Annotated in this window: 41 protein-coding genes (1 of these 41 running past the window's edge); 17 read left to right on the top strand and 24 right to left on the bottom strand. The window is 71.8% G+C overall.

The features are described from left to right. The first annotated feature begins 29 nt into the window (after positions 1 to 29). Positions 30 to 428, top strand: a complete 399-nt coding sequence (locus ACGFI7_RS06490) for an ester cyclase (RefSeq protein WP_393399944.1) — start codon at positions 30 to 32, stop codon at positions 426 to 428. Here ACGFI7_RS06490 and ACGFI7_RS06485 read toward each other — a convergent pair. From ACGFI7_RS06485 to ACGFI7_RS06470, 4 genes are all read right to left on the bottom strand, one after another. Continuing rightward, positions 410 to 1,417, bottom strand: a complete 1,008-nt coding sequence (locus tag ACGFI7_RS06485) for a PQQ-binding-like beta-propeller repeat protein (RefSeq protein WP_393399942.1) — start codon at positions 1,415 to 1,417, stop codon at positions 410 to 412. The two genes, ACGFI7_RS06490 and ACGFI7_RS06485, sit on opposite strands and share 19 nt — an antisense overlap. Positions 1,418 to 1,597: 180 nt before the next feature. Then, entirely contained in the window at positions 1,598 to 6,760 is a 5,163-nt protein-coding gene (locus ACGFI7_RS06480; RefSeq protein ID WP_393399939.1) for an adenosylcobalamin-dependent ribonucleoside-diphosphate reductase, read from the bottom strand. Then, complete coding sequence (gene nrdR, locus ACGFI7_RS06475) at positions 6,757 to 7,212, bottom strand: transcriptional regulator NrdR (protein ID WP_393399937.1); 456 nt, start codon at positions 7,210 to 7,212, stop codon at positions 6,757 to 6,759. The genes ACGFI7_RS06480 and nrdR overlap by 4 nt, the downstream gene beginning before the upstream one ends. Before the next feature lie 327 nt (positions 7,213 to 7,539). Next, on the bottom strand, positions 7,540 to 7,863 hold the full coding sequence (locus ACGFI7_RS06470; protein WP_393399935.1) for a LysM peptidoglycan-binding domain-containing protein: 324 nt from the start codon (positions 7,861 to 7,863) through the stop codon (positions 7,540 to 7,542). 1,986 nt (positions 7,864 to 9,849) lie between these two features. Between ACGFI7_RS06470 and lexA the strand changes: the two genes are divergently transcribed. Further along, on the top strand, positions 9,850 to 10,557 hold the full coding sequence (gene lexA, locus ACGFI7_RS06465; protein WP_393399932.1) for a transcriptional repressor LexA: 708 nt from the start codon (positions 9,850 to 9,852) through the stop codon (positions 10,555 to 10,557). Between the two features lie 1,068 nt (positions 10,558 to 11,625). On the opposite strand, the gene ACGFI7_RS06460 is transcribed toward lexA, so the two are convergent. Genes ACGFI7_RS06460 through ACGFI7_RS06445 form a run of 4 tightly spaced genes read right to left on the bottom strand, consistent with a single transcriptional unit; the run spans position 11,626 to position 15,924 of the window. Next, positions 11,626 to 12,342 (bottom strand): TSUP family transporter, encoded by a 717-nt coding sequence (locus tag ACGFI7_RS06460; protein WP_393399930.1) that lies wholly within the window; start codon positions 12,340 to 12,342, stop codon positions 11,626 to 11,628. Then, positions 12,339 to 13,709 carry an MFS transporter gene (locus ACGFI7_RS06455; RefSeq protein ID WP_393399927.1) on the bottom strand — a complete coding sequence of 457 codons (1,371 nt, stop codon included), beginning with the start codon at positions 13,707 to 13,709 and terminating at the stop codon, positions 12,339 to 12,341. The genes ACGFI7_RS06460 and ACGFI7_RS06455 overlap by 4 nt, the downstream gene beginning before the upstream one ends. Beyond that, on the bottom strand, positions 13,706 to 14,569 hold the full coding sequence (locus ACGFI7_RS06450) for an SDR family NAD(P)-dependent oxidoreductase (RefSeq protein WP_393399925.1): 864 nt from the start codon (positions 14,567 to 14,569) through the stop codon (positions 13,706 to 13,708). The genes ACGFI7_RS06455 and ACGFI7_RS06450 overlap by 4 nt, the downstream gene beginning before the upstream one ends. Continuing rightward, a complete protein-coding gene (locus ACGFI7_RS06445) occupies positions 14,566 to 15,924 on the bottom strand; it encodes a flavin-containing monooxygenase (protein WP_393399922.1) in 1,359 nt (452 codons plus the stop codon). The genes ACGFI7_RS06450 and ACGFI7_RS06445 overlap by 4 nt, the downstream gene beginning before the upstream one ends. Before the next feature lie 283 nt (positions 15,925 to 16,207). Here ACGFI7_RS06445 and ACGFI7_RS06440 point away from each other — a divergent pair, with 283 nt between their 5' ends. The 4 genes from ACGFI7_RS06440 (at position 16,208) to ACGFI7_RS06425 (ending at position 20,067) form a co-directional block, all read left to right on the top strand. After that, the gene (locus ACGFI7_RS06440; RefSeq protein WP_393399920.1) at positions 16,208 to 17,335 is read left to right on the top strand and encodes a helix-turn-helix domain-containing protein; all 1,128 of its coding nucleotides are present in this window, start codon (positions 16,208 to 16,210) and stop codon (positions 17,333 to 17,335) included. Positions 17,336 to 17,556: 221 nt separating this feature from the next. Continuing rightward, positions 17,557 to 18,363, top strand: a complete 807-nt coding sequence (locus tag ACGFI7_RS06435) for an LLM class flavin-dependent oxidoreductase (RefSeq protein ID WP_393399917.1) — start codon at positions 17,557 to 17,559, stop codon at positions 18,361 to 18,363. A 141-nt stretch (positions 18,364 to 18,504) separates the two neighbouring features. Beyond that, positions 18,505 to 18,897: a DoxX family protein gene (locus ACGFI7_RS06430; RefSeq protein WP_393399915.1), complete on the top strand. Its 393-nt coding sequence runs from the start codon at positions 18,505 to 18,507 to the stop codon at positions 18,895 to 18,897. A gap of 57 nt (positions 18,898 to 18,954) precedes the next feature. Continuing rightward, positions 18,955 to 20,067, top strand: a complete 1,113-nt coding sequence (locus ACGFI7_RS06425; protein ID WP_393399912.1) for a MalY/PatB family protein — start codon at positions 18,955 to 18,957, stop codon at positions 20,065 to 20,067. A 9-nt stretch (positions 20,068 to 20,076) separates the two neighbouring features. Here ACGFI7_RS06425 and ACGFI7_RS06420 read toward each other — a convergent pair whose 3' ends face one another. Next, the gene (locus ACGFI7_RS06420) at positions 20,077 to 23,226 is read right to left on the bottom strand and encodes a PDZ domain-containing protein (RefSeq protein WP_393399909.1); all 3,150 of its coding nucleotides are present in this window, start codon (positions 23,224 to 23,226) and stop codon (positions 20,077 to 20,079) included. Positions 23,227 to 23,403: 177 nt separating this feature from the next. Here ACGFI7_RS06420 and ACGFI7_RS06415 point away from each other — a divergent pair, with 177 nt between their 5' ends. After that, the gene (locus ACGFI7_RS06415; RefSeq protein WP_393399906.1) at positions 23,404 to 23,847 is read left to right on the top strand and encodes a hypothetical protein; all 444 of its coding nucleotides are present in this window, start codon (positions 23,404 to 23,406) and stop codon (positions 23,845 to 23,847) included. Between the two features lie 12 nt (positions 23,848 to 23,859). After that, positions 23,860 to 24,825, top strand: coding sequence for a TIGR03557 family F420-dependent LLM class oxidoreductase (locus ACGFI7_RS06410; RefSeq protein WP_393399903.1), 966 nt, complete (start codon positions 23,860 to 23,862; stop codon positions 24,823 to 24,825). A gap of 2 nt (positions 24,826 to 24,827) precedes the next feature. Here the strand turns inward: ACGFI7_RS06410 and ACGFI7_RS06405 are convergent, their stop codons facing one another. Both ACGFI7_RS06405 and leuS read right to left on the bottom strand, forming a co-directional pair. Beyond that, the gene (locus ACGFI7_RS06405; protein ID WP_393399901.1) at positions 24,828 to 26,954 is read right to left on the bottom strand and encodes a transglycosylase domain-containing protein; all 2,127 of its coding nucleotides are present in this window, start codon (positions 26,952 to 26,954) and stop codon (positions 24,828 to 24,830) included. A gap of 176 nt (positions 26,955 to 27,130) precedes the next feature. Beyond that, the gene (leuS, locus tag ACGFI7_RS06400) at positions 27,131 to 29,584 is read right to left on the bottom strand and encodes a leucine--tRNA ligase (protein ID WP_393399899.1); all 2,454 of its coding nucleotides are present in this window, start codon (positions 29,582 to 29,584) and stop codon (positions 27,131 to 27,133) included. A 512-nt stretch (positions 29,585 to 30,096) separates the two neighbouring features. On the opposite strand from leuS, the gene ACGFI7_RS06395 reads away from it, so the two are divergent. Further along, a complete protein-coding gene (locus tag ACGFI7_RS06395) occupies positions 30,097 to 32,319 on the top strand; it encodes a hypothetical protein (RefSeq protein ID WP_393399897.1) in 2,223 nt (740 codons plus the stop codon). 23 nt (positions 32,320 to 32,342) lie between these two features. Here ACGFI7_RS06395 and ACGFI7_RS06390 read toward each other — a convergent pair whose 3' ends face one another. Both ACGFI7_RS06390 and ACGFI7_RS06385 read right to left on the bottom strand, forming a co-directional pair. Then, positions 32,343 to 33,383: a TolB family protein gene (locus ACGFI7_RS06390; protein WP_393399895.1), complete on the bottom strand. Its 1,041-nt coding sequence runs from the start codon at positions 33,381 to 33,383 to the stop codon at positions 32,343 to 32,345. A 60-nt stretch (positions 33,384 to 33,443) separates the two neighbouring features. Further along, on the bottom strand, positions 33,444 to 34,685 hold the full coding sequence (locus ACGFI7_RS06385) for a cytochrome P450 (protein WP_393399893.1): 1,242 nt from the start codon (positions 34,683 to 34,685) through the stop codon (positions 33,444 to 33,446). 290 nt (positions 34,686 to 34,975) lie between these two features. Between ACGFI7_RS06385 and ACGFI7_RS06380 the strand changes: the two genes are divergently transcribed. After that, positions 34,976 to 36,133: a TRM11 family SAM-dependent methyltransferase gene (locus ACGFI7_RS06380; protein WP_393399891.1), complete on the top strand. Its 1,158-nt coding sequence runs from the start codon at positions 34,976 to 34,978 to the stop codon at positions 36,131 to 36,133. Here the strand turns inward: ACGFI7_RS06380 and ACGFI7_RS06375 are convergent. Next, positions 36,093 to 36,932: an alpha/beta fold hydrolase gene (locus ACGFI7_RS06375; protein WP_393399889.1), complete on the bottom strand. Its 840-nt coding sequence runs from the start codon at positions 36,930 to 36,932 to the stop codon at positions 36,093 to 36,095. The two genes, ACGFI7_RS06380 and ACGFI7_RS06375, sit on opposite strands and share 41 nt — an antisense overlap. A gap of 51 nt (positions 36,933 to 36,983) precedes the next feature. Further along, entirely contained in the window at positions 36,984 to 38,525 is a 1,542-nt protein-coding gene (locus ACGFI7_RS06370; protein ID WP_393399887.1) for a GMC family oxidoreductase, read from the bottom strand. A gap of 147 nt (positions 38,526 to 38,672) precedes the next feature. On the opposite strand from ACGFI7_RS06370, the gene ACGFI7_RS06365 reads away from it, so the two are divergent. Both ACGFI7_RS06365 and ACGFI7_RS06360 read left to right on the top strand, forming a co-directional pair. After that, positions 38,673 to 40,208: a long-chain fatty acid--CoA ligase gene (locus ACGFI7_RS06365; RefSeq protein WP_393399885.1), complete on the top strand. Its 1,536-nt coding sequence runs from the start codon at positions 38,673 to 38,675 to the stop codon at positions 40,206 to 40,208. A gap of 69 nt (positions 40,209 to 40,277) precedes the next feature. Next, positions 40,278 to 41,084 carry an alpha/beta fold hydrolase gene (locus ACGFI7_RS06360; RefSeq protein WP_393399883.1) on the top strand — a complete coding sequence of 269 codons (807 nt, stop codon included), beginning with the start codon at positions 40,278 to 40,280 and terminating at the stop codon, positions 41,082 to 41,084. Here ACGFI7_RS06360 and ACGFI7_RS06355 read toward each other — a convergent pair whose 3' ends face one another. The 4 genes from ACGFI7_RS06355 to ACGFI7_RS06340 form a co-directional block, all read right to left on the bottom strand. Continuing rightward, on the bottom strand, positions 41,085 to 42,344 hold the full coding sequence (locus ACGFI7_RS06355; protein ID WP_393399881.1) for a class I SAM-dependent methyltransferase: 1,260 nt from the start codon (positions 42,342 to 42,344) through the stop codon (positions 41,085 to 41,087). A gap of 4 nt (positions 42,345 to 42,348) precedes the next feature. Further along, entirely contained in the window at positions 42,349 to 43,698 is a 1,350-nt protein-coding gene (locus ACGFI7_RS06350) for an FAD-binding oxidoreductase (protein WP_393399879.1), read from the bottom strand. A gap of 130 nt (positions 43,699 to 43,828) precedes the next feature. Next, positions 43,829 to 44,812: an NAD(P)-dependent oxidoreductase gene (locus tag ACGFI7_RS06345; RefSeq protein WP_393399877.1), complete on the bottom strand. Its 984-nt coding sequence runs from the start codon at positions 44,810 to 44,812 to the stop codon at positions 43,829 to 43,831. Then, the gene (locus ACGFI7_RS06340; RefSeq protein ID WP_393399875.1) at positions 44,809 to 46,353 is read right to left on the bottom strand and encodes a protein kinase; all 1,545 of its coding nucleotides are present in this window, start codon (positions 46,351 to 46,353) and stop codon (positions 44,809 to 44,811) included. Before ACGFI7_RS06340 ends, ACGFI7_RS06345 begins: the two co-directional genes overlap by 4 nt. A 151-nt stretch (positions 46,354 to 46,504) precedes the next feature. Between ACGFI7_RS06340 and ACGFI7_RS06335 the strand changes: the two genes are divergently transcribed. Further along, positions 46,505 to 47,626, top strand: a complete 1,122-nt coding sequence (locus tag ACGFI7_RS06335; protein WP_393399873.1) for a CaiB/BaiF CoA transferase family protein — start codon at positions 46,505 to 46,507, stop codon at positions 47,624 to 47,626. 11 nt (positions 47,627 to 47,637) lie between these two features. Here ACGFI7_RS06335 and ACGFI7_RS06330 read toward each other — a convergent pair whose 3' ends face one another. Further along, positions 47,638 to 48,873 (bottom strand): FAD-dependent monooxygenase, encoded by a 1,236-nt coding sequence (locus ACGFI7_RS06330; protein WP_393399871.1) that lies wholly within the window; start codon positions 48,871 to 48,873, stop codon positions 47,638 to 47,640. Positions 48,874 to 48,957: 84 nt separating this feature from the next. Between ACGFI7_RS06330 and ACGFI7_RS06325 the strand changes: the two genes are divergently transcribed. After that, positions 48,958 to 49,485: a TetR/AcrR family transcriptional regulator gene (locus ACGFI7_RS06325; RefSeq protein WP_393399869.1), complete on the top strand. Its 528-nt coding sequence runs from the start codon at positions 48,958 to 48,960 to the stop codon at positions 49,483 to 49,485. Here the strand turns inward: ACGFI7_RS06325 and ACGFI7_RS06320 are convergent. Further along, the gene (locus ACGFI7_RS06320; protein ID WP_393399866.1) at positions 49,482 to 49,934 is read right to left on the bottom strand and encodes a GyrI-like domain-containing protein; all 453 of its coding nucleotides are present in this window, start codon (positions 49,932 to 49,934) and stop codon (positions 49,482 to 49,484) included. The two genes, ACGFI7_RS06325 and ACGFI7_RS06320, sit on opposite strands and share 4 nt — an antisense overlap. 97 nt (positions 49,935 to 50,031) lie before the next feature. On the opposite strand from ACGFI7_RS06320, the gene ACGFI7_RS06315 reads away from it, so the two are divergent. Then, on the top strand, positions 50,032 to 51,471 hold the full coding sequence (locus ACGFI7_RS06315; protein WP_393399864.1) for a GuaB1 family IMP dehydrogenase-related protein: 1,440 nt from the start codon (positions 50,032 to 50,034) through the stop codon (positions 51,469 to 51,471). On the opposite strand, the gene ACGFI7_RS06310 is transcribed toward ACGFI7_RS06315, so the two are convergent. Continuing rightward, on the bottom strand, positions 51,472 to 52,131 hold the full coding sequence (locus ACGFI7_RS06310; RefSeq protein WP_393399862.1) for an SDR family NAD(P)-dependent oxidoreductase: 660 nt from the start codon (positions 52,129 to 52,131) through the stop codon (positions 51,472 to 51,474). 67 nt (positions 52,132 to 52,198) lie between these two features. Here ACGFI7_RS06310 and ACGFI7_RS06305 point away from each other — a divergent pair, with 67 nt between their 5' ends. Further along, positions 52,199 to 52,573, top strand: a complete 375-nt coding sequence (locus ACGFI7_RS06305; RefSeq protein WP_393399860.1) for an FKBP-type peptidyl-prolyl cis-trans isomerase — start codon at positions 52,199 to 52,201, stop codon at positions 52,571 to 52,573. Positions 52,574 to 52,695: 122 nt separating this feature from the next. After that, positions 52,696 to 54,222 carry an ATP-dependent DNA ligase gene (locus tag ACGFI7_RS06300; RefSeq protein ID WP_393399858.1) on the top strand — a complete coding sequence of 509 codons (1,527 nt, stop codon included), beginning with the start codon at positions 52,696 to 52,698 and terminating at the stop codon, positions 54,220 to 54,222. Here ACGFI7_RS06300 and ACGFI7_RS06295 read toward each other — a convergent pair. Next, positions 54,212 to 57,652 (bottom strand): hypothetical protein, encoded by a 3,441-nt coding sequence (locus ACGFI7_RS06295; protein ID WP_393399855.1) that lies wholly within the window; start codon positions 57,650 to 57,652, stop codon positions 54,212 to 54,214. The genes ACGFI7_RS06300 and ACGFI7_RS06295 overlap by 11 nt on opposite strands. Next, a protein-coding gene (locus tag ACGFI7_RS06290; protein WP_393399853.1) for a carbohydrate ABC transporter permease crosses the window boundary here: on the bottom strand, positions 57,649 to 57,671 show its final stretch. Its footprint extends 790 nt past the window's final position; 23 of the gene's 813 nt are visible here — the last part of the coding sequence; the start codon falls outside the window, past its right edge; the stop codon is at positions 57,649 to 57,651. The genes ACGFI7_RS06295 and ACGFI7_RS06290 overlap by 4 nt, the downstream gene beginning before the upstream one ends.

Genomic DNA, 57,671 nt, shown 5'->3' with positions numbered 1-57,671 from the left:
AGCGCCGACCGTGGGTAGGGGTCGCCGTCATGATGGGGAAACTGTACGAACGATGGCTGCTCACCATGTGGCAGGGCGACTTCTCCCTCGCCCACGAGCTGGTCACCCCCGACTTCACCGGCCACTGGCCGGGCATGGACGTGCGGGGCCCCGACCAGCTGATCGACATGCTCCGGCAGGGACACGAACCGTTCGACGACGTCACCCTCTCTCTCGACGTCGGGCCGATCGTCGACGGCGACCGGGTGGCGGCCCGGTGGACGTTCGCCGGCGCCTACCGGGGAGGCATGCCCGGCGCCACCGCCGCCCCGGGCACCCGGATCGCCTTCAACGGCCACGACATCCTGCGCGCCGAGGGCGACCGGTTCGCCGAGTACTGGGTGATCTCCGACATCCCGTCACTGTCACGTCAGCTCGGGACGGGCTGACGTCCTACCTCGGTGCGCATCAGCCTGAGGGTTCCCTTGGTCGCCATGACCATCTCCCCCGCGCCGAGATCGAGCAGCCCGGCCACCCTTCGCGCCGACGACCAGGACCGGTCGAGAATCCGCCCGTCCGGACCCAGACGGAACAGCACTCCCCCTTGACCGGCCAGCACGAAGCCCTCGCCGTCGCACACCACGCCGGGGGCGAAGGGCCGGCCGGCGTTCGCCGACCAGCGCACCGAGCCTGCATCGGGATCGACCGCGACATAGCCGGCGTCCCCCGTGCCCAGCCAGACCACACCGCCCGCGCACGCGGGGGCCCGGTACCCGAGGTCGGCGTCGTGATCGTAGAACCGGGCGGCCCGCCCCGAGGCCGGCCAGAGACACACGACGGACCGCGGGCCGCACCGCACCAGGCAGCGCTCGGCGTCGATCCTGGTGAACGCCGGACTCAGATCCAGCTTCGTCACCGGCTCCGGCAGCCGCAGGCGGGTCAGCTCGCGGCCGTCACGCGGATCGATCAGCCACGCTTCCCGCCCGCTCCCCAGCAGCAGGGCGTCGCCCCACGGCAGGGGGCGCAGCGTTTCCACCCGCCGCGGCGTGCTCCACAGCGGCCGCCCGTCCGGGAGGTCGAAGGCGGCCACGGGCGAGTAGTCGCGCCAGCCGCCCGCCACCACCGTCCGGCCGCTGACCACGACGTGGCCCGCGTACGAACGCAGCGGGGCCCGCCACACCTCGGCCCCCGTCGCCAGACTGAGACACGACAAGCGGGCCGCGGGGTACGGCACGACCAGGCAGCGGTCGCCGGCGACGGCGATGCCCCGCAGGTCACCACCCACCGGCACGTCCCAGCGGACCGAGCCGTCGCGACGGTCCAGGCAGACCAGGCGGGTGGCGCGCTCGTGGACCACGACCCGGTCCGCCGTCACCGCCACCGTCTTAAGAGAACCGTGCTGGTGCAGGGGCCGCTCCCACAGCGTCTTCCCGATCACCCACGGAGTCCACCAGACGTCCGCCGGACGCGGCAACGGGCTGCAGGCTTATTCAGGCACCCGTGAAGGGGCCCGGCCACAGAGCCGGGCCCCTTCACGAACGGAGCACCAGCCGGAGCGCCGGGCCCCTTCACGGACGGAGCATCGGCCGGAGCGCCGGGGGCTCCGGGCCGCTTCAGGTCAGCTGCAGCCGCTGGTGGAGCCGCAGCCCTCGCAGACGTAGCAGCTGCCCGCCGGGCGCATCTTCGTGCCGCAGGTCATGCAGAGCGGCGCGTCGGCGGTGAAGCGCTGGTGGCTCTCCAGCGTCAGCTCCTTGCGCTGCTCCTCCTTGCGCGGCTCCGGCGCCGCCTCGATCGGCGCCGACTGGGCCAGCGACTCCACCGTCTCCTGCAGCGCCGCCGGGTCCTCGCCGCGCTGCTGCGCCGCCCGCTCGGCCGCCGAGAAGATGCCGAGGGCCGCCCGCTCCTCGTAGGGCAGGTGGTCCAGTGCCAGCCGCCGGAAGATGTAGTCCATCACCGACGTCGCCATCCGGATGTCCGGGTCGTCCGTCATGCCCGCCGGCTCGAACCGCATGTTGACGAACTTGCTCATGTAGGTCTCCAGCGGCACCCCGTACTGGAGCCCGATGGAGATCGCCACCGAGAAGGCGTCCATGACGCCCGCCAGCGTCGAGCCCTGCTTGGACATCTTGAGGAAGACCTCGCCCAGCCCGTCGTCGGGGTAGGAGGAGGCGGTCATGTAGCCCTTGGCGCCGCCGACCGTGAATCTGGTCGTGGTGCTCGGCCGCTGGTTGGGCATCCGGCGCCGGGTCGGCCGCGCCACCTCGACGACCTTGACCTCCGGCTCGGCGGCCTTCGGCTCCTCCTTCTTGCCGCCGACCGACAGCGGCTGGCCCACCTTGCAGTTGTCGCGGTAGACCGCCAGCGCCTTGAGGCCGAGCTCCCAGCCCTCCATGTAGACCTGCTCGATGTCGTCGATCGTGGCCGACTCGGGCAGGTTGACGGTCTTGGAGATCGCCCCGGACAGGAACGGCTGCGTCGCCGCCATCATCCGCACGTGACCCATCGGCGCGATCGCCCGCTCGCCCATCGCGCAGTCGAACACCTCGTAGTGCTCCTGCCGCAGCCCGGGGGCGTCGACCACATGGCCGTGCTCGGCGATGTACTCGACGATCGCCTCGATCTGCTCCTCCTGGTAGCCCAGCTTCTTCAGGGCCCGCGGCACCGTCTGGTTGACGATCTGCATCGACCCGCCGCCGACCAGCTTCTTGAACTTGACCAGCGCCAGATCCGGCTCGATGCCGGTCGTGTCGCAGTCCATCATCAGCCCGATGGTGTTGTGGCTGACCATGCCGTTCGCCACATAAGTGACGTTCTCCGGCACGGAAAGGTCATATGTGGGCTGAACGCCGCCGTCCTCGTTGGCCTCGACCACCTCGAAGGCGTAGCTCAGAGCGCGCGCGAGCCGCTCGTCGAGCGTCTCCGCATACAGCAGCCTGGCCGCCGTACGAGGCACGCCGCCACTCTTCTGAATCGACTGCAGGATCGCGTCACGAGACTCGTGTCCCTGCGGGGCGAGCTCCTCCCAGACCTCACGCGGCAGGTGTACGTAGTCTCTCTTGGCCGAACGCTTCGGCTCCGCGAAAGCCAGCGCCCGAGCCTTGCGCTCACCGAGGAAACCGATCACCTCGTCGTACATCAGCGCATGGTCGACGTTGCGCAGGCGCACCTGGTAGACGTCGCCGCCGGAACCGCTGGTGGTCGTCCTGGTAGTGGTGATCAGGCCGAGCGAGAGCAGCAGGGTGCGGATCTCGCTCGCGAAAGACTCTGCGGACGTGCTGACGCTGGGAACTCCCTCGGTGACGGTACCGTCGGCCTCGAACAGGCCGCGAAGGAACGCCGTGTAGACGGCCACGTCGTTGGTCTCGAGAATCGCCGAGGGGACCCGCGGCGTCCATCCCTTGCCGGAATGGTCGACACCCGGGAGGTCCTTGGCGAAACCGGCCGCCTCCCACCAGCGGGCCACCCGCACCGACTGCAGGACGACCTCGTGGTAGCCCCCCTGCGAGGTGACGACGGGCTCCAGGTTGAACAGCGACTTGGAGATGACACGCAGCCGTTCGACCACGTCCAGATCAGCGTCCGCGACGCACAACCTGATGCCCTCGCTGTGCAGGCTCCCGTCACCCATGAAGTAGCCCACCAGCTCGGCCAGTTCCTCAGAGACCGTGTGGGGAACCCGTACGTGCCGATCTCCCGCGTAGTAGGCCTGGTCGAGGACAGGCAGCGGCACCTCGCGCGGCTCACCGACCAGCGTGCCCAGCTGCATGGGCAGCACGTCGCCCTCGCGCACGTCGGCCAGCCGCTTCCAGACCCACTCGCCGCTCACCTGATCCACCACCTTCACGCGGTGAGTGAGAGTGCCCTGGATCCGATAACCGCCGACCGTACTGACCCGGCGGGTCAGCTCTTCGCCGTTGACGAAGAACCTGGTCGCCTGACGCGGTCCTTCATCGGTCGAGACCGTCATGTCCAGGTTCTGCCAGCGGTCGCCGTAGACGTCGCCGATCTCGGCGAGCCGGACGAGCCCTCGGTCGGTGGTGACGAGCGTGTCGCCGGTGAGACAACCGGTCGGCGCCAGCAGGCTGGCCTGCGCGTTCCGGTAACCGTTCCGCTCGCCCAGCTTGAGGCACTCCGCCCACTGCCGCGACGCCTCGGAGTGGATGTGGGAGTCCATCGAGCCGATCGTGCGCAGGTTGTCGTTGGCCGCCGCGTGCTTGCGCATCACCCGCTTGTGCGGGTCCGCGTTGCGCGCGTAACCGTCGTACGGGCCCACCACCCCGGCCAGCTCGGCGCTGCGGCGGTAGGACACGCCGGTCATCAGGGACGTGATCGCCCCGGCCACCGCCCGGCCGCCGTCGGAGTCGTACGCGTGACCCGTCGCCATGAGCAGCGCGCCCAGGTTGGCGTAGCCGATGCCGAGCTGCCGGTAGGCGCGCGTCGTCTCACCGATCTTCTCGGTCGGGAAGTCGGCGAACGTGATCGAGATGTCCATCGCCGTGATGATCAGCTCGGTCAGCTTGACGAAATTGGGCACGTCGAACGAGCCGTCGTCCTTGAGGAACTTCAGCAGGTTGATGCTGGCCAGGTTGCAGGACGAGTTGTCCAGGTGGACGTACTCGGAGCAGGGGTTGCTGGCCGTGATCCGCCCGGTCTCGGGGGTGGTGTGCCAGTCGTTGATCGTGTCGTCGTACTGCACGCCAGGGTCGGCGCACTCCCACGCCGCCTTCGCCATCTTGCGGAACAGGTCGCGGGCGTCGACAGTCTCGATCACCTCGCCGCTGAGCCGGGCCCGCAGGCCGAACTTCTCGCCCTTCTCCACCGCCCGCATGAACTCGTCGGAGACCCGCACCGAGTTGTTGGCGTTCTGGTACTGCACCGAGACGATGTCCTTGCCGCCCAGGTCCATGTCGAACCCGGCGTCACGCAGCGCGCGGACCTTGTCCTCCTCGCGCGCCTTGGTCTCGATGAACTCCTCGATGTCGGGGTGGTCGACGTCGAGCACCACCATCTTGGCGGCCCGGCGGGTGGCGCCACCGGACTTGATCGTGCCGGCGCTGGCGTCGGCGCCGCGCATGAACGACACCGGACCGCTGGCGGTGCCGCCGCTGGAGAGCAGCTCCTTGGACGACCGGATGCGGGACAGGTTGACGCCCGACCCGGAACCGCCCTTGAAGATCACACCCTCTTCCTTGTACCACTCCAGGATCGACTCCATCGTGTCGTCCACGGAGAGGATGAAGCAGTTGTGCACCCGGAGGTTGCCCGAGAGGTACTCGCCGCTCTCGGTCTGAATGTCGTAGACCTCCATCGGCCCCAGGTCCTCGACGCGATCGATCTCCAACCGCTTCGTCGCCTTCGACGGGTGTCCCGGCTTGGCGAAGCTCATCTCGAGCTTGCCGGACTTGGTCTCGTCGACGAAGCCGATCTCGTCGGCGAAGCTGCGGCGGTCGCCGGCAGACTGGATGCGCAGGGTCCAGCAGCCCTTGCGGTCGTCACGAGCGTCCTTCTTGAAGCCGACGCGGGCGTAGATGCCGAAGCGCAGCAGCAGGCGCTGCATGCCGCGGATCAGCTCCTCGGAGATCATGTCGACCTCGACGACGGTGGAGTTCTCCCTCGCCGAGACGAAGCCCTCGGCCTGGAAGACACTGCGGAGATAGGCGGCCACCACCGGCAGTGGTGCGGTGAAGAGGCTGGTGGGGACGGACATGTCGACGCCGCGCCGGCGCAGGTCCCACTTGTCGACGAAGCCTTCCAGCGACTTGCCGTACAGGCGGGTGCGCCGGCAGTCGAGCGAGGTGTCCTGCGTCTCCACCGTGCGCTCCTTGCGGTGCACATCGGGGAACACGACGTCCAGGGCCCGGGTCACCCAGGCGAGCTCGGCGTCGTTGACGGTCATCGCCTCGATGGTGAGCGACTTGTTGGTGCCTTCGTACTGTCCGGCGAAGCCGTCGGACTGCAGCCAGCCTGCGAGAGCGGCCTCCGCCACCTCGGTGAAGTCGATCTCGCCTTCGCCGAACGCTTCACGCCGGTGCCACTCAAGCTGATCTCCGGGATTCAGCGTGGCGGCCTCCACGAAACGGCCGGTGCCGTCGCCGGTGGCCTTCCACACCAGGTGGTCGCCGGTGACGTCAAGCGTGTAACCCGCCTTGGTGTGCAGGCGCAGGACGTTCTTGACACCGTTGGCCTTGGTGGCGATGACGCGGGTGATGCCGTGGGCGTCGTAGACCTTGGCGCCGATCGCGTCGTCCTGGACGAGCTTGCCGATCGGGACGAGCCCCTCGGGTGTGCTCACCAGCGCGTGGTAAGGCTGGCAGGCGCTCACCTGCTGCGGCGACTGGGTGCCCACGTTGAACCAGACCGGGGAGTTGAACGAGAAGATCTGGTGGACCAGGGCGTGCTTCAGCTCGTGGTCGAAGATCTCGGCGTCCTCGTCGCTGGCGAAGTAGCCGTGCTCCAGGCCGGTCCGGGTGTAGACGCCGACGACCCGGTCGACGAGCTGCTTCAGGCTGTGCTCGCGCTGCGGGGTGCCGACCGCGCCGCGGAAGTACTTGGTGGTCACGATGTTGGTCGCGTTGATCGACCAGGACTCGGGGAACTCGACGCCGCGCTGCTCGAAGTTGACCGAGCCGTCGCGCCAGTTGGTCATGACGACGTCGCGGCGCTCCCACACGATCTCGTCGTACGGGTGCACGCCGGGCGTCGTGAAGATCCGCTTCATCTTCAGGCCCCTGCGGGGACGCTTGCCTCCGCGCGCCACTGATCCGCTGGACGTCTCCGTCATGACTCCCCCTTCTCCGCCTTCAACTGTTGGATCTCGGCCTCGAAGTCCGCCAGGCTCTCGAAGCCGCGATAGACCGATGCGAACCGCAGGTAGGCCACCTCGTCGAGCTCACGCAGCGGCCCGAGGATCGCCAGCCCCACTTCGTTGGAGGCGATCTCGGCCGCGCCCTTGCCCCTGATGGCTTCCTCCACCCTCTGCCCCAGCTGCGCCAGGGAGTCCTCGCTCACCGGCCTGCCCTGGCAGGCCCGTCGCACGCCCGCGACGACCTTGTCCCGCGAGAACGGCTCGGTGACGCCGCTGCGCTTGCTCACCATGAGGAGCACGGTCTCCTGTGTGGTGAACCGGCGCCCGCACTCGGGGCACGTGCGCCGGCGCCTGATCGCCGCGCCGTCCTCCGTGGAGCGGCTGTCGATGACCCGCGTGTCCGGGTGGCGACAGAACGGACAATGCACGCTTACGCCTCCTCGTTTCAGGGGTCACCACAGGCACGGATCCGCCCCTACGGACGCTCGCGCACGCCCCACGGCTGATCTGTGGTGCGGTCGCTGAAACACAAGGTGTGGTGAACTACATCGGTGTAACTACTAGATGTTGTGGTCCAACCGTAGAAGCGCGCGACCATGAACGCAAGTTGGCCGGGCCTGCTCGACCGAAGTCGCTGATCAGCCCACGGGTTCCCGCCGCCCTTCGGGCGTGTCGCCGGAACGCGTCACTTTTGTTGGTACGCGTCACGTACGTGACAATTGTTCACAGGAGGCTCGGGAGCATCGCACGACCACTCATTGTCCCTGGTGTAAAGGGGTGACCGCGCCGCCCGGGACGTGCAGACGGGTGCCGGACCGGATGAGCGAACCCGTCAGCCCGTTGAGCCGCCGGATCTCCTTCACGACGGCCGTCGGGTCCTCGCCAGGGTGCGCGACGGCTTCGGCGATGCTCCACAGCGTGTCGCCCTCCCGCACCTGCACCCACGGCAACCCGGCGGTGCTCGGCGGCCGCTCCGCCTGCGCGTAGCCGGCCGCCCTCGTGCCGAGCCAGAACCCGCCCAGCGACAGCAGCGCCACGGCGATCACCAGCACCGCCCGGCCCCGCCGCGTCAACCGCACCGGCGCGGTCTCCGCCGGGCCGGGCCTTCTCCGGGCGTGGATCCGCGCGGAACCGCCCGACTGCCTCGGCGCTCCGGACACGACGGCCAACCGCGCCCGCCTACCCCGAACTCCGGCACCGGACCGCCGCGCCCGCTTCCCCGACCCACCGGTGTCCTGCGACCGTCCCTGCGTCCGCCCCTGCGTCCGTCCCGCCCGGGTCCGTGCCTGCGCCCGTCCTGCCTGCGTCCGTCCTGCCTGCGTCACCCCAGCCTGGGTCATCTGCGCCTGCGCTGATTGCGCGCGTCCCTCCTGGGGCGACTCCGTCTGTGCGCGTCCTGCCTGCGTCAGCCCTGTGCGCGCCGGATCTGTCTGCGGCGGCCCCACCTGCGTGCGATCACCTTCACGCGTACGCCCGCGCCCCTTGGACGTCAACGACAACCCGTCCCGCCTCAGTCCCCGCACCCTGGCCAGGAAGGACGACGGGCTCCCGTCCTCACCGCTCGGTGCCGTGGCTTCCTGTCGCGCCGACGCCCCACCCAGGCCACCCTCGGCCCCAGCCTCCACGCGGAGTCCTTCGGCACCTGGGAATCCGACGCCGGCACGGGGCGCGTCTCCGCCACGCGGTCCCGCTCCCGTGCCGGGGCTGACACCACGCAGGGGGCCGTCGTCCGTCAGGCGTCTTCCGCGAGCGCCCGGCCCACGCCGTCGCTCGCTCGCCGTCTCACGCGATCCCGGACCCCGGCCGTCGCCCCCACCCTGGATGATCTGGCCGACGACAGGGCGGCCCTCTCCCGTACGGACAGGACCCCCGTCACTCCTCCCCCACCGGCCGGCCCCCTGAAGTGACCCGGCCTCCGTGGTGGGGCGCGCCGGAGGGACGAGGTAGAGGTGGGGGCGCTCGCCGGCAGCAGCTCGCCGCGCCCTCGGTCCGCCGACCTGCTCCCGCCCGACCCGCCGTTCCACGACTCGCCGTTCCGAAGCCCGGCCTCCCGACGCCCGACCTTGCGGAGTCTCCTGTTCCGCCACGCGTCGCTCCGAAGCCTGCCCTTCCGAACCCCACCTTTGGGGAGCCTGCCGCCCCGAGATGTGCCGCTCCGAGCTTTGGCCTCCCGACGCCCGACCTTGCGGAGTCTCCTGTTCCGCCACGCGTCGCTCCGAAGCCTGCCCTTCCGAACCCCACCTTTGGGGAGCCTGCTGCCCCGAGATGTGCCGCTCCGAGCTTTGGCCTCCCGACACCAGCCCGCGCGGAGTCTCCTGATCCGCCACGCGCCGCTCCGAAGCCTGCCCTTCCGAACCCCACCTTTGGGGAGCCTGCTGCCCCGAGACAAGCCGTCCCGAAGGCTGGCCGCCCGACGCCCGCCTTCGGGGAGCCTCTCGGCCCGAAGTCCGGCTTTCGGAAGCCGGCCCTCTCGGAGCGTCTTCTCCAGCGGAGGCGCCTTCAGGGACCGGGGCCAGGAAACTGCTCCCTGCCGAGTCCGGGGAAGGACGGCGGTCAGCGGGATCCGGGCGGGCGTTAGCCGCGCCAGTTCTCGAAGGGGAATGGCCTTGGACGGAGGTTGTGGGGAGAGGGCGACCCTCGGCGGAATTCGAACAAGAATCGTGTTGGGCGGAGTGTGGGAGAGGGTGGGCCTGGACGGCCTGGCGGGGCGGCTCGGGGTGGGGGTGTCCGGATGTGGACGCGTGGCCGGGCTCGCGGGTCGCCTCGGTGACGAGCGTGAGCCTCTGGTCGTCGTCGCCGGTCAGGCCTATGATCCTGGTCGTTCGCATGATTGACCTCCCGCCGCCACGGCCCCCCGAAACGGCCTATAAAGATCGGCAAATCGAACACGATGTCGATCGAACTCCCGTACGATGTTGTACACCACGCTGCCGACAATTTCGAGGAAGACTCGAACAATTGTTTGAAGATGATCTTCAACAGCGATACGGTCGCTGTGTGCGACATCAGGACCACGGACCGGGAGGGTCGCCGGTGAGGCGAGCCGCCGGGCGAGGAGGAGAGGCATGAGCGAGCGGGATGACGCCAACGGGGTCAGTGACCTCGCGGTGCGAAGGCGTGACTCGCTGGGGCTGACACCCCGGCAGCGCAAGATCCTCGAGGTGATCCGCGACTCCGTGCAACAGCGCGGCTATCCACCGTCGATGCGTGAGATCGGCGAGGCCGTCCAGCTGACCAGCACGTCCAGCGTGTCACACCAGTTGACGGCCCTGCAGCGCAAGGGCTATTTGAGGCGCGATCCGCATCGCCCGCGCGCGTTGGAGGTTCGCCTTCCGGGCGAGCCGGTCCTGTGGGTCGATCCCGACGGGGGTGACGAGGAGGCTCCGGTCAGCCGTCCCACCGCCGCCTACGTCCCGCTCGTCGGCCGCATCGCCGCCGGTGGTCCGATTCTCGCCGAGGAGAGCGTCGAGGACGTCTTCGCGCTTCCCAAGCAGTTGGTCGGCGAGGGCACGCTCTTCCTCCTGCAGGTCACCGGTGACTCGATGATCGACGCCGCCATCGCCGACGGTGACTGGGTCGTGGTCCGCCAGCAGCCGGTCGCCGAGAGCGGCGACATCGTGGCCGCGATGATCGAGGGCGAGGCGACGGTCAAGACCTTCAAGCGCAAGGACGGCCACGTCTGGCTGGTGCCGCACAACGACAACTACGAGCCCATCCCGGGCGACGAGGCCAGCGTCCTGGGAAAGGTCGTGGCGGTCCTGCGCCGTCTCTGACCTGCCGCCTGGTTCGGACGCCTCCGACCTCTCCGTCCTGGGCTCTGATCTCCTCGTATCGTCAGGGTCACTCCTGAGAGGCGGAGCCCTCAGATTTCGCCGCTTGTCTGGGGGTTACTCCGGACTTTGTCTGGTGTCGCTCTGGACAGCGGGGTCTCTGAGTCGCCGTTTTGTCAGGAGTCACTCCGGACAGGCGGGTCACTGACCTCGCCGTATGGAGTCGGCTCCGCGCGGTGCGGCCCAACCCGCCGCACCGCGCCCCTTCGGCGTCGGCCGACGTTCACCGTCCTCCTCAACACGTCGGCCCGCCATAGGGCGTCCTGTTTGTTGTCTTCGTCGGATCGGCAAGAGTTATTCCTCTCCTACGGTGGGCCCGTCGAGAGTCCTCATCTCCTCCGGTTGGCCTGACGAAAGTCTTTGCTTCTCCTCCGGTTGGCCTGACGAGAGTCGTTCTTCTCGTCCAGTCGGCTCATTGAGAGTCGTACTTCTCATCGCATCGGCCGCGCCGCAACAGTTGCGCCGCCGAAAGACGGTCGCCATGGTCCTCGTCGCACAGGCCCTCCCCGTCGGCTCGTCCCCCCGGCTTCTCCGCCACGCTGGCCGAGGTGCGCCCCGCCCGGCGGAGCCATGGCGATCGCCAGGTTCCGTCCCGGAGACGAACCCCGTCGAACGAGCAGCGTCATGGCCACCGCCGGGCCGAACACCAGGACGTTGGTGCGGTTCATCGGCACTGCCGGAGTGCCAGAATCCGGATCCAGGCTGAAATGCGCCACGGCGCCTCGTTTCCCGTCGGCCACCATCAGTCCGTGTTCGGTTGGCGGTCAGTGTCACTTCGTCGCCCATGACGCGGGAGATCGGTAACTCGCTGGTTGCCGCGAGACCGGGTGCCGCGACACCGGGGGCGACGCAACCGGGTGCCACGAGACCGGGTGCCACGCAACCGAGTGCCACGCAACCGAGTGCCACGCAACCGAGTGCCACGAGACCGGCTGCCGCGTCGCCGGGGTCATCCAGGAGCACTTCGTGCTCCCAGTTGCCCGGCGCAGCGGGTTGTCGCGTGCAGGAGCGTCAGAGTGCTCCGACGGTCAGGGCGATGCCGCCCAGCAGCGACGCGCCCAGTACGGCGCTCCGTAGCGCCGCGACCCGCAGCCGGGGCGCCAGCAGCATCCCGGAGGCCGTGCCGGCGGCCAGTGCCGCGAGCTCCGGCGCTCCTGGCAGCACGATGCCGAGCACCAGGGCCGTCGCGGTGTTGTGCAGAATGAAGAAGGCGTGCAAATTGCCCCGCGTGGTCGCCGGTTCCCAGCCCGCGTTGGCCGCGTACAGGCCGATCGGCGGGCCGCCGACCCCGCCGACCACGTTGAGCAGGGCGCTGGCGGCGCCGATGGCCACGGCTCCCTCGGGACGGCGCAGCCGTCTCCAGCGCACCCCGCCGGCCAGGACGCACACAGCGATGATCACGCCGGCGCCCGCGGCCAGCGCCAGCGAGCGGGTGTCCACCCCGCGCAGCGCCAGCGCGGCCAGTGGAGTGCACACCAGCGCGGGCACCAGCAGCCGAGCCACCTCGCCCGGCCGGGCGTGGCGGCCGTCGCGCAGCAGCGGCACGACAGAGGAGAGCACGGCGAGGACCACGGTCGCGGCCACCCCGTCGCGTGGGCCCAGGTAGAGCACCATCACCGGCGCCGCCAGCAGCGAGAAGCCCATGCCGGTGGCAGCCTGCGCGAGCGCACCGAGCAGCACACCGGCGAGCGCCAGCAGGTGCTCGGCGGTGAGGAGATCCGGAATCATGGGCCTGCCGGCCGGTCGAGGGCGTAACGGCGCTGGAACCACACGGCCGTCGCCATCAGCACGGCGGGCACCACGGTGAAGCCCGCGAGCAGCGCGGTCAGGGCGGAGTCCGGCTGCGCCACCCCGTGCCCATCGGCCGTGGACACGAACCCGCCGACGGCCAGGACGGCGGAGTACAGGTAGGGGCCGATGGCGGTGCCCGTCGCCTCGGTCGCGGTCCACACGCCGGTGTAGGCGCCCGCCCGGGCGGTGCCGCGTGCCTCGGCGGCGGCGACAGCGTCCGGGACCATCGAGAAGGCGAACAGCTGCAGCCCGGCGAAGGCGATGCCGAGCGCCACGACCACGGCGACGGTCGCCGCGACTCCGAGCAGCTCGCCCAGCAGCAGCACGAGCGATCCGATGATGAACACGCCCTGCGACAGCAGCAGCCCGCGCTGCTTGCCGATGCGCCGTGACACCCGCAGCCACATGGGCCCGGCGACCACGGCCGGGCCGAGGAAGGCCCCCATGAACACGGCGGTGAGCCCGCCGTCCGCGAAGACGTACGCGGTGTAGAAGGGCAAGGCGGCGAGGAAGAGGTGGGTGGTGGTGCCGGTGAACAGGTAGGACAGCACCAGTGCGCGGAAGTCGTGGTCGCGCCAGGCGATCCGGATGTCGCCGAGGGCGGTGTGGGCGCGCCCGTCGGGGAGGCGGAAGCCGCAGTTGTCGGCGAGCCGCCGGACGCCCGCCAGGGCGACGAAGCAAGACACGACCATGGCGGCGGCGAGCAGCAGAGCCATCCGCGAGTAGTCGCCGCGTTCGCCGGACGCCACCAGGGCTGGTGCCGCGACGCCGGCGCCGAGCAGCCCCAAGGTCAGGAAGAGCATCCGGAACATGAAGATGCGGGTGCGCTCGTGGTAGCCGACCCGCAGGTCTGACGGCGTCGTCAGGTACGGCACCTGGAAGCAGGCGAAGAGCAGGTTGCCGGCGATGAACCAGCCGCCGACCCACAGCGCGGCGGCCGGCCCGGACAGCCCGGCCGGGACCGAGAACATCGCGGCCATGGCCACACCCAGCAGCAGTCCCCAGCGGAGCAGGCCACCCCGGTGCCCGCTGCGGCGCGCCTGCCGGTCGGACAGCGTGCCGAGCACCGGATGCACGACCACGTCGACGATCTTCGGCAGGAGCAGGGTGAGGCCGGCCAGGAACGGCGAGACACCGAGCGTGTGGGTGAGGAAGTAGAGCAGGAGCAGTCCCGGGACGGTGACCCACACGCCCATCCCGATCGAGCCGGTCGAGTAGGTCGCGAGGTCGACGGCCCGCGCGCGAGGCGTCAGCGCCGACTCCGCGGTGCGTCGAGGAGCCGGCGTGCCCGGCGTCGTGCTCACGGCTTTCGCGCGTGGCGCGCGACGACGCCGGCGGCCAGCTCGGCCCCGTCGAACGCGCCGGAACGGACGCGGCCGGACAGGGTGCGGGCGATGATCCGGTCGGTGACCGAGGGCAGGTGCCGCGCCAGGAACAGCTCGACGGCGCCACGGCGGGTGGTCGCCAGGTCGCGCCGCGCGCGGCGGCCCAGCGCGGCGCGCAGCACCGCGTCGACCACGCCCTCCAGCGGCTCGTAACTGCTCATGCCCTCCAAAGACAGGCCCGCTTCGGCGGTCGAGTCGTGGATGGGGCTGCGTACCGCCGACGGGTAGACGCAGGTGACGGTGACGTGGGTGCCGATCTCCATCCGCAGCGCGTCGGCGTACGCGACGAGCGCTCGTTTGGAGGCGCCGTACGCGGCCGCCAGGGGGAGCTGCATGACGGCCATCCGCGAGGAGAGCATGACGACCCGGCCGCGGGACTGGACGAGGGCGTCCACGCAGGCGGCGGTGACGCGCCAGGCGCCGAGCAGGTTGATGTCGAGCTGGCGGCGCACCTCGGCGCCTGGCGGCAGCTCGGCCGGGGCCGGCCCGCCGATGCCGGCGTTGTTGATCAGCAGGTCGAGGCCGCCGAGTTTCGCGATGGCGGCGGCCACGGCGGCGGGCACGCCGGCGTCGTCGGTGATGTCGCAGGCCAGGACCTCGACCGGGTCGTCGGAGCGCGGGGCCAGGTCCAGGCCGATGACGTGCGCGCCGAGCCCGGCCAGGCGGGCACTGATCGCCCGGCCGAACGTGCCGGACGCGCCGGTGATGATGACGCGCAGGCCGCGAGCGTCACGGCGGCGGCCGGCCAGGGGGCCGGAGGAGGTTCGGGACGTGCTCATGCGGGGGTCTCCTCACGGCGGGCAGGGGTGAACGGCCGGGCTCCCCGCAGCAGCCGGGCGCGGCCGGCCTTCATCTCGCGGGGCAGGCCGGCGACATAGCGGTCGAAGTCGATCCGCATGATGGGACGCCGGTCGCCGCCCCACCGCTCGGTGGCGGCGCGCAGGGCGCGGGCGACGGCACGCCGCTGCTCCAGGGGGGTGGGCAGGGCGTAGCGGCCGGACAGGTGGGCGGCGACCAGCTTGGCCTGGGCCTCGACGACGGGCAGGGCGGCGCCTGTGGACTGCATGAGTCCCACGAAGGCCAGGCTCGGGTCCTGCAGGTGGAAGACCCGCTGGTACAGCGGCAGCCGCTCCGCGTCGTCGCCTATCCAATGGGAGGTCAGGAAGGGGATGGTCACGCGGTAGCCGGTGGCCCAGACGATCACGTCCACGCGGTCGGACGTGCCGCCGGTGAAGACGACGCGGTCGCCGTCGAGGCGGTCGATTCCGGGCCGTGCGGTCACCTCGCCGTGGGTGAGGCGGTGCAGGATGGTGTCGCTGATCGTGGGATGGTTCTGGAAGAGGCCGCCGGAGGGCGCCGGCAGTCCGTAGCTCTGCGGGGTGCCGACGGCCAGCCGGAGGAGGGTCTCGGCGATGCGCTGGCGCACCCGCCACGGCAGCGCCGACATGGCGGCGCCGGTGGCGTCCGCGGGCCGGCCGAACAGGTACTTCGGCACGATGTGCACGCCATGGCGGGCCGAGAGCAGGACCGGGCCGCGGGCGACGTTCGAGGCGTCGACGGCGATGTCCATGGCGGAGTTGCCCATGCCCACCACCAGCACCCGGCGGTCCCGGAAGATCTCGGGGGTGCGGTAGTCGTGGGCGTGCAGCTGGGTGCCGTCGAACGTGCCGGGGTAGCCGGGCTCGGGCATCCGGGGATCCCAGTTGTGACCGTTGGCGACCACGACCGCGTCGTAACGGCCGGACTCTCCGGACTCGGTCGTCACGACCCAAGGCAGTCCTGTCCCCTCGCGCTCCACGGACGTCACCGTGGTGCCGAAGCGCAGGTGCGGGGTCAGGCCGAAGGTCTTCGCGTAGTCGGCGAGGTAGCCGGCCACGTGGTCGGCCGACGGGTAGTCCGGCCACTCGGCGGGCATCGGGAAGTCGGCGAATTCGGTGCGGCCCTTGCTGGTGTTGAGGTGCAGGGAGGCATAGGCGGGTGACAGGCCGCTGCTGTTGTCGCGGGCCCACAGCCCGCCGGGCCGATCGCCCTTCTCGTACGTGACGACGTCGAGGCCGACGTCGAGCAGGGCCTTGGTGGTGGCGAGTCCGGCCGCTCCGGCGCCGATCACGGCGACCCGGCACGAGGAGGTCATGGGTGGGGTTCTCCTGGGAACTTGGCTACGTCAGAGGGCGGGGCGAGCGGCGGGCTACGACTCGCCGTGACGGTGGAACCGCCGCGTCATCGCGTGTCCGGTGCCGCCGGTCCGCGTCAGGCATGCAAGCGCCTGGTCGAGAACACGTGGTGCTGCCTTCGCGCGGCGGGTTGTTGTGGTGGTCTCCAAGGCTACGGCTTGATCGGAGCCCCGACCATGGGGCTCCTCACGGTCTTGCCGCCCCGAGTTGTGATACACCACAACTCCAGGGCAGGATCGCGGGGTGGACTCTCGCGACGACTGGACACCCGTGGTCGACCTCATCGAGCGGGTCGTCGGCGACGCCGAGCTGATGTCGTCGGTCGTGGCCGGCGTGCGCACGATGGTGCGAGAGGTCGCCGCCCTGCCGTCGGCCGACATCGCCGGGCACACCCGCGCGCTGCTCGTCGCAGCGACCCGGGCGCTGGCGGCCAGGCGCGGTCCGACGGAGGCGGAGCTGTCGTTCGTGGAGGAGCTCGCCGTGACGCGGGCCCGGCAGGGAGTGCCCGTCGAGGCGGTGCTGGGGGCCATCCACGTGGCCGAGCGGGCTATCTGGTCGCGGGCCCGGGAGGTGGCGGGCGCGGCCGGGGTCAGCGCCGAACGCCTGCTGGACGCGCGGGAACTGTACGACGACTGGGCGGAGGCTGTACGGGCCAGGCTGATCGCCGCCCACCACGCCACGAAGGCCGGGCAGGGCCCGAGAACGCGGGATCGGGAGGCCGCTATCCTGCGGCGGCTGCTCGACGGGGGTTCGGCGGGCGCGCTGGCCGCCGCCGAGGCGGGACTGCCCGTTGCGGGCGGGCTGTGGGTCCTGGCCGCCCGGCCGGGCGAGGCCGCGGCCGGGCTGGAGCGTTCGCTGCGTGATCAGCCCCCGGTCCTGTGCGCGGTCGTGGACGGGCTGCTGGTGGGGGTGCTCGGCCGGGCGCCGTCGAGTCGCGTCGCCAGGGCCGGGGTGGTGGCCGGGCTCGCCGGCCCCGCCGAGCCCGAGGAACTGGCCGCCGTACGGCATCTCGCGGTCGCCGCGCTGACCGCGGGCGAGTCGGCGGGCCGGGCCGGAGTCATACATGTCGCCCGTGTGCCGGCGCTCGCCGCGGTGGTCGACCGGGCCGACCTGGCCGCGGTGCTGCTCGACCACCACCGGCCGGCGTGGACGGCGCTCGGCGCGCGGGCCGAGCCGGTGGCCCGCGCGGTGTGCGCCTGGCTGGAGGCCGATCGGGACGTGGACGTGGCGGCCGAGAGGCTGTTCGTGCATCCCAACACCGTGCGTAACCGGCTGCAGCGTTTCGCCGAGGTCACCGGGATCGACCCGTCCGCCACGTTCGGCGGGGTGGACGCCTGGTGGCTGTGCCACGCCTGGCTTGCCCAGGCCTGACTCTGCTCCCGCAGGACGTCCCGCGCCTCGTCGCCTGATACCCGCCCCATCGTCCAGCAGGCGACGAGTTCCGGAGATGTCTCGTGTGCCCGTGCCGCGAATGGTGCTCGACCGCCCGGGACGAGGCCGGGAACACCTTCTCGCGATGACCGAGATCGTTCAGGACCTCGGCCGGGATCGTGGTTTCCGGGACTGTCGGTGCCGTGTGTTTGGGTGGGGGTATGCGTTACGGCATCGATGTCGCGATCCTCGGTGATCTCGCGGAGCCGGGTCACCTGGTCACCTTCGCCCGGGAGGCCGAAGCCGCCGGGTGGGACGCTGTGCTGGTGTGGGACCACGTGGCCTTCGCCTGGGGCATGCCGTCGGCCGATCCGTGGGTGACGCTGGCCGCGGCGGCACAGGCGACCTCGCGCGTCAGGCTGGGCACGGCGGTGACGGCCGTGGCCAGGCATCGGCCGGAAAGGCTGGCCCAGACGGTGGCGACGCTCGACCGGCTGAGCGGGGGCCGGGCGATTCTGGGCGCCGGGCTGGGCGGGGTGGAGCAGGAGTTCACCGCGTTCGGCTCGGCTCGGCCCGGCGGGGTCGTGCTCGACGAGGCGCTTGACGTGATGGACGCGCTCTGGTCGGGCGAGGAGGTGCGCCACCGGGGCGCTCGCTACACCGTCGAGGGGGTACGGCTCGCGCCGCTGCCCCTCCAGCGGCCGCGGGTGCCGGTGTGGGTCGGCGGGACGGCTCCGGGTGCGCTCCGGCGTGCCGCGCGCTGGGACGGCTGGATCGTCGCCGGTGACGACCAGGAGGGCCGCATGGCGCTCTCGCCCGACTCTCTGGCGGCCCAGGTCGGTGAGCTGCGAGGGTACCGGGCGGACGCGGGCGACCTCGACGTGGCGGTCATCGGGGTGAGCGAGCCGGGCTCGTCGGTCCGGGCCTACGCCGACGCGGGCGCCACGTGGTGGCTGGAGCATCTCCACGGTCATCGGGGGTCGATGGAAGAGCTGGTACGGCGCGTCAAGGCCAGTCCGCCTGCGTGAAGCACCCGCAAGGAAGCTGACTGCCTCGGCCGTGGGGTCCCGTCGCACACGGCGCGCTCTCGTACAAGTGCATCTAGCTCCCCCATTGCCCGGTATTCAGCCGCATTCCGGCAGCCGGTCAGGGTCCGTAGCGTCGAAGGCATGGAGACGATCAAGACGAGGCGCCTCGCGGGGGCCGGGCTGTGGGTGTTGCAGGTGGTGGCGGCCGGGTGCTTCCTGTTGGCGGCGTTGGGCAAGTTCGCCGGGGCGGAGCCTTCGGTGTCGACGTTCGAGGCGATCGGGTGGGGTGACTGGTTCCGGCAGCTGGTTGGGGTACTGGAGGTGGCAGGGGCGGTGGCGCTGCTGGTGCCGGCGCTGGCCGGGGCGGCGGCGCTGGCGCTGACCGGGCTGATGGCGGGGGCGACGCTGAGCGAGGCGTTCGTGAGCGGCGGGCCGGTGGTGGTGCCGCTCGCGTTGCTCGTGGTGAGCGGGGTGATCGCGTGGGGGCGGCGCGAGCGTACGGCCTGGTTGTGGGAGGCCGTGGGCCGTCGCTGATCCGTACGACGGACTCCCGCCGAGATCGCGAAAAGCGGGCATTCCTAGAATGTCTGGATGAGTGACAGAGTCGCCGGTGAAGCGTTCAGAGCACGTAACGACGGGCTCAAGTGGGCGAAGGCCGGCCCGGGTGTCCTCCCCGCCTGGGTCGCGGACATGGATCTGCCCACCGCCCCCGCGGTGGCCGAGGCGCTGCGCCGCCGCGCGGAGGGCGACCTCGGCTATCCGCCGTGGCTCGACAGTCCTACGAGCGGGCCGCTCGCCGAGGCGTTCGCCGAGCGGATGGCCGCCCGCTACGGCTGGGAGCCCGATCCCGGCCTGGTCCGTTCCTACACCGACATCAATCAGGCGCTTCAGGTGCTGCTGCACGTGTGGACGGAGCCGGGGGACGGGGTGGCGCTGCACATACCCGCCTACCACCCGTTCCTCGGCACGCTGGAGGCCATGGACCGGCCGGTGCGTCCCATCCGGCTGGTGCCGGACGGAGACTCGTGGCGCGCCGAGATCCCCGATCTAACCGGGTGCAAGGTCCTGCTCCTGGTCAACCCGCAGAACCCGACCGGCCGCGTCTTCACCCGCGCCGAGCTGGAGGAGCTCGCCGAGCTGGCCGAACGGCACGGCCTGCTGGTCATCGCCGACGAGATCCACGCCGATCTGGTGTACGAGCCGAATCGGCACATCCCGTTCGGCACGATCCTCCCCGAGCGGACGATCACCCTCACCTCGGCCACGAAGGCGTTCAACCTGGGCGGCATCCGCTGCTCGGTGGCCCACGTCGGCTCCCCCGAGGCGCGCAAGGCGCTGGACGAGCAGCCGCCGTTCCTCTTCGGCTCGGCGCACGTGTTCGGCGTGGATGCGACGGTCGCCGCCTGGCGGCACGGCGACGCCTGGCTGGCGGACACGGTCGCGCTGCTCGACCGCAACCGGCACGCCATCGCCGGACACCTGCCCGAGGGCGTCACGTACCGCATCCCGCAGGCCACCTACCTGGCCTGGCTGGAGTACGGCCGGCCAGGGGTGGCGGAGCGGCTGGAGCGGGAGGCGAAGGTGCTGCTCAGTGACGGCGCGGTGTTCGGGCCGGGCGGCGAGACGTTCGTCCGGCTGAACTTCGCCACCACGGAACCCGTGCTCGCCGAGATCCTGCGCAGGATCAACACCGTGACGCCCTGAGGGCGCGCGCTACGGGATGGGCGGGAGGTCGGGCGGGGTGGCGGCCGGGCGCTCCTCCAGGGCGGCGAGGGCCAGCTCCACGGCCTTCTCCAGCTGGGGGTCACGCCCGGCGGTCCGGTCCTGGGGAGTGATCACGACCTCGACGTCCGGGTCGACGCCGTGGTTCTCCACTCCCCAGCCGTGTCCCTCCAGCCAGAACGAGTACCGCGGCTGGGTGACCACGGTGCCGTCGACCAGCGAGTAGCGCGAGTCGATGCCGATCACGCCGCCCCAGGTGCGGACGCCGACGAGCGGGCCGATGCCGCGGTTCTTGATGCCGGCGCTGACGATGTCGCCGTCGGAGCCGGCGAACTCGTCGGTGACGGTGACGACGGGCCCGCGCGGGGAGTCCTCGGGGTAGCGCATCGGCTGGTGGCCGCGCGCCCGCATCCAGCCGGTGACCTTGCGCGACAGCTTCTCCAGGACCAGCTCGGACACGTGCCCGCCGCCGTTCTCGCGCACGTCCACGACGAGCCCGTCGTGGGCCATCTCGGTACGCAGGTCGCGGTGGAACTGCGCCCACCCGGACGCCACCATGTCGGGCACGTGCAGGTAGCCGAGCCGCCCGCCGGACGCCTCGCGGACGAAGGCGCGCCGGCCCTCGACCCAGTCGTGGTAGCGCAGCCGGGTCTCGTCGGCGATCGGGGTGACCACGACCTTGCGGGGCTCGCCGCCGGTGGCGGGGCGGACGGTCAGCTGGATGGGCTGGTTCGCGGTGCCCGCCAGGAGCGGGAGCGGCCCCTGCGCCGGGTCGACGGGCCGGCCGTTGACGGCGACGAGGGCGTCGCCGGGGCGGACCGCGACGCCGGGCGCGAGGAGCGGGGAGCGCGCGTCGTGGTCGGACGACTCGCCGGGGAGTATGCGGGTGACCCGCCAGGTGCCGTCCTCGTCGCGGGCCAGGTCGGCGCCGAGCAGGCCCTGGCGGCGGCGCGGGTCGACGGCTGCGCCGTTGCCGATGGCGTAGGCGTGGGAGGTGGCGAGCTCGCCCTGCACCTCCCAGAGCAGGTCGATCAGCTCCGAGTAGGCGCCGATCCGGTCGGCGAGCGGCGCGTAGCGGTCGAGGACGTCCTGCCAGTCGACGCCGTTCATGTCGGCGCGCCAGAAGTGGTCGCGCATGAGCCGCCCGGCCTCGTGGTAACCCTGCCGCCATTCGGCGACCGGGTCGAGCTGGACGGAGACCCGGTCGAGCTCGATGGTGACGACCTCGTCGCCCTCGCCCGCCGAGCGGGTCTGCAGGCCGTTCTTGCCGCTGACCACGAGCCGGGTGCCGTCGCCGCTCACCTCGAAGGCGCGGAACTCCTTGCCCAGCTCGGCCTTGGCGCGCTTCTTCAGGTCGTAGCGTTCCAGCACGACCTCGGCGGCGGGCTCGGTGCCGTCGCCGAGCCGGCCGGCGAGCGGGTGCCGCAGCCAGAGCAGCGCGTCCTTGGCGGTGCGCAGGTTGCCGTAGCGCCCGGCCGGGACCGGCACGGGCACCACGCGGGCGGCGAGCCCTTCGGGGTCGACCTCGGTGCGCGGCGGCGCGTCGTCCTTCTTCTTCTCCTCCGCCGGCGGGTGGTCGTCCTCGCCGTTGAAGCCCCGCCCCTGCAGGCTGGGGTCGAACGGGGAGGGGGTGGTGGCGCGCAGGGGCACCAGGTACGGGCGGCAGCCGACGGGGAACGACAGGTCGAACACGTGCGCGTCGTACACCGGGTCGAACGTGCGCACCGACAGGAACGCCAGGTGCTTGCCGTCGCGGGTGAAGACCGGGTCGTAGTCGGCGAAGCGCAGCGGCGTCACCTCGATGGTGGAGGTGCCGTCGACGCGGCCCATCTTGATCTGCGACAGCGGCTCCTTGTGCGGGTGCACCCAGGCCAGCCAGGCGGAGTCGGGCGAGAAGGTGAGCCCGCTGATGTCGCCGTGGGAGGTGCGGTCCAGTTCGCGCTGCGCGCCGGTCTCGACGTCGACGACGAGGAGCCTGCCGTCGTGGGTGGCGACGGCGGCGTGCTTCCCGTCGGGCGAGGCGGCCAGGGCGAGCACGCGGCCGAGTTCGCCGGCGGCGAGCGTGCGGATCTCGCCGCCGGGGGTGCCGATCTCCAGGCCGTCCTCGCCGGTGGCGTCGGACACCCAGATGGCGCGGCCGTCGGAGTCGAGCACGCGCGGCAGCCGGACCCGGACGCCGGGCTCGGCGCGGAGCGTGCCGGCGGGGCCGTCGCGGTGGGTGATCCAGTGGGCGGTGCCACGGATCTCGACGGCGCTGGCGCGGCCGGTCTGGTCGGGGGAGAACCCGCCGGCGCGGGCGGGGGCCGGGCGCCTGGCGCGGCCCGGACGCGGCCCGCCGAGCTTGATGTCGAGCCGGTACGGTTCCGCGTCGAGGCTCTCCAGCAGCCACAGGTCGCCGCCGTGGCTGTAGACGATCCGCTCGCCGTCGGTGGCGGCGTGGCGGACGTAGAAGTCCTCATGGCCGGTGTGCCGGCGCAGGTCCGAGCCGTCGGGCAGGGCGGAGTGGACGTTGCCGACGCCGTCGGGGTCGGCGACGAAGGCGATCCTGTCGCCGATCCACATGGCGGCCCAGTGCTGGGCCGGGTCGTCGGCGAACAGGCGGGCGAACTCTCCGGTGCCGTCGGCGTCGATCCAGATCTTGGCGGCGGTGCCGCCGCGGTAGCGCTTCCACTGGGAGGGTTCGCGCCAGATGGGCGAGACCGTCACCACCCTGTCGCCGCTGACAGCCAGGTCGCTCACCCATCCGTACGGCAGGCGGGTGGCCGGGCCGCCGTCGAGCGGGACGGCGTGCGCCCAGGTCCTGATGCGTCCGCCCTGTCCCGTGGCGCTGACCACGTGCACCCGGCCGTCGGCGCTCCATCCGCGCACCTGGGTCGACGCGCTGCCCCAGTGGGTGAGCCGCCGGCCTTCCGGCCCGTCGAGCTCGGCCGCGAACGCCTCGGGGGCGCCCTCGCGGGTGCTGGTCCAGGCGATGTGGGTGCCGTCGGGCGAGAAGCGGGGGTTCGACACGGGGGTGCGGTCGGCGGTGAACCGCCACGCGCGTCCGCCGGCGATCGGAGCGAGCCAGACGTCGTCGTCGGCGACGAAGGTGACCAGGTCACCGGACAGATGGGGGTATCTCAGGTATGCGCCAGTTGTCACAGCTAGACATTAGTGCGCGCCCCGCCGAGGCGATGACAGGTTTTCCGCCGGGGGCTCCCGATGCCACTCCCCCGATGCTCCGCGACCGATGAAGTCAGGGTCAAAACCGGACACAATCCAGGATGTCGCGATAAAGCCTGGGAAGGAGGTCTCGCGACGCATCTTCGGGAGGCATTCATGCGCATCTTCGCCCGTCCCCACCAGATCCCGCCACGAGTGGCGGCCGGGGTCTTCATCCTGAACTCCGGCATCGGCAAGGCCGAGGCCGACGAGCAGACCGCGACCGGCACCCACGGCATGGCCGTCGGCACCTACCCCTTCCTGGGCAAGCACGACCCGCGGACGTTCACCGACCTGCTGTCCAAGGCCGAGGTCGCGCTGGGTGTCGCGCTGCTGGCGCCGATGGTGCCCTCGCTGGTGGCCGGGGCGGCGCTCACCGCCTTCGCCGGAGGGCTGATCGGTCTCTACCTCAAGACCCCCGGCATGCGCCAGGAAGGCAGCCTCAAGCCCACGCCCGCGGGCCTCGGGCTGGCCAAGGACGTCTGGCTGCTCGGCATCGGCCTCGGGCTGGTGCTGGAGGAGCTGGGCGACCGCGTCGCGTCCCCGTACCGCGGCCAGTAGGAAGGCGTCACGATGGAGATCGGCTACACCCTCATGTGCGAGCAGACGCCCGCGCCGCAGCTGGTCGAGTTCGCGGCCAGGGCCGAGCAGACCGGGTTCGACTACGCGGTCATCTCCGACCACTACTTCCCGTGGCTGGAGGAGATGGGCCACTCGCCGTACGCCTGGTCGGTGCTCGGCGCGGTGGCGCAGGCCACCGAGCGGCTGCCGCTGATGACGTACGTGACCTGCCCGATCATGCGCTACCACCCGGCGGTGGTGGCGCAGAAGGCCGCCACGATGGCGGTGCTGAGCGGGGGCCGGTTCACGCTCGGGCTCGGCGCGGGCGAGAACCTCAACGAGCACGTCGTCGGCCAGGGCTGGCCGCCGGCCGACACCCGCCACCGCATGTTCCGCGAGGCGGTGCAGATCATCAAGGAGCTGTTCGGCGGCGACTATGTCACCTTCCAGGGCGAGTTCTACGACGTCGACTCGGCCAAGCTCTACGACCTGCCCGACGAGCCCATCCCGATCGGCATCGCCGCCTCCGGCGCCTCCTCGGCGCGGATCGCGGCCGAGTTCGGCGACATCCTCGTGGTCAACGAGCCGATGCCGGACGTGGTGCGCCGGTTCAGGGGTGACGGCGACGCGGCCAAGCCGGTGTACGGGCAGCTCGCGATCTCGTACGACACCGACGTGGAAGCGGCGAAGGAGCGGGCCCACCGGCTGTGGCGGTGGGCGGCGGTCGGCGGCTGGAAGGTGATGGCCGAGCTGCCCGGCCCGGTGAACTTCGAGGCCGCGGCCGGCACGGTCAGGCCCGAGGACGTGGCGGAGAGCGTGCCGTGCGGCGCCGACGTGGACGCGGTCGTGGAGGCGGCCCGCGCCTACGTCGAGGCCGGCTACACGCACCTGGCCCTGGCCCAGATCGACGCCGGCCAGCAGGAGCCGTTCTTCGCCTGGGCGGAGAAGGAGCTGCTGCCGGCCCTGCGCCGCCTCTGACCTCAGTCCTCGGTGATCTCGTCCAGGCTGTCCAGCTCGTCGTCCAGGGGCTCCGGCTCGGGCGGGCAGTCGCGGGAGCACCCGTCGAAGCGGTCCCGGTCGATGGGCGTGAACCGGGTGGGCGGCACGCCCTTCAGCGCGCCGATCATCGTGTCCTTCCAGATGGGGCCGGGCAGCGCGGCCCCGTCGACCACGCCGTAGTAGCGCCCGCCGATCGTCACCCCGGTCAGCGGGTGCCTCTGTGACCCGCGCGGGTCCCCGACGCTCACCGCCGCCGCCAGGTCGGGCGTGAACCCGGCGAACCAGGCCGCCGCGTAGCCATCGGTGGTGCCGGTCTTGCCCGCCGCGTCGCGGCCGATGCCGCCGACGCCGCGCATCGTGCCCTCCGTGAACACGCCGGACAGCACGTCGGCGGTCGCGTCCGCGACGGCGGGCTCCAGCGCGCGGCGGCACGCCGGCTTGTAGGCGGTGGCCTCGCCGTCGCGGCGGACGATCCGGGTGATCGCCATCGGCGCGCAGTATCGGCCGCGGGCCGCGATCGCCGCGTAGGCGCCGGCCACCGTCACCGGGTCCATCTCGTTGATGCCGAGCGTGAACGTCTCGAACTCGCGCAGCGGCCGGCCGTCGGCCCGGCGGATGCCCAGCGACTTGGCCGTGGTGACCGTCTCGCACAGCCCGACCCGCTGCTCCAGCTCCATGAAGAACGTGTTCACCGAGCCCCAGGTGCCGGTGCGCAGCGTCTTCCACCCCGGCGAGCCCTCGTCGTTGGTGACCGTGTGCCGGGGGTCGCCGACGTTCTCGCCCGCGCAGTTCCGGAACGCCGTGGAGCCGGGCGCCCGGTAGCCCGCGCCCGCGCTCAGCCCGTCGTCGGTCTTCATGCCCTGGCCCAGCGCGGTGATCAGGGTGAAGGTCTTGAAGGTGGAGCCCGCCTGGAAGCCCGTGCCCCCGCCGTGCCGGGCGTCCGCGACGACGTTGTACGAGATCTCGTGCCGGGCCTTGCTCCGCCCGTAGGGTTTGCTCGCCGCCATGGCCCTGATCGCGCCGGTGCCCGGTTCGACCAGGGCTTCGGCGGCGACGGGGGCGTCCGACGCGCGCACGTACCCCTTGACGGCCCGCTCGGCGGCGGCCTGCATCGCCGGGTCGAGGGTGGTCCTGATGGTCAGCCCGCCGCCGTTGAGCATGCGCAGGCGCGCTTCGGCGGTCTTGCCGAAGGCGGGGTTGTGCGCGATCTCCTGGCGAACGTACATACAGAAGTACGGATATCTGCTGACTTCGCAGCCACCGGGGAGCTTCTTGCCCTTGTAGCCGAGCTTGGTGGCCTTCGCCTTGGCCGCCTGCGCCGAGGTGATCACGCCCAGCTCGGCCATCCGGTTCAGCACGACGTCGCGGCGCTTCAGCAGCCGGGCCCGGTGCTTCGGGCCGAGGTTCGGGTCCGTGGCGTTCGGATCCTGCACGGCGCCGGCCAGGGTGGCCGCCTGCGGCAGCGTGAGCCGGCTCGCCCGGACGCCGAAGAACCGCTTGGCCGCCGCCTCGATCCCGTGGGCGCCGGCGCCGAAGTAGGCGATGTTGAGGTACTTCTCCAGAATCTCATCCTTGGTGTACTTCTCCTCGACGCCCAGCGCGTACCGCAGCTCCCGAAGCTTGCGCGCGTAGCTCGACTCCAGGGCCGCCTCGCGCTCCGCCTCGGTGTCGGCGGAGTTGAGCAGCACCTGCTTGACGTACTGCTGGGTGATGCTCGACCCGCCCTGGCTCACCTGCCCCGCCCGCAGGTTCGTGGCGAGGGCCCGGATCGTGCCTTCGAGGTCGATCGCGCCGTGCTGGTAGAAGCGGTAGTCCTCGATCGCGACGATCGCCTTCTTCATGATCCCGGCGACCCGGTCGAGGCCGACGATCTCGCGGTACTCCTCGTAGAAGTGGGCGATCTTCCTGCCCCGCGCGTCCAGCATGACCGAGACCTCGGGCAGCGGCGGTTCGGCCAGCTCGATGGGCCGCAGGTCGGCCACCTCCGCGGCTGACAGGAACCCCAGGCCCGCGCCGCCCACGGCCGGCGCCGTGATCCCCGCGACGAGCACGCCCGCCGCCGCCCCCGCGGCCACGAGCCGTACGATCTTCGTCCCCCGACGTGCCATCAGTCCCGTTCGCCCTTCTCCGTCACCCGACTGTGGGCAAGGAGCAAAACAGAACGGATCACCCGGTGTCCAATAGCGATATCGGCACATCGGTGATATCGATTCGCATATCCCCGCTGGTCAGCCGGGCATGACGAAGGCCGCCACACCGAGGTGCGGCGGCCTTCGCAAGAGCGTCAGGGGACGATGTTGACCAGCTTGGGCACCCGCACGATGACGCGGCGGGGCTCGCCCTCCAGATAGGCGCGGACCTTCTCCGAGGCCAGCGCCAGGGCACGCAGCTCCGCCTCGTCGATCTCCGGGGAGACCTCCAGCCGGTCGCGCACCTTGCCCGCCACCTGAACCACGCAGGTCACCTGGTCGCGCACCAGCAGGGCCGGGTCGGCGCTCGGCCAGCCGGCCTTGGCGACCGTGCCGCCCTGGTGGCCGAGCCGCTCCCAGCCCTCCTCGGCGGTGTACGGGGCGACCAGCGACAGCATGACGGCCAGCGTCTCGGCCGCCTCGCGGACGGCCGGGTCGGCGGCGCCGGGGCCGGAGTCGATCGCCCGCCGGGCGGCGGAGGTCAGCTCCATCATGCGGGCCACCGCCACGTTGAACCGCTGCGACTCGATCAGCTTGGTGACCTCGTCGATGGTGTGGTGGGTGACCTTGCGCAGCTCGACGTCGCCGCCGTCGAAGGAGACGCCGGGCTCGCCGGCCACCTCGGTCATCACGCGCAGCGCGCGGGCCAGGAACTTCTGCGACGCGGCCGGCGAGACGTCGGCCCAGTCGATGTCGTCCTCAGGCGGGCCGGCGAAGACCATGGTCAGGCGCACCGCGTCGACGCCGAAGTCGTCGATCTGCTTGCCCAGGTCGACGCCGTTGCCCAGCGACTTGGACATGGCCTTGCCGCCGTTGATGACCTGGCCCTGGTTGAGCAGGCGCAGGAACGGCTCGGTGAAGCCGACCATGCCCATGTCGTACAGGACCTTGGTGAAGAACCGCGAGTAGAGCAGGTGGAGCACGGCGTGCTCGACGCCGCCGACGTACTGGTCGATCGGCCCCCACTTGCGCACCTGCTCGACGTCGAACGGGCCGTCGGTGTAGCCGGGCGAGCAGTAACGCAGGAAGTACCACGACGAGTCGACGAAGGTGTCCATCGTGTCGGTGTCGCGCTGGGCCCGGCCGCCGCACTTGGGGCAGTCGACGTTCACCCAGTCGGTGGCGCTGGCCAGCGGGCTGACGCCCTTGGGCGCCAGGGCCTCGCCGCGCAGGTCGGGCAGGGTGACCGGCAGCTGCTCGTCGGGGACGGGCACCTCGCCGCAGTCGGGGCAGTGGATGATCGGGATCGGCGTGCCCCAGTAGCGCTGGCGCGACAGCAGCCAGTCGCGCAGCCGGAAGTTGACCGCGCCGCGGCCCCTCCGCTCGACCTCCAGGACATCGATGATCTTGGCGATGGCCTCGGTCTTGGTCAGCCCGTCGAGCGGGCCCGAGTTGACCAGCCGGCCCTCGCCGGGGGTGGCGACGCCGGTCTCGCCCGGGTCGGCCAGCCCGGTGTGGACCACGACCCGCACCGGCAGCCCGAACTTGCGCGCGAAGTCGAGGTCGCGCTGGTCGTGGGCGGGCACGGCCATGATGGCGCCGTGGCCGTAGTCGGACAGCACGTAGTCGGCGGCCCAGACGGGGATGCGCTCGCCGTTGACCGGGTTGATCGCGTAGCGGCCCAGGAAGACGCCGGTCTTCTCCTTCTCGGTGGACAGCCGCTCGATGTCGCTCAGCTTGGCGACCTCGGCGCGGTAGGCCTCGAAGGCGGGACGGTGCTCGTCGGTGACGATCTCGTCGGCCAGCGCCGCGTCCACGGCGACCACGAAGAACGTGGCGCCGAACAGGGTGTCGGGCCGGGTGGTGAAGACGTGCACCGGCTCGTCGCGGCCCTCGATCTCGAAGACCACGTCGGCGCCCTCGGACCGGCCGATCCAGTTGCGCTGCATGGTCATCACGCGCTCGGGCCAGCCGCCCTCCAGCTGGTCCATGTCGTCCAGCAGGCGCTGCGCGTAATCAGTGATCTTGAAGTACCACTGCGTCAGCTCGCGCCTGATGACGTCGGCGCCGCACCGCTCGCACTTGCCGGCCACGACCTGCTCGTTGGCCAGCACGGTCTGGTCGTTGGGGCACCAGTTGACCAGGCCGCCCTTGCGGTAGGCCAGGCCGCGCTCGAAGAACCGGTTGAACAGCCACTGGTTCCAGTGGAAGTACTCAGGATCGCTCGTGTGCAGGCGGCGCGACCAGTCGAAGGAGATGCCGTAGCGCCGGAACGAGGTGGCCTGCGTCTCGATGTTGCGGTAGGTCCACTCGGCGGGGTGGGCGTCGCGCTTGATCGCGGCGTTCTCGGCGGGCAGGCCGAAGGAGTCCCAGCCGATCGGGTGGAGCACGTTGTAACCGCGCTGGAACCAGTAGCGCGCGATGACGTCCGCGAGGGCGAAGACCTCGCCGTGACCCATGTGGAGGTCGCCCGAGGGGTACGGGAACATGTCGAGCAGGTAGCGCCGCTCCCGGGGATCGGCGGCGTCCTCGCTCGCCCGGAACGGGTCCATCTCCTCCCAGCGCGGCTGCCACTTGGCCTGCAACGCCTGCGGGTCGTACTCACTCACGGCGGTTGTCCTTCTGATTGACTCGGACCCATAAGAAAACCCCCCGTGACCATGACGAGGGGCAGCCGCGACGGCGAGCTCTCAGAACCGTCGCGGCCCGCTAAGAAGCAGGGTCGCGGAACGCATAGGTCAAGCCTAGCGTACGTCTTCGGCTGAATGCGGGCGGTCGATCGAGGTGCGAGGGCACAATGGACCCTTCAGGCTCGCGAGACCTGATGGTGATCTATCCGTTGTGACCTCATATGTCCCATTAGAATACTCTCGTCACCGTGGTGCACTCAGCTGGACCGGAACGTTCGGAGGCCGACCTGCCGATGCAGGATCCGCCGACCGATCCGCACGGCTTCGCCCGTTTCGCTGCGGAGCCAGCTGACTCTCTTGGAAAATCCCATGAGATCATGCACGGTACGTCGAATCCGGACAAGCACTCGGGAGGGCCGGAACTCATGGCAACGGAGCATTCCGGAGCGTCGAACCGGCCACCCTCCTGGCCCGAAGTCCCACGGGAGGACGTGCCCACGGCCTGGCCGGAAGCGCCCCGGCCGTCATGGCCCGAGCCGCCGCGCGACGAGGCGCCCGCCGCCTGGCCCGAGCAGCAGCCGAACGTCCCCACGGCCTGGCCCGAGCAGCAGCCCTCCAGCCCCGCGTGGCCCGACGCCGGGCAGGGCTCCCCCGGCCCGGCCGGTCCCTCGTGGCCGGACGCCCGGCAGGGACAGCCCGCCTGGCCCGACGCCCCTTCGCAGGGCTCCGCGTGGCCCGAGGCGCCGCGGGCCGCGTCCGGGTCCCACCGGCAGGACCCGCAGCCGTCCTGGCCCGAGCCTCCGGTCAAGGACCCCGTGCCGGCCTGGTCCCAGCCGCCTGCCGCGTCCGCCGACGCCTGGTCCAACCTCAACTCCCCCGCCCCCTGGCCGCAGCAGGCCGACGCTCCCCGCCCCGGCGACCCGCTGGACGGGACGATGACCATGAACCGGGTGCCCGACCTGCAGCCCGCCCCGGTGCCCACCGACGCGGACGCCGCCGTGCTCGGCACGTACGGGCCCGGCGGCCTCGACGACCACCCGGGCCGCGCGCGCAGCTCCGCGGCCGCCGCCGACGAGCACACGATGATGTACGGCCAGCTTCCCGGTGCGCCCGCCCAGGGTGGCGCCGGTGGATACGGCGGCTCCGGGAGTCCCGACGGGTACGGCCCTTCGGGCAACTCCGGCCCGTCCGGCGGGTACGGCGGTTCTGACGGGTACGGCCCGTCCGGCGACTCCGGTGGGTACGGCCCGTCCGGCGGGTACGGCGCGGCCGGCGATTCCGGTTCGTACGGCGCCTCCGGCGGCGCCGACGGCTACGGCGCCGTGGGGAACTCCGGCGGTGCCGAGGGCTACGGCGCCGCGGGGAACTCCGCGGGGTACGGCGGCGCGCCCGGCAACTCGGGTGGGTACGGGGGTTCCGACGGGTACGGCCCGTCCGGCGGCTCCGGTTCTTACGCGGCGGCGGCGCACGCAGGCGCTGGCGTGGGCGCCCCGGTCAACCCCGGGCCAGGCGGTCCCGGCGGACCGGGCGGCCCTGGCGGTCCCGGCGGTCCCGGCCCGGGTGGGCCTGGTCCTGGTGGGCCTGGTCCTGGTGGGCCTGGTCCTGGTGGGCCTGGTCCTGGTGGGCCTGGTCCTGGTGGGCCTGGTCCTGGTGGTCCCGGCCCTGGTGGACCTGGCGGGCCGGGCGGATTCGGCGGGCCGTACAACCCCGGCGGACCCCAAGGGCCTGGCGGGCCTCAGGGTCCCGGCGGCCCTGGTGGACCTGGCGGTCCTGGTGGTCCTCAAGGGCCTGGCGGTCCCGGGGACCCCGGACACGGTGGTCACGGCCGCCCCGGGTCGAACCTCAGCCGCGACCCCTCCGACCCCGACCGCCCGTTCGTGACGGCCGGTCAGATCAGCGGCTCCCGCACCCCTCCCCCGGAGCGTCAGCAGGAGCTCTGGAACACCGTCTTCGGCGACAACTACCAGGCGATGGGCGAGCCGGAGTCGCTCGACGAGCCCGGCAAGCCCCTGTGGATCTACGCGCTGGCCAGCTCGGCGGCCGTCGCGCTGGTCATCGCGCTGCTGTGGGCGTTCATCGCGGGCCCGCTGGCCAGCGGCAAGGACAGCCAGGCCGAGGCGCAGGCGACCCCGTCCCAGACGGCCGCCGCCACCCCGAGGAAGACCTCCAGCACCATCGGCCGGCTGCCCACGTACAAGGGCAAGGCGTCGCCCGTGACCGGCACGCTCCAGGACCAGCAGGCGGGCATCACGGTGCCGCGCCTCGGCGGCGCCTGGCGGCTGGACGAGCGGCCCACGGTCAAGGGCACCTACGGGTACGAGACGCGCCAGTACTCCATGGTCGGCGACAACCTGGCCGCCCAGGTGCTCACCGGCCCGCTCCCGGCCAAGCTCGCGGGCAGGTACTCCTCGCCGGACGACCTGGAGCCGGTGATCAAGGCGGTCGTGGTCGACGCGCGCAAGCGGTTCTACGAGGACGGCAACAAGGTCCGTAAGATCGCCCAGCAGTCGCTCAAGGTGGGCGACAGCACGGGCAGGCTGATCGCCTACTCGCTCACCTCGCCCACCGAGAAGGTCACGATCGTCGCCGCCGCCGTCAACACCGGCGGCGACGTGCCCGCGATCGTCTTCATCTCGGTGCCGGACGAGGGGAAGTCGCTGCTGCCCGACGTCAACACCGTCGTGAAGCGGCTGCGCCTGATCTCGCAGGGCTGAACCGGGCGGCGATGACCGCGTTCTTACCGGCGTGCGAGGTAAAGACGCGTGATGTGCGGCTTTTCGGAGGCCGGTCCCACCACGATCTGTTCCTTGATCAAGGTGGCACCGGGCCTGCCGGAAAGATCGACGACCTTGAACCGCGCGATCCTCTTGTCGTCGCGGTAGGTCAGGATCAGGTGGTTCTCGTCGTACCAACCGTGGAACCCGCCGGAACTCGCGAACTTCCTGCGGAGGACGACGGCTCCGGTCTCGGCCTGGATGACGCGGATGCTGTCATCGGCGCCGAGCAGGCCCTGGTCCACGGTGACGAACCGCTTGCCTGACGGTGAGAACGCCGCCAGGTTCGGGGCGTCGGCCACCTCGCCGACATCCCCGTACACGCGCTTACGCGTTCCCCGGAGGTCGTACGACACCAGAGAGTCTTTTGTCCCCCGGCTCTCGACGGCCAGCACGTGCTTCCCGTCGGGCATCCAGCTGAACCGGCCGTGCAGGTCGATCAGCGCGCTCCGCACGGCGGGGGCGACCTTGACCAGGCGCGGGCGGCGGTCGGCCACGGACAGGATCATGAAGCCCACCCGCGTGGGGTAGATGGTCGTCCCGTCCGCTTTCGGAGGTTCCTGCCGGTAGGCCGTGAACAGCAGCGACTTGCCGTCCGGTGACCAGCTCGGAGCGCCCGCGCCGATCGGCAGGCGGACCACTGTACGCCGGCCGGACCGCCGGTCGATCAGGGTGATCTTACGGAGCGGGGTGGCGGTGTCGGTGAGGCCGACGTACCTGTGAGGAATGTCCGGGTACTTCCACGACACCCGCCATCGCCCGTCCGGCGACAGGTCCTCCGGGTTTCCCGACACCTTGACGAAGGTCCTGCCCTGCCTCCGGTAGGTCTTCTCGTACTCGGAACCGGTCACGACATAGCCGACCACCCGCACCGGGGCGGGCGCGTCGTTCAGCTCGGCACGGGTGCCCGGCAGCCGGATCTTCGCGTTCTCGGCGGCGACCGGAGCCGAGGTCACCGCCAGAACACCTAAGATCGTCAACGTGGCCAGCAGTTTGCGCTTCATCGGCGTCTCCGCGTCTCTCGGCTTGTGCGCTTAGACGCCGGTCCGCCGACGATGGTTCGGTCAGAAGGCGCACTCCATGTGCTTGATCCCGTTGATGAAGCTGGAGTGCAGCCGGTCGGGGTTGTGGCCCTCGATCGTGGGGACGCGTCGCAGCAGCTCGCGGAACATCACCGTGATCTCGCGGCGTGCCAGGTGGGCGCCGAGGCAGAAGTGCGGCCCCGGCCCGCCGAAGCCGACGTGCGGGTTGGGGTGACGGGTGATGTCGAACCGCTCGGGGTCGGCGAAGACCTCGGCGTCGCGGTTGGCGGCCCAGTAGTAGAGCACGACCTTCTCGCCCGCGCGGTACGGGTTGCCGTTCATGACGTGGTCGCGGGTGACCTTGCGGCGCATGAAGTTGACCGGTGACGCGAGGCGGACGATCTCCTCGACGGCGGTCGGCGCGTGCTTGTCGAAGTCCTGGCGCCAGAGCTCGCGCTGGTCGGGGTTCTTGGTGAGCAGGCGCAGCCCGTACGAGATCGCGTTGCGGGTGGTCTCGTTGCCCGCCACGACGAGCAGGATGAAGAACGACCCGAGCTCCTGCATGGTCAGCTGCTCGCCGTCGATGTTGGCGTTGACCAGAGACGAGGTGAGGTCGGTCGTGGGGTTGCCGGCGCGGTGGGCGGCGAGGTCCTGCACGAGCTGCTGGAGCTCCATGCCCGCGGTGAGCAGGCGCTCGGCGATGCCCTCGACGTCGGTGCCGACGTACTCGGGGTCGAAGCCGCCGAGGATCATGTTGGACCGCTCGAAGACGAACTGGTAGTCGCGCTCCGGGATGCCCATCATGTCGCAGATGATCTTCAAGGGCAGGCGGGCGGCGACCTCGGTGACGAAGTCGCAGCCGGGGCCGTTGGCCAGCAGGTCGTCCACGATCTTCGCGGCGGCGGTGTCGACGTCCGACTCGAACTGTTTGATCATCTTGGGCGTGAAGGCCCGGGAGACGATGCGGCGCAGGCGGGCGTGACGCGGGTCGTCCATATTGATCATGGAGCCGAAGTACTCGGTGAACTCCGCGGGCATGTCCGGGATGTTCGTCGCGCCGCCGTCGCCGGAGCAGAAGACCTCCGGGTTGCGGCTCGCTTCGAGGATGTCGGCGTGCTTCACCAGGGCGTGGTAGCCGGGGCCCCGCGGGGCGAAGGAGATCTCCGGTTCCTCGAAGAAGGCCGGCGCCTCACGCTGACGGAGCAGGTCGAAGGCCTGCCTGCGCTCCGCCATGGGCTTGGCCCAGAACCGGGTGTCCGACAGGTCGAAGTCGAGGACGCTCATGGCCCCCATCATTCGAGCCCGGGCCGCCCCCCGTCAATGGGTTGCACGTACACCGTACGTACGAGTTGCCGGAATAATCCATCGCGGCCCACCGCAGGTGGTCGCTATGGTGATCGGCGTGACGTTCTTCTACCTGCGTTAGCGATCCGCCGGCGGGTCGCGGACGACCCCACCGCCGGCGATGCGGGACGGCCTGCCGCCGTCCCGGGTCGCGACGTGGGAGAACGCAGGTGCGAGATCGTCAACCTGCGGAGGGTCGCCGGACGCGTTCCTCCGTGCACACTCTTGCCGTGGCCAGGTCGGTTCGTGGCATCGAACCCCTGGTCGCCGCGGAGATCCAGGCATCCCGGCGCGGTCGCGTGCGCGGGCTGCGCCATCGTGAGGTCTGGTTCGAGCCCGCCGGGCCCCGGGCCGGGCTGACAGGGCTGCGCACGGCCGACGACGTGCTGCTGGTGGCGGCCGTCGTGGACGGGGTCGGGCCCGCCCGCGCGGCCCTGCGCCGTCTGACCGCGGCCGCCCGTACGGCGCCGGCGCCGTGGGAGGTCCCGGCAGGTCCGGGACGGCCCGAGGGCTGGGCCGGGATCGAGGTCACGGCGTCGTTCGTGGGACGGCGCGCCTACACGCGGTTCGAGATCGAGGACGCCGTCGGGGTGGAGCTGGCGCGGCGGCTGGGGGTGCCGTACCACTCCCGGGCGGGCGGCGCGGTGCCGCCCGAGGGGTGCCTCGGGTGGCGGGTCACGATCGAGGGCGAGCGGGCGGTGATCGCGGTACGGGTCGCGGGGCGGCCCTTGCACCGCAGGGCGTACAAGACGGCGTCGATCCCGGGCACCCTGCACCCGCCGTTGGCCGCGGCCATGGCGGAGCTGGCCCGGCTCGGTGAGGCGGGCACGGTGCTGGACCCGTGCTGCGGCGCGGGCACCACGCTCATCGAGGCCGCCGCCCTCGCACCCCGAGCCCTCCTCCTGGGCCTGGACCACGACCCGGCCGCCATCAAGGCCGCCCGCACCAACGCCTGCCGCGCGGACGTGGCGAGGGTGGCAGAAGCGGGGGAGGTTCGCGGACACGCCCGACACGCGGACGGGGCGGAGGTCGGGGAGGTTCGTGGACATGCCCACCGCGCGGAAGGGGCGGGGTTTCGGTGGGGGGTGGCTGATGCCGGGCGGTTGCCGGTGGCCGGGCGCAGCGTCGACCGGGTGCTGGTGAATCCGCCGTGGGGTCGTCAGGTGCCACCGGGCGGGCTGCTGGCCAGGGAGCCGGATCTGCTGTGGCGGGAGATCCGGCGGGTGCTGACCCCCGGCGGGCTGGTCGTGGCGCTGTGGCACGGCGACGAGCCGCCCGGGTTCGAGACCGTGGAGCGGCTGACGGTCAGCCTGTCGGGGCGGCACCCCGTACTGGCGGTGCTGCGGGTCAGGGCACGGCGGCGAGCCAGTCGAGGACGAGCCGGTTGACCACGTCCGGCCGCTCCAGGTGCAGGAAGTGGCCCGCGCCGGGCACCAGCTCGGCGCGGGAGCCCGGCGGCAGGTGCGGCAGGGCTTCCTTGGCCACGTCGGGCCCCAGGCAGCCGTCCCGGTCGCCGTGCAGGTAGAGGATGGGCGTCGACTCCGCCCGGCCGGGGTCCGGGTAGCGGCCGGAGGGCGGGGTGGTGCCCATCATGGCCCGGTAGTAGCCGATGGCCGCCGCCAGGTTGGCGGGCTCCCCGATGCTCCGGCGGACGAAGGCGAGGTCGTCGGTCGCGTCGTAGCCGGGCGACCAGTCACGCCAGAGGCGATCGAGGAACCCGGGCGCCGACGCGGCGGACTCGGCCAGCGGCGTCTGGAAGAGGAACACGTAGAACGACCGTCTGAGCTGGTCGTAGTCCATGAGCCCGGCGAGCACGGCGGCGGGCGGCGGGACCGCCATGGTCACGGCCGCCCGGAACCGGTCGGCGACCGCGTACACGGGGAACGCCCCCCAGTCGTGCCCGACCAGGACGGCGCGCTCGTCCCCGCCGAGTTCCTCGTGGAGCGCGAGGGCGTCGGCGGCGAGCGCGGCGCCCTCGTAGGCGGCGTCGGCGGGGATCTCGGTCGGGGCGTAGCCGCGCGTGAACGGCGCGACGGCCCGGTAGCCGCGCTCGGCGAGCGCGGGCATCAGGTGGCGCCAGGTGTGCGCCGTGTCGGGGAAGCCGTGCAGGCACAGTGCCAACGGCCCGTCCCCTACGGTCAGGTACGAGAACTCCACCCCGTTGGCGTGGACGGTCCTGATCTCCATAGCTGCGCAACCTAACATTCCGGACCCGCGCACGGGGACCGTCCCGGGCGATCAGCCCTTGGTGATCAGGTCGGCCGCCTTCTCACCGATCATCACCGCCGGGGCGTGGGTGTGGCCGCGGTTGAGGGTCGGCATCACGGAGACGTCCACCACCCGCAGTCCGGCCACGCCGCGGACGCGCAGCGACGGGTCCACGACCGACGCCTCGTCCACGCCCATCCGGCAGGTGCCGACCGGGTGGTAGAGGGTCTCGCCGCGCTCGCGGATCCACTGGACGATCTCCTCGTCGCTCTCCGGCATGGTGTACGGAGGCAGCGGCCCGCCCGCGTACGGCTTCATCGCGCCGGTGGCGAACACCTGCTTGGCCGTCTTGAGCCCGGCCGTCAGGCGTTTGAGGTCGATCTCGGCGCTCAGGTAGGCGGGGTCGATGACCACGTCGCGGCCGCTCAGCCCGACCTTGCCGCGGCTCTCGGGCTGCAGCAGCACGACGCCGACGGTCATCCCGTGACCGGGGGGCGGGGTGAGGCCGTGGTCCTTGAACGGCACCGGGGCGTAGATCAGCTCGATGTCGGGGGCGGGCTCCTCCGGGGTGGTCCTGATGAAGGCGACCGCCTCGCCCACGTTCGAGGTGAGCATGCCGGAGCGGAACACCAGGTAGCGCAGCAGGCTGGCGACGGACTCGGCCCTGGTGAGGGTGACGGGCTTGAGGCAGCTGACGAAGGCGCCGGTGGAGAGGTGGTCCTGCAGGTTCTTGCCGACCTCGGGCAGGTCGCGCACGACCGGGATGCCCGCCTCGTTCAGTTCCTCGCCGGCGCCGATGCCGGAGCGCATGAGCAGGTGGGGGGAGCCGATGGCGCCCGCCGACAGGATGACCTCGCGCCTGGCCCTGATCTGGGCGCCGCCGCTGTGCTCGATGCCGGTGGCGCGGCCGTCCTCGACGAGGACCCGGTCCACCGTGGCCTCGGTGATCACGGTGAGGTTGGGGCGGTTCAGCGCGGGGCGTAAGTACGCGTCGGCGGCGCTCCAGCGGCGGCCGCGGTCCTGGGTGACCGGGGTGGGGCAGTAGCCCTCGTTGGAGGGGCCGTTGAGCTCTTGCAGCCGGTGCATCCCGAGCTCCTCGCAGGCCTTGAGGAACGCGGCGGTGGTGACGTTGGGGCTGCGCAGCTCGGAGATGAACAACGGGCCCGAGGACCCGTAGACGTCGCCGTGGTTGGTGCCGATGCGGCGCTCGGCCTTGCGGAAGTACGGCAGCACGTCCTCGTACGTCCAGCCCGGGATCTGCCACTGGTCGTAGTCGAGCGCGCAGCCGCGCACCCACATCTGGGCGTTGAGCGAGGAGGACCCGCCGATGACCCGCCCGCGCGGCCAGTAGAGTTCGCGCCCGGCCATCTCGCCCTGCTTGGCGGTGGTGTAGTCCCAGTCGTACGGGGTCTTGAAGAGTTTGGCGAACCCGAGCGGCATGCGGATCTCGAGCTTGTCGTCCTGGCCTCCCGCTTCCACGAGGGCGACGGACACCTCGGGGTCGGCGGTGAGCCTTCCCGCGAGCACGCATCCCGCCGAGCCGGCTCCCACGATCACGTAGTCGTACTCCATGACCCCTCCCAGGGGCAAGTAACTTGGTACTTGCTTACTCCAGCGGGGACATCGCGTCCATATGCATCTGTAACCTGAGTTACCTACTGGTTGGTATGTCCTCGATGCAAGGATGTCGCGGAAGGCCCAACAAGGAGGGAAGGCGTCATGCTCAACCTGTCGATCGTCCTGGAAGACAGTGCCAGGAACACCCCGGAGAACACGGCCGTCGTCTTCGGCGACATGCGACTGCCGTACTCCATGATCGACACAGTCGCGAACCAGGTGGCCAACCTGCTGGTCTCGCGCGGCATCGGCAAGGGTGACAAGGTCGCGGTCTCCTGCCCCAACCTGCCGTACTTCCCGTTCGTCTACTTCGGCATCCTCAAGACCGGCGCGACCGTGGTGCCGCTCAACGTGCTGCTGCAGTCCAGGGAGATCGCCTACCACCTGGACGACAGCGACGCCAAGGCGCTGTTCTGCTTCGAGGGCACGCCCGAGCTGCCGCTGGGCGAGCGGGGCAAGGCCGGGTTCGAGGCGTCCGAGGGGTGCGAGCACTTCTTCGTGCTCCCGGCCACGCCGCTGGCGACCGAGTCCGAGTACGGCGAGTCGTTCTGGGCGGCGCTGGGCGGGATGTCCGGCGAGTTCGAGACCGTGCAGACCTCGGCCGACGACACGGCCGTGATCCTCTACACCTCCGGCACCACCGGCCAGCCCAAGGGCGCCGAGCTGAGCCACCAGAACATGCTGATGAACGCCCTGGTCAGCGACAGGATGTTCCCGCGCACCGAGGGCGGCGACACCTACCTGGGCGTGCTGCCGCTGTTCCACTCCTTCGGGCAGACGACGGTCATGAACACCGGCTTCCTGCGGGGCGCCAAGGTCGTGCTCATGCCGCGCTTCGAGCCCGGCGAGGCGCTGGAGCTGATGCGCCGCGAGGAGGTGACGTTCTTCGCGGGCGTGCCCACCATGTACTGGGCCATGCTGACCAAGATCCACGCCGAGGGCGTCGAGCCGCCGAGCTCGCTGAAGATCGCGGTGGCGGGCGGCTCCGCCTCCCCGGTCGAGGTGCTCAAGGACTTCGAGCAGACCTTCGGCGTCGGCATCCTGGAGGGCTACGGCCTGTCCGAGACCTCGCCCGTGGCCAGCTTCAACCAGCCGGGCCGCCAGGCCAAGGCCGGCACCATCGGCACCCCCATCTGGGGCGTGGAGATGAAGCTGGTCGACAACGACTGGAAGACGGTCGAGGGCGAGGGCCCCGGCGAGATCGCGATCCGCGGCCACAACATCATGAAGGGCTACCACGGCCGGCCCGAGGCCACCGCCGAGGTCATGCGCGACGGCTGGTTCCGCACCGGCGACATCGCCACCCGCGACGCCGACGGCTACTACGCGATCATCGACCGGGCCAAGGACATGATCATCCGTGGCGGGTTCAACGTCTACCCGCGCGAGGTCGAAGAGATCCTCATGACGCACGAGGCGGTCTCGCTCGCGGCGGTGGTGGGCGTGCCGCACGACTCCCACGGCGAGGAGGTCAAGGCGTACGTCATCCTCAACCAGGGCGCGAGTCTCACCGAGGACGAGCTGATCGCCTGGGCCAAGGAGAACATGGCCGCCTACAAGTACCCGAGGGTCGTCGAGTTCCGCGATGCGCTGCCGATGACGGCCACCGGCAAGATCCTCAAGCGCGAGCTGCGGTAGGGGACGCGAAACGCTTCGCCCTCGACCGGCGATCTGTTCGTGGACGGCTCACGAACATCGGAGGATCGCATGGAAGCTGGCACGCTGGCCGTTCCCGGCGCCGAGCTGTACTACGAGCTGCGCGGGTCGGGGCCGGTCCTGCTGCTGGTCAACGGCGGCGAGGGCGACGCGGGCGCGTTCGCGCCGCTGGCGGGGCTGCTCGCCGAGCACTACACCGTGATCACCTACGACCCGCGGGGCAACTCGCGGAGCAGGCTGACCGGTCCGCTCGGCGAGCAGCGCATCCCCGAGCACGCCCGTGACGCGCACCTGCTGCTGCGGGCGCTCTGCCGCGAGCCCGCCTACCTCTTCGGCACCAGCTACGGCGGCATGGTCGCGATGGACATGCTCGCCTCCTACCCCGAACTGGTGCGCGCGGCGGTCGCGCACGAGCCGCTCCTGGTCGAGCTGCTGCCCGACGCCGAGCGCTGGCACGCCGCCTTCCAGGAGGTGTACGAGACGGGCGAGCGGGAGGGCACGACGGCGGCGATCCGGCAGCTGAGCGGCCTGCTCGGCGTCGACGCGCCGCCCGAGCCGTCACCCGCGCTGCCGCAGCCCGTCGCCGACCTGCTCACGCGCGTCCACGCGAACATGACGTTCTGCGTGCGCTACGAGCTGCGCTCGTTCGTCCGCTACGCGCCCGACCTGGAGGCGCTGCGCGCCGGCATGTTCACGCTGGCGTGCGGCGACACGGACGGCACCGTCGGCCACCGCACCGCCCTGGCCCTCGCCGCGCTGCTCGACATCGAGATCGCCGGCTTCCCCGGCGGGCACGCGGGTTTCATCACGCACCCGGCCGAGTTCGCCAAGACGTTGTACGAGGTGCTCGACAGCTGATCAGGGCCAGTCGCGCGCCGGGCGCAGCGGCATGCCCGAGCGCCTGTCGTCGCCCAGCTTGACCCCGAGCACCTGATGGAGCTGGATCTTGTTGCGCTCGAAGCCGACGACGCAGCCCGCCATGTAGAGAGCCCAGACGCGGGCGGTGCCCATGCCCACTTCCTGGACCGCGTCCTCCCAGTTGGCGTCCAGGTTGGCGCACCAGTGGGTCAGCGTCTTGGCGTAGTGCTCGCGGAGGTTCTCCTCGTGGTGGATCTCGAAGCCGAGGTCCTCCATCTGCCGGATGAGGTAGCCGACCGACTCCAGCTCGCCGTCGGGGAAGACGTAGCGGTTGATGAAGCCGCCCTTGTTGAACGTCTTCTCCTTGCCGGTGGGCCGGGTGATGCAGTGGTTGAGCAGCCGGCCGCCGGGCTTGAGCTTGCCGTGCAGGAAGCTGAAGTAGGCGGGCAGGTTGTCCTTGCCGATGTGCTCGGTCAGGCCGATGGAGCTGACGGCGTCGAAGCCCGTCTCGGCGACGTCGCGGTAGTCCATGTGGCGGACCTCGGCGAGGTCCTGCAGCCCGGCCTCGGCGATGGCCTTCTGCGCGTACTCCGCCTGCTGGCGGCTGAGCGTCACGCCGAGCGCCTTGACGCCGTAGTGCTGGGCCGCGTGGATGACCATGCCGCCCCAGCCGCAGCCGACGTCCAGCAGCCGCATGCCCTCCTTCAGCCCGAGCTTGCGGGCCACCAGGTCGAACTTGGCGAACTGCGCCTCCTCCAGCGTGGAGTCCTCGCTGGGGAAGGTGGCGCAGGTGTAGGCCATGGACGGGCCGAGCACCCACTCGTAGAACCGGTTGGACACGTCGTAGTGATGGTGGATCGCCTCGGCGTCGCGCTGCTTGGCGTGCCGCGACCCCAGCCTGGCCAGAGCGCTGGTGCGCACCTCCTGCGGCGGCACGGGGACGCGCATGAGCAGCGGCTTGACCCCCAGCGAACGGACCGCCGCCACCTTCTCGGCCGTCGTCAGGTCGTTCGTGGTGATGTTCCACATCCGGTCGAGCAGGGTGTAGAGATCACCGTGCACGTCGATGTGACCGGACACGTACCCACGCGCGAGCCCGAGCTCGCCCGGCGCCTGCGCCAGGTAGGCCACCGCGATCGGCGACTTCACCTCAAGGGTGACGTCCGCGTCGTCCGGGCCTGCCTTGCTGCCGTCGTAGGCCAGGAACGCGACCCCGGCGTCCGACCCGACGATCTTCTCGAAGATGGAAGCGAGAGCCATCACATCACCTTCCCCGCACACACTTGTCGTACAGGTCAAGCAGGCGCCCGCCCGGGTCGTATTCCCGCTTGACCGGCCAGTAGGCGTCCCCGTTGTACAGCCGCCAGAATTCGTCGCGGCCGTAGAACGACGTCGAGTAGAGAGACTTGTGCCCGTCGAGCTCGTGCACCGTGTTCTCGATGAGCCGGTTGTAGTAGCCGTCGAACTGTCCGCGCGGCAGCGGCACCATCCCCCAGAAGCCGAAGTTCACGTACAGCTTGCCCGGCTCCAGGGGGTAGAGCGGCCAGCGCGAGCTCGCCCGCAGCGGGCACATCCAGACCGGCGTCATGCCGACCCGGCCGGCGAAGAACTCCAGGAACTCCGCGCCCCGCTCGACCGGCACCTCGACGTCCTGGATGACCGACTCCTGCACCGGCTGGCCGCGCCAGCGGTCGATGCGGGCGGTGACGCCGTGCTTGCGGTCAAGGGCGACGAGTTTGCGGTAGACGTCGGAGCGCATCCAGCGGCGCGGCATGAACGTGCGGACCATCGGCTGCTGCACGCCGAACGCGCGCGAGCACCAGAACCAGTCGGTGTCCCAGCGCCACAGGTAGTCGCGCACGGTCAGCCAGTCGCGGCCGCGCTGCCGGATCGACTGGTAGTAGATGCGCATGCCGGTGTAGTCGGAGGTGTAGGGGGCCCGCTCGGCGAAGCGGCCGACGGTGAGGTAGAGCTCCTGCGGGCCGAAGAAGACCCCGTCGACGAAGTCGACCGGCTCCCCGTCGTGCTCCATGCTGTCGCAGATCTCCTGCATGGCCAGCATGCACTTGTCGGCGTCGGTGAACCGTACGTGCGTGAGCCGCACGTACGGCTGGACCTTGCGCAGCTTGATCCGCAGGCGCAGCGCGTAGCCCAGGGTGCCGTAGGAGTTCGGGAAGGCCCGGAACAGCTCGCGGTGCTCCTTGTCGTCGCGGGCGACGACGACCCGGCCGTCGCCGGTGAGGATCTCCATCTCCTCGACCGACTCGTGCGGCAGGCCGTCGCGGAAGCTGGTGGACTCGATGCCCAGCCCCGTCACCGCCCCGCCCAGGGTGATGGTCTTGAGCTGCGGGACCACGTACGGCATCAGCCCGTGGGGGAGGGTGGCGTCCACGAGGTGCTCGTAGGTGGTCATGCCCTGGACCTCGGCGGTCATCGTCTCAGGGTCGACGCTGATCACCTCGTCGAGGTCCCTGGCCGACAGGCTGGCGGTCTTGGCCTGGTCGCGGAACCTGAAGAGGTTGGACGTGGCCTTGGCCAGGCGAGGCGCGGCGTCGCCGGGGATCTCGGCGTACGAGCGGCGGATGTGCTCTACAGCCTGTTGGTGTGTCGACATCGTCGTCTTCACGCAAGCACCCCCTAGAGCCGGTAGAGATCGTCCACAGAACGTTATCTCTCCTGGACAACGTGGAACAGACCGGGGTCGTTAACGACACGAAAACTGTTCATCGTGCCAGCTAGACGGTTCAGGAAACCGTCGAACCCGAAAATTTTCTGCTAATTCGGGGGGAAACACCATTCACGACGTGGGCCACGTCGCGGCCCTCGACGGCGGCGGCCAGGTTCGCCAGCGTGACGGTCATCAGGCGCCCGGTGGCCTCCTGGGTGACGCCGGCCACGTGCGGCGACAGCAGCACGCCGGGCAGCTCGCGCAGCGGGTCGCCGGCCGGCAGCGGCTCGGCGTCGAACACGTCCAGCGCCGCGCCGCCCAGGTGTCCGGCGCGTAGCGCCGCCACCAGGCCGTCCTGGTCGACGACCCCGCCCCTGGCCGCGTTGACCAGGACCGCGCCCTGCTTGAGCCGGCGCGGGTCGATCAGGCCGCGGGTCTCCTCCGACAGCGCGATCACCACGACCACCACGTCGCTGGACTCCAGCAGCTCCTCCAGCGGGAGATAGCCGGGGTCCTCGCGGGGCGTGCGCGTCCAGTAGGAGACCTGGCCGCCGAACGCCCGGAACAGCCGGGCACAGGCCTCGCCGATCGGGCCGTAGCCGACAACGCCCACCCGGGTCGCGCCCAGCTCGCGGGGCCGCAGCGCCTGCTGCGGCCACTCCCCCGCGCGCACCGCCGCGTCGGCCTCGGCCAGCTTGCGGGTCACCGCCAGGGCCGCGGCCACGCACCACTCCGCCACCGCGCCCGCGCTCACGCCCGCCGTGTTGGCCACCGGCACGCCGGCCGCGGCGAGCGCGGCCAGGTCGTGGCCGTCGACGCCGACCGAGGGCTGCTGGACGAACGCCAGCCGGGGCGCGGCGGCCACGGCCGCGGCGTCGAGCGTGAGCTCGCCGGTCCAGTCGCCCAGCACGATCTCCGCCTCGGGCAGCGCGGCCAGCATCGCCGCGCGGTCGCGGGCGGCGGGGGCGCGCACGGTCACCCGGTCGCCGAGCGGCGCGAGCAGGTGGCGGATCAGGTCCTCGGGAAGCGGTGGGAGTGCCAGCAGGTGCCAGGGCGTCATGCGCCCACCGTAAAGCTCTCCAGCACCTGCCGCATCAGCCCGGTGTTGCGCTGCCACTGCCGCTCGGTGAAGGTCCAGGACAGGATGTAGGCGGTCTGGCCGACCGCCACGGCCCGGCGCACCTCGTGATACCTCATGCCGGGCGCGGCCCACGACGAGCCGCCCTGCCCGGCCACCCAGGTGAACTCCCACTCCACGGCCGTCGCGCCCTGGTGGCTGACGGGCCTGCGGGCGATGTTCACCAGGTCGTCGGCGCCCTCGGCCTGCAACGCCGCCTCCTCGTCGCGCAGGAGCTGGTGCGGGTCGAGGCTGGAGTACACGGCCTCGACGGCCAGGTGCCCCGTCCGGTGCGGGTGCGTCCACTCGGCGTGGTGCTCGCCGCGCGAGCCGCGCCAGCCGGCGGGCCGCGCGATCGTCCACCCGGCGGGCGAGGTCCACGGCCTGATCACGGCCCGCGTCCTGGCGGGGACGGGCGTCCGCGACGGCGTGGCGGTCTGCTCGGGCGTCGGCGTGATCGCCTGCGGGGCGCTCGGCATCGGGCTGGTCGCCGCGGCCCGCTGGGCGAGCTGCGCGGTGCCCTCCGCCGGGGTGGCCGACCTGAAGTACGCGACCGCGCCGGCCGCCACGACCAGGACGGCCGCCGCGGCCGCCGCGGTGACGGTACGGGCGAGCCTGCGCGACCGGCCGGGCTCGGGCGCGTCCATGTCGGCGGCGGCCTGCTTGGCCTGTGAGACGGCGGCGAGCAGCTCGTCGGCCTCCTGGGCGCTCACCCGATCCGCCGGGTCCTTGCGCAGCAGCCCCTGCAGCACGGGGTGCATGGCCGGCGGGATGCGCCGGTAGTCGGGCTCCTCGTCCAGGATGGCCTTGAGCGTGTCCATGGGCTCGCCGCGCTCGAACGGCGAACGGCCGACCAGGGTGGCGTACAACGTGGCGCCCAGCGACCACAGGTCCGAGGCCGGGCCCGCTTCCCTGCCGCGCACCCGTTCGGGCGCCAGGAAGCCGGGCGAGCCGGTCACCATGCCGGTCTGGGTGAGCGAGGCCTCGCCCTCGGCGGTGGCGATGCCGAAGTCGGTGAGCACCGCCCGGCCGTCGTCGGTGAGCAGCACGTTGCTCGGCTTCACGTCGCGGTGCAGGATGCCCTGCCCGTGCGCGGCGAGGAGCGCGGACAGCACCTGCCGGCCGACGTCGGCGGCCTGGCGCACCGGCAGCGCGCCCATGGTCGCCACGACCTCCTCGACGGACGGGGCGCGCACCAGCTCCATGACGATCCAGGGCCGCCCGTCCTCCTCGACCACGTCGTACACGGCGACCACGGACGGGTGGTTGAGCTGGGCGGCGGTGCGGGCCTCGCGCGCGGTGCGGACGAGCTGGCGTTCCCGGTCAGCCTCGGGCAGGCCCGCCGGCAGCACCACCTCTTTGATCGCGCACTGCCGGTTGAGCAGTGTGTCGTGGCCTTCCCAGACCACGCCCATGCCACCGCGGCCGAGCGCCCGAACTAACTGGTAGCGCTTGGCGATCAGCCGGCTGCTATCCGCATCCATGTCCTACCCCTGTTGACCACCCGAATAGTGGGCAAGTTTCCCATACCTCACCTTCCTCTGATGGGCGGTCAGGAAGGCGTCTTGCCACAGTGCACCGAATGTTGTTCTACTGGGGCGGATGTTCGCTGCCGGTCATGAGAAGGAGACGTCGATGTCGCACCCTCGTCAGGGGCCGTTGTCCGGGGTACGGGTGCTGGAGCTGGCGGGGCTCGCCCCCGGCCCGTTCGCCGGGATGATGCTCGCCGACCACGGCGCCGAGGTGGTGCGGGTCGACCGGGTGGCGGCGGTCTCCGACAAGCCGCGCACCGACGTGATGGACCGCGGCAAGCGCACGATCGGGCTGGACCTGAAGTCCCCCGACGGCGTGGCGGCGTTCAAGGAGCTGGCCAGGCACGCGGACGTGGTGATCGAGGTGTTCCGGCCGGGCGTGGCCGAACGGCTCGGCATCGGGCCCGACGAGCTGCACGCGGTCAACGAGCGGCTGGTCTACGGCCGGATGACCGGCTGGGGCCAGGACGGCCCGCTGGCCCCCACGGCGGGGCACGACATCGACTACATCGCGATCTCCGGCGTGCTGTCGATGCTGGGCCGCGAGGGCGAGAAGCCGACCCCGCCGATCAACATCCTCGGCGACTTCGCCGGCGGCGGCCTCATGCTCGCGTACGGGGTGCTGCTGGCGCTGTTCGAGCGGGAGCGCACCGGCCTGGGCCGGGTGATCGACGCCGCCATGGTCGACGGGGCGGCGATCCTGTTCGCGATGTTCTACCAGGGCGTGAACAGCGGCTTCTGGGGGCCGAGGGGCACGAACCTGCTCGACACCGGGGCTCCCATGTACGACACGTACGAGACGGCCGACGGCCGGTATCTGGCCGTGGGATCGCTGGAGCCGCAGTTCTGGGACGCGATGGTGTCGCTCATGGAGCTGTCGGACCTGCCCGACCGCAACGACCAGGCGCAGTGGCCCGCGCTGAAGGCGCGGCTGGCCGACGAGTTCCGCAAGCGGACCAGGGCCGAGTGGGAGGCGGTGTTCGAGGGTTCGGACGCCTGCGTGTCGCCGGTGCTGTCGATGGCCGAGGCCCCGGCCCACCCGCACAACACGGCGCGGGGCAGCTTCGTCGAGGTCGGCGGCCTGAGCCAGCCGATGCCCGCGCCCCGGCTGCTCGGCACGCCCGGTCCCGACCTGGCCCAGGCGACCCGGCTGGACGACCTGTCGACCTGGGGCATCCCGGCGGACGAGGCGGCCAAGCTGCGCGCCCAGGGCGTGCTGGCCTGAGCCCTGTCGTGTCAGGCGCGGGCCGCGCCGTGGCCGCGTGCCTTCTCGTACGGTGAGTAGTCCTTGAGCACGACGGCGTCATGCAGGCGCGCGCTCCTGCCGCCGAGCCGGCCGGCGGCCCTGATGACCGCGTCCGGGACGCGGTCGAGCACCCGGACGGCCTGGACGAGCGCCCACAGGTCGAAACGGCCGGCGGGGACGAGCCGTCCGGCCATGCGGAGGGCCAGGTCGCGGCTGCCGCGCACGTACGCGCCGATTTCCGCCTCGTACGCGGGGAACGCCCGCGCGGGGTCGCCGCCCGCCGCGGCGAGCTCGCCGGCCAGCACGTACGCGCCCACCACGGCGAGGCTGGTGCTGCCGCCGACTGCGGGTCCCGGGCAGTAGCCGGCGTCGCCGACGAGCGTGACGCGCCCGCGCGACCAGGTGTCCATGCGCAGCTGCGTGATGCTGTCGAAGTAGAACGCGGGCGTGGTGTCCAGCTCGGCCAGCAGCCGCGGCACCTCCCAGCCGAGGCCGGCGAAGTGCTCGCGCAGCAGCTCCTTCTGCCGGGGGACGTCCCGGTAGTGGTAGTCGAGGGGCTCGCGGGTGCGGAAGAGGAAGACGGCCCGCGCGTCCGGCAGGTGGGCCGCCGAGTAGAGTCCGGCGATCCGGCCGACGGCCGAGACGCCTTCCATGCGCCCTTCGAGGCCCAGGTAGTCCGGCACGGACGCGACCGCGAGATAGGCGCCGATCCAGGTGGCGAAGCGCTCCTCGGGGCCGAACACCAGGCGGCGCACGTTCGAGTGCAGCCCGTCCGCGCCGACCACCAGGTCGAACCGGCGCGCCGGCCCGCGCTCGAACTCCACCACGCCGTCCTCGCCGATGGCCGTGATCGAGTCGTCGAAGACGTACTCGACGTCGTCGCGACCGGCGTCGTAGAAGATCTCGCTCAGGTCGTCGCGCATGATCTCCACGTGCCGGTCCGAGACCGCGGCGATGAGCTTCCCGGTGCGCATCCGCACCGGGCGGGACCGGCCGGGGACATGGAAGGTCAGTGAATCGGTGCCGGTTCTCCTGGCTCTGACCTGGTCGAGCACGCCCATCTTGGCGGCGATGTCGACGGCGGGGCGGAACAGGTCGACCGCGTGGCCGCCGGTCTTGCGCAGCGCGGGGGCGCGTTCGACGACCGTGACCGTGAACCCGTAGCGGGTGAGCCAGTAGGCCAGCACGGGGCCGGCGACGCTGGCGCCTGAGACGAGGACGCGCATGGGGATCCTCCTTACTTACCGGATGGTAAAACTCAGGCTAGCAGGCGGGATTACTTAACGGTAGGTAAGGAATAGGATCTCTCCATGGCCAGGCCGAGTGACACCAGGGCGCGCATCCAGGCGGTGGCGCGCGAGCTGTTCGCGCGCCAAGGCGTGCAGAACACCAGCCTGCGCCAGATCTCCGACCGGCTCGGCATCACCAAACCGGCTCTCTACTACCACTTCACCTCACGCGACGACCTGGTGCGCAGCATCGTCCAGCCGCTCCTCGACGACATGGAGCGGTTCGTGTCCAGCCGGAAGCCCGGCGGCGACCCGCGCGCGCTCCTGGGCGACTACTTCGACCTGATCTGGCGGCACCGCGAGGTGATCGTCATGATGGTGCGCGAACTGTCCGTGCTGTCCTACCTCGACCTGGGCAACCGCATGATGGAATGGCGGCAGCGGCTCATCGCCCTGCTGCTCGGCGACGGCCTCACCACCACCCAGCGTGTCCGGGCGACGATCGCGCTGGGCGGCATGGCCGACTGCTCGGTCGAGTACGCCGACCTGCCCATCGAGGAGGTCAAGCCGACGGCGGTCGAGGCCGCCGCCGCCGCGCTCGGGGTCTAGACCGCCACGTAGAGGTCCACCCCGCCCGGGTGGTGCACCTCCAGGTCGGTGGTGAAGGCCCGGGAGGGGGTGCCGCCCGACTCGGTGTGCTTCCACACCCGCTGCCAGGCCTCGATCAGCGCCTGCGGCATCGGGCCGCGCGCCTCCAGCCGGAGCGTGGTGGCCGCCGGCACCCGCACCGCCACCATGCCCTCCGGCAGCCGCGGCACCGTGCGCACCGCGGTGCCGACGATCTGCGTGTAGGCGCCGTGGTGGTCGCTCTCGTAGTCGGTCAGCACCGCGTACAGATTCTCGTCGACCCGGTTGGGCAGGTGCGCGAAAGCCCCCGGAGCGCCGGCTCGCTGCCACAGCGCCGGCAGCTTCGCCCGCGCGTGGTCCATCTCGTCGGCGTTCGTGGTGCGCACTGCGAAACCGACGACGATCATTTCGCCCCGCTCGGTGACGTCCACACGCCCTCCCTCCCCCATATGCATCCGCGCCGATCATAAGCCCCCGAGAAAGGGGGAAATCCTAGGTGGAAGCATTCACCTCATAAGATGGATCAACGTGAAATTTCTCAACGGCATGGCTCCGCCCTACGACCTGACCTACAGCGACGTGTTCATGACCCCGTCGCGCTCCTCGGTCGGGTCACGGCTCGAGGTCGACCTGTCCACGCACGACGGCACCGGCACCACGATCCCGATCGTCGTGGCCAACATGACGGCGGTCGCCGGGCGGCGCATGGCCGAGACCGTCGCCCGGCGCGGCGGCATCGTGGTCATCCCGCAGGACATCCCGTTCGACGTGGTCGCCGACGTGGTCGACTGGGTGAAGAAGCGCGACCTCGTGCACGACACGCCGCTCGTGCTCACCCCGCACGACACCGTCGGCGAGGCGCTGCAACTGCTGCCCAAGCGCGCGCACGGCGCCGTCATCGTCGTCGACTGGGAGAACCGCCCGGTCGGCGTGGTGACGGAGGCCGACTGCCAGGGCGTCGACATGTACACCCAGCTCGCGCAGGTGATGTCCAGCGAGCTGCTCACGCTGCCCGCCGGCCTCGCCCCGCGCGAGGCGTTCGACCGGCTGCACGACGGACGCCACCGGCTGGCGCCCATCGTGGACGAGGCGGGCGCCCTGGTCGGCATCCTCACCCGTACCGGCGCGCTGCGCGCCACCCTCTACCAGCCGGCCGTGGACGACCGCGGGAGGCTGCGCATCGCCGCGGCCGTCGGGGTCAACGGCGACGTGGCGGCCAAGGCCAAGGAGCTGCTGGAGACCGGCGTCGACTGCCTGGTCGTCGACACCGCGCACGGGCACCAGGAGAAGATGGCCACCGCGCTGCGGGCCGTGCGCGCGCTCGACCCGGCCGTGCCCGTCGCGGCCGGCAACGTGGTCACCGCCGCAGGCGTGCGCGACCTGGTCGAGGCGGGCGCCGACATCGTCAAGGTGGGCGTCGGGCCGGGCGCCATGTGCACGACCAGGATGATGACCGGGGTGGGCCGGCCGCAGTTCTCCGCCGTGCTGGAGTGCGCAGCCGAGGCGCGCAGGCTCGGCCGGCACGTGTGGGCCGACGGCGGCGTCCGCCACCCGCGCGACGTGGCGCTGGCCCTGGCGGCCGGGGCGGCCAACGTGATGATCGGCTCCTGGTTCGCCGGCACGTACGAGTCGCCGGGCGACGCCCACACCGACGCCGACGGGCGCACCTACAAGGAGAACTTCGGGATGGCCTCCGCGCGCGCCGTCCGGCTGCGCACCGCCGAGGACAGCCCGTTCGACCGGGCCAGGAAGGCGCTGTTCGAGGAGGGGGTCTCCACCTCGCGGATGTATCTGGACCCGCGCCGGCCCAGCGTGGAGGACCAGATCGACGCGATCGTGGCAGGGCTCCGCTCCTCGTGCACGTACGCGGGCGCGACCACCCTGGAGGAGTTCCACGAGCGCGCGGTCGTCGGCGTGCAGAGCTCCTCCGGCTACTCGGAGGGCATGCCCGTCCACACCAGCTGGTGATCAGCGGCGGGCGGTCACCCGCACCGTCGTGCCGGTGACCGACCTGGCGAGGTCGCCGGCCAGGAAGACCGCCACCGCGGCCGCGTCCTGCGCGCCCGCGGGCTCCTCGCCGCCCGCCGGCAGTTCGCCGAGCGCGATCGCGTTGACCCGGATGCCGCGCGGCCCCAGCTCCACGGCCAGCGTCGCGGTCAGGCTCTCCAGGGCCGCCTTCATCGCCCCGTACACCGCCAGCCCGGGGGCCGCCCGCCGGGCCTCGCCCGAGCTGACGTTGATGATCGCACCGCCCGCGTGCATGAGCGGCAGCATCCGCCGGATCAGCGCCGTGACCTGGCCGAAGTTCTCGTCGGTCAGCGCCTGCTCGTCGCGCGCGGCCAGCTCGTCGAACGGCGCCGCGAACGACCCGCCGGCGCCCGTCACCAGCACGTCCACCCGGCCCCACCGGTCGGCCACCGCCTGCGCGAACACCTCCGCCGCCATCGGGTCGCCCGGCCTCACCGTCATCGCCAGATCGCCCACCGGCCGGTCGCGGTCGCACGCGGCGACCCGGGCCCCGAACCCGGCGAGCGCCTCCGCGATCGCCCGGCCCACCCCGCGCGCCGCCCCGGCGACCACGGCCACACGCCCGCCGAGCAGGATCGCGTCAGGAGTCGGGGCCGTCACGAGAGCTGACCTTATCCCGAGCGCGTAGAGTCGTCGGGTTCATTGCCATCGTCAACAGGAGCACTTCGTGGCACTCTCGAAGCCGGAGATCGACTTCCCTGGCGGCAACCCGCCCGCCGACCTGGAGATCGAGGACATCACCGTCGGTGACGGCCCCGAGGCCAAGCCCGGCCACCAGGTCAGCGTCCACTACGTCGGCGTCGCCTTCTCCACCGGCGAGGAGTTCGACGCGTCGTGGAACCGCGGCCAGGCGTTCGAGTTCCCGCTGGGCGCCGGGCGCGTGATCGCGGGCTGGGACCAGGGCGTCGCCGGCATGAAGGTGGGCGGGCGCCGCAAGCTCGTCATCCCGCCGCACCTGGGTTACGGGAACGCCGGTGCGGGCGCGCGCATCAAGCCCGGCGAGACCCTCATCTTCGTCGTGGACCTGCTCGGCGTCCGCTGACGTCTCCCGCCCCGTCCCTTCCGGGGCGGGGCGGTCTTTTCTTGCCGCCCGCCACCCGCTTTTCCGGCAGGCCCGATCGCGGGGATTGCGGAAATGTCGTGGAGGTGAGGCACGATAGCGGTGTGCTGCTGATCGACGTGGTCCGGGTGTCCGAGGCGGTGGCGCGCACGCCCGCGCGGCTGGGGAAGATCGGTCATCTGGCCGAGCTGCTCGGCCGGGTCGGCCCCGCCGAGGCGGAGATCGCCATCTCCTATCTGTCGGGTGAGCTGCCGCAGCGCCAGATCGGCGTGGGCTGGCGCTCCCTGCAGGAGCTGCCCGGCCCGAAGCTCGTCGCGACCGCCACGCTGACCGACGTCGACTCCCTGCTCACCAAGATCAAATCGGTGTCCGGCCAGGGCTCCCAGGCGGCCCGCAAGGCGCTGGTGCACGAGCTGTTCGCCGGGCTGACCAGCCAGGAGCAGGCGTTCATGCTCAAGCTGCTCAGCGGCGAGCTCCGGCAGGGCGCGCTCGACGGCGTGATGATCGAGGCGGTGGCCAAGGCGTCCGGGGCGCCGTCGGCCGACGTCCGCCGGGCGCTCACGCTCCGCGGCTGGCTGCCGGCCGTCGGCGCGGCCGCGCTGTCGGGTGGCGTGCCGAGTCTCAAGGCGTTCCGGCTGGAGGTGGGCCGCCCGGTCTCGCCCATGCTCGCCGGCAGCGCCCCCGGCGTCGCCGCCGCGCTGGCCAAGGCGGGCGCCCCCGCCGCGCTGGAGTGGAAGCTCGACGGCATCCGCGTCCAGGCCCACCGCTCCGGCTCGGAGGTCAGGGTCTTCACCCGTACGCTCGACGACATCACCTCCCGGGTCCCCGAGCTGGTGCAGGCGGTGCTGGGCCTCCAGGTGCGCGAGGCGGTGCTCGACGGCGAGGTGATCGCGCTGCGCCCCGACGGCCGCCCGCACCCGTTCCAGGTGACGGCCGCCCGCACCGGCAGCAAGATCGACATCGACCGCCTGCGCGCCGAGACACCGCTGAGCGTCTTCTTCTTCGACGCGCTCCGGGTCGACGGCGCCGACCTGCTCGATCTCCCGTACGCCGACCGCCAGGAGGCGCTGGCCGCGGCCGTCCCCGCACCGCTGCTGACCCCGCGCCTGGTCACCGACGACGTGGCGGCGGCCGAGCGGTTCTTCGCCGAGGTGGTGCGGGCCGGCCACGAGGGGCTGGTGGTCAAGGCGCTGGCGTCCCCCTACGCGGCCGGCCGGCGCGGCGCGGGCTGGATCAAGGTCAAGCCGCGCCACACCCTCGACCTGGTGGTGCTGGCCGCCGAGTGGGGCCACGGCCGCCGCGAGGGCAAGCTGTCCAACCTCCATCTCGGCGCCCGCGACCCCGAGACGGGCGGGTTCGTCATGCTCGGCAAAACCTTCAAGGGGCTGACCGACGAGCTGCTCGCCTGGCAGACGGAGCGTTTCCTGGAGCTCGCCGAGGGCCCCACGACGGAGTGGACCGTGCAGGTCCGCCCCGAGCTGGTGGTGGAGATCGCCTTCGACGGCGTGCAGCGCTCCCCCCGCTATCCGGGCGGCATGGCCCTGCGCTTCGCCCGGGTGCTGCGCTACCGTCCCGACAAGCGCGCCGCCGACGCCGACACCGTCGAGACGGTCCGCTCCCTCATGGTCTAGTGCGCAGCCGCACCGGCCCCAGCAGGCCGGAGACGCGCTGGCCGGCGAAGACGAAGTGGGTGGGGCTCACCTCGTCCAGATACGGCCCCAGCGTGCCGAGGACGAGGATCTCCACCACGTTCTCGCCGTCGTCCAGGCCGACGTCGAACACGTACGGCGAGCACACCCGGATCCCGCACGGCCGCCCGTTGACCGTGACCTCCGCGGTGCCCCTGACCCTGCCCAGGTCGAGCAGGCCCGCCCCGGCGCGCGCCGTGACGGTGGTGCGGTAGCGGACGCCGCCGCTGTAGCCGGCCAGGCCGCGTTCCTCCCAGTCGCCCAGCCGCATCCGCCCGGGGCCGCAGGCGAACCGCACCGGCCCGGTGAACGCGGCCCCTCCCTGCGCCCCGGGCGCCGTGTCGACGTGCAGCTCGACGGTGCCCTGATCGGTCCAGCGCACCCGTACCGGGCCGGCGGCCTCGACCTCGACGTCGTGCGCGCCCGGCGGCGCGTCCACCACGAAGACCTCGGTGCGCGGGGCCGCGCCCGGCACGGCGAAGCCGGCCCGCGGCGCGACGGGCCCGTCGCCGAGCCAGCCGGTGTCGGGCAGCGGGTGCGGGCGGCGCCGCAGGTGGAGCGCGGCCTGGTCGCCGTACTGGCGGCGCCGGACCCGGACGTCCCCTGACCATCCGGGGCCGGACACCGCCGGCCCGTCCACCAGCACCCAGCCGTCCGACTCGACGCGGATGGTGTTGCCGCCCGGGTGCAGCAGGTGCGTGACGTCGTAGCGGCGCACCCGGGGGATGTCCGCCTCCGCGTACGGGTCGAAGCCGCCCTGCCTGCCCGCCTCCCGCCCGTTGACCAGCACCCGGCACGACGCGGTGGAGGCCACCTGCAACGGTTCGTACGGTCCGGCGCCGAGCCGCACGGTGGTCTCCAGCGGCGTGCCCGCGATCCACTCCGGGCGGGCGGCGTCGGCGGGGTCGGCCACCAGGCAGACGTAGGCGCGCAGGTCGGCCTCCTCGTCCGGCACCAGCCGCAGCTCCAGCAGGTGTTCGCCGGGCGGGACGGGCGCCCGCGTCACGGCGGCGTAGCCGCTGTCGTCCAGCGGGACCGGCTCGCCGTCGAGCCGGAGGGTCTTCGCCGCGCCCGCGCCGGCCGCGAGCCGGACGGGCGGGCCGGGCGGCACGGTGAGCAGGGTGCGGAAGCGGGCCTCCTGCCCGGCCTGGACCCGGCCGAAGGCCAGGAACTCGGCCGGCACCCGGCCCTTGGGTCCGAGCGCGTCCCGGTGCACGGGGTCCTTGCGCAGCCCGCGGGAGGCCGACCAGACCGACGGGGTCCACGGGCCGTCGCCGACCCGCTGCTCGCCCCGGGGGCCGAAGGTGACGTGCGCCGGCTCCCCGTCCGGGGTGCGCAGCGTCCAGCGCTCGACCGTCGCGCCGCCGCCGAAGTCGCCCCAGGTGTCGTCCAGGGTGGGGACGAGCTCGACGTCCCACTCGTCCCCGAGGTCGGTCTCGACCGGGTACGGGGGCGCGACCGGCGCGGGCTCGGCCGGGGTGCCGTCGAACACCAGCAGCGCCGCCGGGCCGTCGTCGAACGGCACCACGACCTCGACGGCGTCGCCGGTCCGGGTGTGCGGCAGCGGCCGGGGCTCGCCGCCGTCGAAGAGCCGGGCCAGCAGCGGCGTGCCCGACACGCCCCTCACGGTGATCCGCATGTCGCGGGCGTACCTGGCGGGGTCGAAGTCGATGACCGCGTCGAGCCAGCCGAGGTCCACGCCGCGTTCCTCGGGCCGGCCCACGCTGATCCTGCTGGCCATGGGATGCGCCGCCGTCAGGAACACCAGCGTGGTGTCACCGACCTCGCGCACCAGCGCCGGGACCGGCGCCTCCACCCGGCGCGTCAGACCGCCCAGCGCCTCCCCCAGCCGGGCGGCCGACTCGACGTACCGCAACGAGCCCCCCGACGCGGACAGGGCGCGCAGGGAGGGGGCCTGGGGCGGTGCGCCCACGGCGACGAGCAGGCCGCCGGAGGCGGCGAACTCGGCGAGCCTGGCGGCCACGTCGTCGTCCAGCTCCGTGACGGCGGGCAGGATGATCGCCCGGTAGGCCTCCGTGGACACGGCCAGCCGCCCGTCCGTCACGACCGCCCGGCGCACCGAGTCCTCGTCGATGACGTCGGCGTCGAGCCCGAGCCGGTCCAGCACGCCGGGCCGGGTGGCGAACCACGCCATGTCGCCGACGAGCTCCCGGTAGACCTCGTCGGCCCTGGCGGCGGCCGCGTCCGCGGGCCCGAGACCGGTGCCGGCCTGGGCCGTGGCGGTGGGCAGCAGCACGGCCACGTCGCAGGCGTGCCGGCCCTGCGACAGCACCGCGCACAGGCGGGCGACCGCGTCGGCGAAGACGCGGTGGTGCCGCCAGTAGGGCTGACGCCAGTCGGTGGACGGCGGCGCCCACTCCCACCAGCCGCGCCTGGTCGTGTAGTAGACGGCGTGCGGGTTGTAGAGAGTGGCGCCGGCCCGCAGCCAGGGCAGCAGCCAGTCGAAGGTCTCCTCCAGCGTGCCGCCCCACCCGCTGGAGTGGAAGGCCTCGATCCAGGTGCGCGGCCTGCCGTACAGGTGGGCGAGCGAGGAGTGCAGCCGGGCGTCGCCGTGGTGGTCGGAACCCGGCGCGCCGAACCAGCGGTGGGTGGCCGCGTAGTCCGCGTACAGTTCCACGCCCGCCACCGGGTGCCCGGCGCGGGCGGGGTCCTGCTGGTCGCAGCCGCCCAGCAGGCCGTGCCGCTCGTGCCAGCGCGCCAGCGGGCGGAAGAACGCCTCTTCGGCCAGCTCGGCGCGGGTGCGCTGGTAGGCCAGCCAGTCAGGGTCGTCCAGCGTGAACGGCTTCCCGCGCCGGGCCAGGTGCTCCTCGGCGAAGCGCGCGGACCAGGTGGGCAGGGTGGGCAGCTCGTCCTGGAAGGACCCGGCGATCACCGTGCCGAACCAGTGGCCCACCCGCCGCTCGAACTCGCCGTGGACCCGGTCGATCAGCACCGCGCACGCCTCGGGAGACAGGTAGTCGAAGCCGCGGGAGTGGACGGAGCCGTCGGGGGCCAGCCACCGGCCCGCGAACTCCGGCCGCTCCGCCACCAGGCGCGCCTGCAGGTCGGCACCGGAGAAGCCGAGCTGGTCGTAGAACCACAGGCGGGCGCCCAGCTCGGCGGCGTCGGCGCAGACCCCGTCGAGCAGCTCCCACCACGCCTCCGACATGAACGGCGGGTCGTCGGCGTCCGCGCCGAACATCGGGCCCGAGGGCGCCAGGTTGAGGATCACCAGGTTGTGCACCCCGCCCGCGACCAGGCGTTCCAGCTGCCAGCGCAGCCGGTCGCGGCGCAGCGGCTCCCCGCTCCACCACCAGATGGCCGCCGGGGAGAACTCCCGGGGCGGCTCGCGCAACAGGTCGAAGACGTTCACCCCTTGAGTCCGCTCGCGA

The organism is Nonomuraea sp. NPDC048826, assembly GCF_043198225.1.
GTDB lineage: Bacteria > Actinomycetota > Actinomycetes > Streptosporangiales > Streptosporangiaceae > Nonomuraea.
This window is presented reverse-complemented; position numbering and strand designations above follow the sequence as displayed.

Coding starts and splice junctions, on each gene's coding strand:
- ACGFI7_RS06345 (WP_393399877.1), bottom strand. CDS start 44,812: ATGACGCCCTGGCACCTGCTGGCACTCCCACCGCTTCCCGAGGACCTG.
- ACGFI7_RS06360 (WP_393399883.1), top strand. CDS start 40,278: ATGGAAGCTGGCACGCTGGCCGTTCCCGGCGCCGAGCTGTACTACGAG.
- ACGFI7_RS06355 (WP_393399881.1), bottom strand. CDS start 42,344: ATGGCTCTCGCTTCCATCTTCGAGAAGATCGTCGGGTCGGACGCCGGG.
- ACGFI7_RS06365 (WP_393399885.1), top strand. CDS start 38,673: ATGCTCAACCTGTCGATCGTCCTGGAAGACAGTGCCAGGAACACCCCG.
- ACGFI7_RS06415 (WP_393399906.1), top strand. CDS start 23,404: ATGCGCATCTTCGCCCGTCCCCACCAGATCCCGCCACGAGTGGCGGCC.
- ACGFI7_RS06435 (WP_393399917.1), top strand. CDS start 17,557: ATGCGTTACGGCATCGATGTCGCGATCCTCGGTGATCTCGCGGAGCCG.
- ACGFI7_RS06430 (WP_393399915.1), top strand. CDS start 18,505: ATGGAGACGATCAAGACGAGGCGCCTCGCGGGGGCCGGGCTGTGGGTG.
- ACGFI7_RS06350 (WP_393399879.1), bottom strand. CDS start 43,698: ATGTCGACACACCAACAGGCTGTAGAGCACATCCGCCGCTCGTACGCC.
- ACGFI7_RS06385 (WP_393399893.1), bottom strand. CDS start 34,685: ATGAGCGTCCTCGACTTCGACCTGTCGGACACCCGGTTCTGGGCCAAG.
- ACGFI7_RS06425 (WP_393399912.1), top strand. CDS start 18,955: ATGAGTGACAGAGTCGCCGGTGAAGCGTTCAGAGCACGTAACGACGGG.
- ACGFI7_RS06460 (WP_393399930.1), bottom strand. CDS start 12,342: ATGATTCCGGATCTCCTCACCGCCGAGCACCTGCTGGCGCTCGCCGGT.
- lexA (WP_393399932.1), top strand. CDS start 9,850: ATGAGCGAGCGGGATGACGCCAACGGGGTCAGTGACCTCGCGGTGCGA.
- ACGFI7_RS06480 (WP_393399939.1), bottom strand. CDS start 6,760: ATGACGGAGACGTCCAGCGGATCAGTGGCGCGCGGAGGCAAGCGTCCC.
- ACGFI7_RS06335 (WP_393399873.1), top strand. CDS start 46,505: ATGTCGCACCCTCGTCAGGGGCCGTTGTCCGGGGTACGGGTGCTGGAG.
- ACGFI7_RS06445 (WP_393399922.1), bottom strand. CDS start 15,924: ATGACCTCCTCGTGCCGGGTCGCCGTGATCGGCGCCGGAGCGGCCGGA.
- ACGFI7_RS06330 (WP_393399871.1), bottom strand. CDS start 48,873: ATGCGCGTCCTCGTCTCAGGCGCCAGCGTCGCCGGCCCCGTGCTGGCC.
- ACGFI7_RS06370 (WP_393399887.1), bottom strand. CDS start 38,525: ATGGAGTACGACTACGTGATCGTGGGAGCCGGCTCGGCGGGATGCGTG.
- ACGFI7_RS06340 (WP_393399875.1), bottom strand. CDS start 46,353: ATGGATGCGGATAGCAGCCGGCTGATCGCCAAGCGCTACCAGTTAGTT.
- ACGFI7_RS06325 (WP_393399869.1), top strand. CDS start 48,958: ATGGCCAGGCCGAGTGACACCAGGGCGCGCATCCAGGCGGTGGCGCGC.
- ACGFI7_RS06390 (WP_393399895.1), bottom strand. CDS start 33,383: ATGAAGCGCAAACTGCTGGCCACGTTGACGATCTTAGGTGTTCTGGCG.
- ACGFI7_RS06405 (WP_393399901.1), bottom strand. CDS start 26,954: ATGGCACGTCGGGGGACGAAGATCGTACGGCTCGTGGCCGCGGGGGCG.
- ACGFI7_RS06410 (WP_393399903.1), top strand. CDS start 23,860: ATGGAGATCGGCTACACCCTCATGTGCGAGCAGACGCCCGCGCCGCAG.
- ACGFI7_RS06375 (WP_393399889.1), bottom strand. CDS start 36,932: ATGGAGATCAGGACCGTCCACGCCAACGGGGTGGAGTTCTCGTACCTG.
- ACGFI7_RS06490 (WP_393399944.1), top strand. CDS start 30: ATGATGGGGAAACTGTACGAACGATGGCTGCTCACCATGTGGCAGGGC.
- ACGFI7_RS06450 (WP_393399925.1), bottom strand. CDS start 14,569: ATGAGCACGTCCCGAACCTCCTCCGGCCCCCTGGCCGGCCGCCGCCGT.